The organism is Streptomyces sp. NPDC051104 (assembly GCF_040682835.1).
Classification (GTDB): domain Bacteria; phylum Actinomycetota; class Actinomycetes; order Streptomycetales; family Streptomycetaceae; genus Streptomyces; species Streptomyces cynarae.
The window spans coordinates 1-56,301 of sequence record NZ_JBFBBS010000021.1; the positions used below are offsets into that span (position 1 = coordinate 1).

General features: G+C 70.6%; 52 protein-coding genes, 4 pseudogenes and 1 riboswitch (1 of these 57 only partly in view). Of the genes and pseudogenes, 36 read left to right on the plus strand and 20 right to left on the minus strand.

Going from position 1 to position 56,301, the window contains the following annotated elements:
• Positions 1-48: 48 nt before the first annotated feature.
• The 3 genes from AB0N14_RS25260 to AB0N14_RS25270 all read right to left on the minus strand — a co-directional run bounded on the left by AB0N14_RS25260 (position 49) and on the right by AB0N14_RS25270 (position 1,891).
• Positions 49-846: an IS5 family transposase gene (locus AB0N14_RS25260; RefSeq protein ID WP_366027976.1), complete on the minus strand. Its 798-nt coding sequence runs from the start codon at positions 844-846 to the stop codon at positions 49-51.
• A 118-nt stretch (positions 847-964) separates the two neighbouring features.
• Entirely contained in the window at positions 965-1,312 is a 348-nt protein-coding gene (locus tag AB0N14_RS25265) for a tyrosine-type recombinase/integrase (protein WP_366027977.1), read from the minus strand.
• Positions 1,313-1,369: 57 nt separating this feature from the next.
• On the minus strand, positions 1,370-1,891 hold the full coding sequence (locus AB0N14_RS25270) for a site-specific integrase (protein ID WP_366027978.1): 522 nt from the start codon (positions 1,889-1,891) through the stop codon (positions 1,370-1,372).
• 1,063 nt (positions 1,892-2,954) lie between these two features.
• On the opposite strand from AB0N14_RS25270, the gene AB0N14_RS25275 reads away from it, so the two are divergent.
• The 3 genes and pseudogenes from AB0N14_RS25275 (at position 2,955) to AB0N14_RS25285 (ending at position 4,547) form a co-directional block, all read left to right on the plus strand.
• Positions 2,955-3,716 (plus strand): alpha/beta hydrolase, encoded by a 762-nt coding sequence (locus AB0N14_RS25275; protein WP_366027979.1) that lies wholly within the window; start codon positions 2,955-2,957, stop codon positions 3,714-3,716.
• Positions 3,717-3,903: 187 nt separating this feature from the next.
• Positions 3,904-4,083, plus strand: a pseudogene (locus AB0N14_RS25280) (IS701 family transposase); the annotation flags it as partial.
• 38 nt (positions 4,084-4,121) lie between these two features.
• On the plus strand, positions 4,122-4,547 hold the full coding sequence (locus AB0N14_RS25285) for a DUF6093 family protein (protein ID WP_366027980.1): 426 nt from the start codon (positions 4,122-4,124) through the stop codon (positions 4,545-4,547).
• A 19-nt stretch (positions 4,548-4,566) separates the two neighbouring features.
• Here the strand turns inward: AB0N14_RS25285 and AB0N14_RS25290 are convergent.
• Positions 4,567-5,118: pseudogene (locus AB0N14_RS25290) on the minus strand (IS5 family transposase); the annotation flags it as partial.
• A 426-nt stretch (positions 5,119-5,544) separates the two neighbouring features.
• On the opposite strand from AB0N14_RS25290, the gene AB0N14_RS25295 reads away from it, so the two are divergent.
• Positions 5,545-6,342, plus strand: a complete 798-nt coding sequence (locus tag AB0N14_RS25295) for a maleylpyruvate isomerase family mycothiol-dependent enzyme (protein ID WP_366027981.1) — start codon at positions 5,545-5,547, stop codon at positions 6,340-6,342.
• Between the two features lie 556 nt (positions 6,343-6,898).
• Here the strand turns inward: AB0N14_RS25295 and AB0N14_RS25300 are convergent.
• The 3 genes and pseudogenes from AB0N14_RS25300 to AB0N14_RS25310 all read right to left on the minus strand — a co-directional run bounded on the left by AB0N14_RS25300 (position 6,899) and on the right by AB0N14_RS25310 (position 8,539).
• Positions 6,899-7,456, minus strand: coding sequence for a hypothetical protein (locus AB0N14_RS25300; protein WP_366027982.1), 558 nt, complete (start codon positions 7,454-7,456; stop codon positions 6,899-6,901).
• Positions 7,457-7,545: 89 nt separating this feature from the next.
• A pseudogene (locus AB0N14_RS25305) lies at positions 7,546-7,692 on the minus strand (transposase); the annotation flags it as partial.
• Positions 7,693-7,840: 148 nt separating this feature from the next.
• On the minus strand, positions 7,841-8,539 hold the full coding sequence (locus AB0N14_RS25310) for an SDR family NAD(P)-dependent oxidoreductase (protein WP_366027983.1): 699 nt from the start codon (positions 8,537-8,539) through the stop codon (positions 7,841-7,843).
• A 105-nt stretch (positions 8,540-8,644) separates the two neighbouring features.
• Here AB0N14_RS25310 and AB0N14_RS25315 point away from each other — a divergent pair, with 105 nt between their 5' ends.
• From AB0N14_RS25315 to AB0N14_RS25325, 3 genes and pseudogenes are all read left to right on the plus strand, one after another.
• Positions 8,645-9,520, plus strand: coding sequence for a helix-turn-helix transcriptional regulator (locus tag AB0N14_RS25315; RefSeq protein ID WP_366027984.1), 876 nt, complete (start codon positions 8,645-8,647; stop codon positions 9,518-9,520).
• 45 nt (positions 9,521-9,565) lie between these two features.
• Positions 9,566-9,745, plus strand: a pseudogene (locus AB0N14_RS25320) (hypothetical protein); the annotation flags it as partial.
• A 220-nt stretch (positions 9,746-9,965) separates the two neighbouring features.
• On the plus strand, positions 9,966-10,853 hold the full coding sequence (locus AB0N14_RS25325) for a TIGR03619 family F420-dependent LLM class oxidoreductase (RefSeq protein WP_366027985.1): 888 nt from the start codon (positions 9,966-9,968) through the stop codon (positions 10,851-10,853).
• Positions 10,854-10,882: 29 nt separating this feature from the next.
• Here AB0N14_RS25325 and AB0N14_RS25330 read toward each other — a convergent pair whose 3' ends face one another.
• Entirely contained in the window at positions 10,883-12,004 is a 1,122-nt protein-coding gene (locus AB0N14_RS25330) for an IS630 family transposase (RefSeq protein WP_366027986.1), read from the minus strand.
• Between the two features lie 195 nt (positions 12,005-12,199).
• Positions 12,200-12,316: riboswitch (SAM riboswitch) on the plus strand.
• 355 nt (positions 12,317-12,671) lie between these two features.
• On the opposite strand from AB0N14_RS25330, the gene AB0N14_RS25335 reads away from it, so the two are divergent.
• The 6 genes from AB0N14_RS25335 to AB0N14_RS25360 all read left to right on the plus strand — a co-directional run bounded on the left by AB0N14_RS25335 (position 12,672) and on the right by AB0N14_RS25360 (position 15,420).
• On the plus strand, positions 12,672-12,917 hold the full coding sequence (locus AB0N14_RS25335) for a hypothetical protein (RefSeq protein WP_366027987.1): 246 nt from the start codon (positions 12,672-12,674) through the stop codon (positions 12,915-12,917).
• A gap of 122 nt (positions 12,918-13,039) precedes the next feature.
• Positions 13,040-13,438 (plus strand): hypothetical protein, encoded by a 399-nt coding sequence (locus AB0N14_RS25340; RefSeq protein WP_366027988.1) that lies wholly within the window; start codon positions 13,040-13,042, stop codon positions 13,436-13,438.
• Positions 13,422-13,862 carry an HK97 gp10 family phage protein gene (locus AB0N14_RS25345; RefSeq protein WP_366027989.1) on the plus strand — a complete coding sequence of 147 codons (441 nt, stop codon included), beginning with the start codon at positions 13,422-13,424 and terminating at the stop codon, positions 13,860-13,862. Before AB0N14_RS25340 ends, AB0N14_RS25345 begins: the two co-directional genes overlap by 17 nt.
• Positions 13,859-14,113, plus strand: a complete 255-nt coding sequence (locus AB0N14_RS25350) for a hypothetical protein (protein ID WP_366027990.1) — start codon at positions 13,859-13,861, stop codon at positions 14,111-14,113. Before AB0N14_RS25345 ends, AB0N14_RS25350 begins: the two co-directional genes overlap by 4 nt.
• 343 nt (positions 14,114-14,456) lie before the next feature.
• Positions 14,457-14,699 (plus strand): hypothetical protein, encoded by a 243-nt coding sequence (locus AB0N14_RS25355; RefSeq protein WP_366027991.1) that lies wholly within the window; start codon positions 14,457-14,459, stop codon positions 14,697-14,699.
• Positions 14,700-14,997: 298 nt separating this feature from the next.
• Positions 14,998-15,420 carry a YjbQ family protein gene (locus AB0N14_RS25360; RefSeq protein ID WP_366027992.1) on the plus strand — a complete coding sequence of 141 codons (423 nt, stop codon included), beginning with the start codon at positions 14,998-15,000 and terminating at the stop codon, positions 15,418-15,420.
• Positions 15,421-15,444: 24 nt separating this feature from the next.
• Here the strand turns inward: AB0N14_RS25360 and AB0N14_RS25365 are convergent, their stop codons facing one another.
• Positions 15,445-15,924, minus strand: coding sequence for a DUF5994 family protein (locus AB0N14_RS25365; protein ID WP_366027993.1), 480 nt, complete (start codon positions 15,922-15,924; stop codon positions 15,445-15,447).
• A gap of 304 nt (positions 15,925-16,228) precedes the next feature.
• Between AB0N14_RS25365 and AB0N14_RS25370 the strand changes: the two genes are divergently transcribed.
• The 4 genes from AB0N14_RS25370 (at position 16,229) to AB0N14_RS25385 (ending at position 17,814) form a co-directional block, all read left to right on the plus strand.
• Entirely contained in the window at positions 16,229-16,789 is a 561-nt protein-coding gene (locus tag AB0N14_RS25370; protein WP_366027994.1) for a DUF5994 family protein, read from the plus strand.
• A gap of 5 nt (positions 16,790-16,794) precedes the next feature.
• Entirely contained in the window at positions 16,795-17,055 is a 261-nt protein-coding gene (locus AB0N14_RS25375; RefSeq protein ID WP_366027995.1) for a hypothetical protein, read from the plus strand.
• A 2-nt stretch (positions 17,056-17,057) separates the two neighbouring features.
• On the plus strand, positions 17,058-17,348 hold the full coding sequence (locus AB0N14_RS25380) for a hypothetical protein (protein WP_366027996.1): 291 nt from the start codon (positions 17,058-17,060) through the stop codon (positions 17,346-17,348).
• A gap of 217 nt (positions 17,349-17,565) precedes the next feature.
• Complete coding sequence (locus tag AB0N14_RS25385; protein WP_366027997.1) at positions 17,566-17,814, plus strand: hypothetical protein; 249 nt, start codon at positions 17,566-17,568, stop codon at positions 17,812-17,814.
• Positions 17,815-20,140: 2,326 nt separating this feature from the next.
• On the opposite strand, the gene AB0N14_RS25390 is transcribed toward AB0N14_RS25385, so the two are convergent.
• Positions 20,141-21,310: a hypothetical protein gene (locus tag AB0N14_RS25390; protein ID WP_366027998.1), complete on the minus strand. Its 1,170-nt coding sequence runs from the start codon at positions 21,308-21,310 to the stop codon at positions 20,141-20,143.
• Positions 21,311-21,484: 174 nt separating this feature from the next.
• Here AB0N14_RS25390 and AB0N14_RS25395 point away from each other — a divergent pair, with 174 nt between their 5' ends.
• The 4 genes from AB0N14_RS25395 to AB0N14_RS25410 all read left to right on the plus strand — a co-directional run bounded on the left by AB0N14_RS25395 (position 21,485) and on the right by AB0N14_RS25410 (position 26,897).
• Positions 21,485-23,230 (plus strand): DEAD/DEAH box helicase, encoded by a 1,746-nt coding sequence (locus AB0N14_RS25395; protein ID WP_366027999.1) that lies wholly within the window; start codon positions 21,485-21,487, stop codon positions 23,228-23,230.
• Positions 23,227-25,323 carry a hypothetical protein gene (locus AB0N14_RS25400; RefSeq protein ID WP_366028000.1) on the plus strand — a complete coding sequence of 699 codons (2,097 nt, stop codon included), beginning with the start codon at positions 23,227-23,229 and terminating at the stop codon, positions 25,321-25,323. The genes AB0N14_RS25395 and AB0N14_RS25400 overlap by 4 nt, the downstream gene beginning before the upstream one ends.
• Positions 25,324-25,361: 38 nt before the next feature.
• Positions 25,362-25,661 (plus strand): hypothetical protein, encoded by a 300-nt coding sequence (locus tag AB0N14_RS25405; RefSeq protein ID WP_366028001.1) that lies wholly within the window; start codon positions 25,362-25,364, stop codon positions 25,659-25,661.
• A gap of 174 nt (positions 25,662-25,835) precedes the next feature.
• Entirely contained in the window at positions 25,836-26,897 is a 1,062-nt protein-coding gene (locus tag AB0N14_RS25410; protein WP_366028002.1) for a hypothetical protein, read from the plus strand.
• A gap of 1,133 nt (positions 26,898-28,030) precedes the next feature.
• Here the strand turns inward: AB0N14_RS25410 and AB0N14_RS25415 are convergent.
• Both AB0N14_RS25415 and AB0N14_RS25420 read right to left on the minus strand, forming a co-directional pair.
• Positions 28,031-29,872: a trypsin-like serine protease gene (locus AB0N14_RS25415; protein WP_366028003.1), complete on the minus strand. Its 1,842-nt coding sequence runs from the start codon at positions 29,870-29,872 to the stop codon at positions 28,031-28,033.
• Positions 29,873-30,175: 303 nt separating this feature from the next.
• Positions 30,176-31,012 (minus strand): RNA methyltransferase, encoded by an 837-nt coding sequence (locus AB0N14_RS25420; protein ID WP_366028004.1) that lies wholly within the window; start codon positions 31,010-31,012, stop codon positions 30,176-30,178.
• 283 nt (positions 31,013-31,295) lie between these two features.
• On the opposite strand from AB0N14_RS25420, the gene AB0N14_RS25425 reads away from it, so the two are divergent.
• Positions 31,296-32,213, plus strand: coding sequence for a glycosyltransferase (locus AB0N14_RS25425; protein ID WP_366028005.1), 918 nt, complete (start codon positions 31,296-31,298; stop codon positions 32,211-32,213).
• Positions 32,214-32,741: 528 nt separating this feature from the next.
• On the plus strand, positions 32,742-35,744 hold the full coding sequence (locus AB0N14_RS25430; RefSeq protein WP_366028006.1) for a BTAD domain-containing putative transcriptional regulator: 3,003 nt from the start codon (positions 32,742-32,744) through the stop codon (positions 35,742-35,744).
• A 44-nt stretch (positions 35,745-35,788) separates the two neighbouring features.
• Here the strand turns inward: AB0N14_RS25430 and AB0N14_RS25435 are convergent, their stop codons facing one another.
• Both AB0N14_RS25435 and AB0N14_RS25440 read right to left on the minus strand, forming a co-directional pair.
• Entirely contained in the window at positions 35,789-37,525 is a 1,737-nt protein-coding gene (locus AB0N14_RS25435; RefSeq protein ID WP_366028007.1) for a bifunctional 3'-5' exonuclease/DNA polymerase, read from the minus strand.
• Positions 37,526-37,581: 56 nt separating this feature from the next.
• Positions 37,582-38,325 (minus strand): Clp protease N-terminal domain-containing protein, encoded by a 744-nt coding sequence (locus tag AB0N14_RS25440; RefSeq protein WP_366028008.1) that lies wholly within the window; start codon positions 38,323-38,325, stop codon positions 37,582-37,584.
• 83 nt (positions 38,326-38,408) lie between these two features.
• Between AB0N14_RS25440 and AB0N14_RS25445 the strand changes: the two genes are divergently transcribed.
• Complete coding sequence (locus AB0N14_RS25445; RefSeq protein ID WP_366028009.1) at positions 38,409-39,545, plus strand: DUF2786 domain-containing protein; 1,137 nt, start codon at positions 38,409-38,411, stop codon at positions 39,543-39,545.
• Positions 39,546-39,554: 9 nt separating this feature from the next.
• Here the strand turns inward: AB0N14_RS25445 and AB0N14_RS25450 are convergent, their stop codons facing one another.
• Positions 39,555-40,124 (minus strand): DUF4232 domain-containing protein, encoded by a 570-nt coding sequence (locus AB0N14_RS25450; RefSeq protein WP_366028010.1) that lies wholly within the window; start codon positions 40,122-40,124, stop codon positions 39,555-39,557.
• A gap of 208 nt (positions 40,125-40,332) precedes the next feature.
• Positions 40,333-40,848, minus strand: coding sequence for a hypothetical protein (locus AB0N14_RS25455; RefSeq protein WP_366028011.1), 516 nt, complete (start codon positions 40,846-40,848; stop codon positions 40,333-40,335).
• Positions 40,849-40,979: 131 nt separating this feature from the next.
• Here AB0N14_RS25455 and AB0N14_RS25460 point away from each other — a divergent pair, with 131 nt between their 5' ends.
• The 4 genes from AB0N14_RS25460 (at position 40,980) to AB0N14_RS25475 (ending at position 42,608) form a co-directional block, all read left to right on the plus strand.
• Positions 40,980-41,351: a VOC family protein gene (locus AB0N14_RS25460; RefSeq protein WP_366028012.1), complete on the plus strand. Its 372-nt coding sequence runs from the start codon at positions 40,980-40,982 to the stop codon at positions 41,349-41,351.
• 10 nt (positions 41,352-41,361) lie between these two features.
• On the plus strand, positions 41,362-41,721 hold the full coding sequence (locus AB0N14_RS25465) for a metalloregulator ArsR/SmtB family transcription factor (RefSeq protein ID WP_366028013.1): 360 nt from the start codon (positions 41,362-41,364) through the stop codon (positions 41,719-41,721).
• Entirely contained in the window at positions 41,718-42,179 is a 462-nt protein-coding gene (locus tag AB0N14_RS25470) for an SRPBCC domain-containing protein (RefSeq protein WP_366028014.1), read from the plus strand. Before AB0N14_RS25465 ends, AB0N14_RS25470 begins: the two co-directional genes overlap by 4 nt.
• Before the next feature lie 171 nt (positions 42,180-42,350).
• Positions 42,351-42,608, plus strand: coding sequence for a DUF397 domain-containing protein (locus tag AB0N14_RS25475; RefSeq protein ID WP_366028015.1), 258 nt, complete (start codon positions 42,351-42,353; stop codon positions 42,606-42,608).
• Between the two features lie 185 nt (positions 42,609-42,793).
• On the opposite strand, the gene AB0N14_RS25480 is transcribed toward AB0N14_RS25475, so the two are convergent.
• Complete coding sequence (locus AB0N14_RS25480; RefSeq protein WP_366028016.1) at positions 42,794-43,303, minus strand: ATP-binding protein; 510 nt, start codon at positions 43,301-43,303, stop codon at positions 42,794-42,796.
• A 323-nt stretch (positions 43,304-43,626) separates the two neighbouring features.
• On the opposite strand from AB0N14_RS25480, the gene AB0N14_RS25485 reads away from it, so the two are divergent.
• The 3 genes from AB0N14_RS25485 (at position 43,627) to AB0N14_RS25495 (ending at position 46,702) form a co-directional block, all read left to right on the plus strand.
• Positions 43,627-44,463 carry a helix-turn-helix transcriptional regulator gene (locus tag AB0N14_RS25485; RefSeq protein WP_366028079.1) on the plus strand — a complete coding sequence of 279 codons (837 nt, stop codon included), beginning with the start codon at positions 43,627-43,629 and terminating at the stop codon, positions 44,461-44,463.
• Positions 44,464-44,598: 135 nt separating this feature from the next.
• Positions 44,599-46,062 (plus strand): aldehyde dehydrogenase family protein, encoded by a 1,464-nt coding sequence (locus AB0N14_RS25490; protein WP_366028017.1) that lies wholly within the window; start codon positions 44,599-44,601, stop codon positions 46,060-46,062.
• A gap of 100 nt (positions 46,063-46,162) precedes the next feature.
• The gene (locus AB0N14_RS25495) at positions 46,163-46,702 is read left to right on the plus strand and encodes a DinB family protein (RefSeq protein ID WP_366028018.1); all 540 of its coding nucleotides are present in this window, start codon (positions 46,163-46,165) and stop codon (positions 46,700-46,702) included.
• A 21-nt stretch (positions 46,703-46,723) separates the two neighbouring features.
• On the opposite strand, the gene AB0N14_RS25500 is transcribed toward AB0N14_RS25495, so the two are convergent.
• The gene (locus AB0N14_RS25500) at positions 46,724-48,136 is read right to left on the minus strand and encodes a glutamate decarboxylase (protein ID WP_366028019.1); all 1,413 of its coding nucleotides are present in this window, start codon (positions 48,134-48,136) and stop codon (positions 46,724-46,726) included.
• 168 nt (positions 48,137-48,304) lie between these two features.
• Here AB0N14_RS25500 and AB0N14_RS25505 point away from each other — a divergent pair, with 168 nt between their 5' ends.
• Positions 48,305-49,066: a MerR family transcriptional regulator gene (locus tag AB0N14_RS25505; RefSeq protein WP_366028020.1), complete on the plus strand. Its 762-nt coding sequence runs from the start codon at positions 48,305-48,307 to the stop codon at positions 49,064-49,066.
• Positions 49,067-49,247: 181 nt separating this feature from the next.
• Positions 49,248-50,255: a VTT domain-containing protein gene (locus tag AB0N14_RS25510; protein ID WP_366028021.1), complete on the plus strand. Its 1,008-nt coding sequence runs from the start codon at positions 49,248-49,250 to the stop codon at positions 50,253-50,255.
• A gap of 38 nt (positions 50,256-50,293) precedes the next feature.
• Here AB0N14_RS25510 and AB0N14_RS25515 read toward each other — a convergent pair whose 3' ends face one another.
• Both AB0N14_RS25515 and AB0N14_RS25520 read right to left on the minus strand, forming a co-directional pair.
• On the minus strand, positions 50,294-51,928 hold the full coding sequence (locus AB0N14_RS25515; protein ID WP_366028080.1) for a threonine/serine exporter family protein: 1,635 nt from the start codon (positions 51,926-51,928) through the stop codon (positions 50,294-50,296).
• Positions 51,929-52,181: 253 nt separating this feature from the next.
• Entirely contained in the window at positions 52,182-52,673 is a 492-nt protein-coding gene (locus AB0N14_RS25520; RefSeq protein ID WP_366028022.1) for an inorganic diphosphatase, read from the minus strand.
• A gap of 79 nt (positions 52,674-52,752) precedes the next feature.
• Here AB0N14_RS25520 and dacB point away from each other — a divergent pair, with 79 nt between their 5' ends.
• From dacB to tilS, 3 genes are all read left to right on the plus strand, one after another.
• Positions 52,753-54,396: a D-alanyl-D-alanine carboxypeptidase/D-alanyl-D-alanine-endopeptidase gene (gene dacB / locus AB0N14_RS25525; RefSeq protein ID WP_366028023.1), complete on the plus strand. Its 1,644-nt coding sequence runs from the start codon at positions 52,753-52,755 to the stop codon at positions 54,394-54,396.
• A gap of 232 nt (positions 54,397-54,628) precedes the next feature.
• On the plus strand, positions 54,629-55,762 hold the full coding sequence (locus AB0N14_RS25530; RefSeq protein ID WP_366028024.1) for a zinc-dependent metalloprotease: 1,134 nt from the start codon (positions 54,629-54,631) through the stop codon (positions 55,760-55,762).
• A 204-nt stretch (positions 55,763-55,966) separates the two neighbouring features.
• A protein-coding gene (gene tilS / locus AB0N14_RS25535; RefSeq protein ID WP_366028025.1) for a tRNA lysidine(34) synthetase TilS crosses the window boundary here: on the plus strand, positions 55,967-56,301 show its start. 712 nt of this gene lie beyond the right edge of the window; 335 of the gene's 1,047 nt are visible here — the first part of the coding sequence; the start codon lies at positions 55,967-55,969; its stop codon lies off the right edge, out of view.

Genomic DNA, 56,301 nt, shown 5'->3' on the forward strand with positions numbered 1-56,301 from the left:
AGGGCAACCGCTTGGAAGCCATACCCGGTGTCTCTGGGTCTCTGGACCTTACGACGGCCCGTCCAACCCACGAACAAGGTAGGACCGCTTGGGCAGCACCACGAAGCCCTTCTGGTCGTCGCTGCGCTTGACGATCGCCAGCACCAGGGCGAGCGCGGCCAGGCAGTGCTCAACGAGGCTGCCGGTGTAGCCGCCGTCGGCCCAGACCAGGGCGAGGCGGTGGTGCGCGTCGGCCACCCGCGCCAGCAGCACCTGAGCGGCGGTGCGCTCGCCGACATCCGCGGCGGTAACCATCACCCCCAGCAGCAGGCCGAGGGTGTCCACCACGACGTGCCGCTTGCGCCCGTTGATCTGCTTGCCGCCGTCGTAGCCGCGGCTGTCGGCGCCGACGACGGCGTCCGCCTTGACCGACTGCGAATCGATCACCCCGGCCGTCGGCTCCGCATCCCGGCCCAGCCTCTCGCGGACCTTGGCGCGCAGCCGGTCGTGGAACTCCTTGACCAGCCCATGATCGCGCCAGCGCCGGAAGAACGCGTACACCCGATCCCACGGCGGGAAGTCCACAGGCATGGCACGCCACTTGACGCCGTTGTCGACCAGGTAGCGGATCGCGTCCAGCATCGCGCGGTGGCAGTACGCCTCCGGCTGCCCGCCCCGGCCGCGCATCCAGCCCGGCACCGGCAGCAGCGGCCGGACCCGGGCCCACTCCTCGTCAGACATGTCGGTCGAATAGCGGCGCTCACGCACCCCGCTGTCGACGGCGTTTCCGAACCGGTGAGCCAGACAGTCACACTCCAGGGCGACCGAAGTGGACTGCCAGGGCATCGACACGGAAGACTGCGGCACCGGGGCCTCCTGCTGCTGCTCGGTGATTAGACACCAACGAGCTGTTCAGGAGGCCCCACTCGTATGCGCCCAACCGTCCGCGACCACCCGATCGAGACTCCCGTTCGAAGCGCATCCCTCAAGATCGGAACGACAACAGCTTCTGAGCCTGTACCGCCTCCAGGGCCATGCCCGCCTCCCGCAGCCGGGTCAGGCATGTGTGGCGGAGCTGGTGGCAGGTCAACTTCGGCAGTCCGGTGCGCTTCCGGACGCCGTCGAGGATCTCGTCCAGGCCGTCGGCGGAAAGCCGCCGGCCACGGGTCGGCCCGCGCAACACCACGAACAGTCGGTCGTGCCCGACCGGCGGACGCTCGCGGTCCAGGTAGTCGCCGACCGCGCTGAAGAACTGCGCGGAGACGGGTATCAGGCGCTGGTGCCCGCCCTTGCCCTCGCTGATGAAGACCCGAAGCTCACCCGGAGAGGTCACCCAGGCGCAGACCGAGGACTTCGCAGCGGCGCAGTCCGCCCAGCAGCATCGTCAGGATCATGGCCCGGTCCCGGCGGTGTTCAGCGAACCGAGGACCAATTCGACCTCGCCCGGTCCGAGAACGCGCGGGAGGGTTCGGGGCGTGCGCAGGAGCGGTGCCCCGCGATTGCCGCTGCGACGGCGGTTGGCCAGCCCCGTCGGCACCGGGTTGCGATCAACGGCCAGGTCATCGCGGGTCATCAGGTAGCCGAACAGCCCCGAGATGCTGGCGAGTCGGCGCTTGATGGTCCTGGCCGAGAGACCCGCCTCACCGTCTTCGAGCCGGCCGACCTTCGGGCCTCGCCGCGGTTTCTTCTGCTCGGTGATGAACGCGAAGATGTCCGCGGTGACGACGTCGGCCGGCTCCTTGGGCACCACCGAGAAGAAGACCTTCAGATCGTAGGCGGTGGCCAGCAGGGTGTTCGGCCGACAGCGTGCCGCCACGAACTCCAAGTAGTCGTCGACCAGGGCGTGCCCGAGCGACGCCACAGGGTTTCCCGCGGCATCGACACGTCGTACCAACTGTGGCTGCCAGGCCATCCGAGCTCCTCGACGGGAGCGACCATCCTGACGGGCAACACGAGATCGCGGAAGAGTTGTCACGCACATAACCGCCCAGGACGTTGAACGCCTCGACGTGTCCTTCCATGAAGGACTCCTGGGCCTGCGAGGCGTAGACACGGTGGACGGCCTTGCCCGAATAGGACAGCCGCAGCGTGAACGGGTGGCACTTGACGACCTCGCCCGCCAGGCGGACCCATACATCGGCGAAATCCACCTCGGCTTCCTCACCAGGCAGATGGACCTGCGGGACCATGCCCGTCAAATGCCGGCGGCCCTCCAGTACCTCGGCCTCGATCTGCGGGCGTCTGGCCAGCACGTAGTCGCAGACCGTGGAGTACGACGCCTGGTCGAAGCCGTACTCCTGAGCCAGACGCTGATGGATGCGGCGGGCGGTGTGCCTCTGCTTGCGCGGCGCGGTCGCATCCTCCCGCAGCATCGCGTCGATCCATGCCTTGGCCGGATCCAGGACCGTGGCCCTCGGCGCCGGTTTCTTCCTCGGCGGCGGGACCGCAGAGGTCAGCGCCTGCCGCACCGTCCGGCGGTGCACTCCGTACTTCTCCGCGAGTGCCCGCTGCGACATCTCCGGATCGAGACGCTTGTCCCGCCGGATCGCAGCGAACAGCTCCGTCCGCGACAACCCCATCCCGGCCTCCCGACAGGACCGTGATCAAGCAACACGGCTTCCGACATGACCGTGATCGATGCACAAACCCTGCCGTCGCCGGGCGGACGGAGCAGCGCATTCACTCCAAAGAGGGCACGTCGCAGACCTGACTCTCGGCCCGCTCAGAACAGCGTCTTGCAGAGCAACCCGGCAAACCAAAGCCTGTCTGGAGTTGTGATCCCGTCGCAGGGAAAAGGGTTGGAGGGACGATGATCGAGCTGGTAGCTTGCAGTTGCCCGTGACACCGCCCGAGGAGGTGAGACCCATGAACGCTGTATCGACGTGGGTGCTCCCCCTTCCCGTCACGGCCGGGCGATTGACCTAGGTGTCGCCGGGAGCGCCTCGACTACAAGGCACTCCGAAAGGCAACACCTCATGTCTCTGAAGTTCACCGCCGAGTCGTCGTCAAGCGACATGCTTGAACGCGACTTCACCGTGGGCGATGTTCCCGGCGTTCTCTGGTCGCCGGTTTCCGGCGCCGATCACGCGCCCCTGGTCCTGATGGGCCACGGCGGCGGCAACCACAAGAAGCACCCGGCGATGGCCGGCCGGGCCCACCTCCTCGTGACCGGCTGCGGCTTCCATGTCGCCGTCATCGACGCGCCCGGTCACGGCGACCGGCCGCGCACGGAGCACGACGAGCAAGAGATCGCCCAGCTGTTCCGGGCGAGGGCGGCCGGCGAGCCGGAAGGCCCGATCGTCGTCCGCTACAACGACCACCTGGCGGGACTCGCCGTGCCCGAGTACCAGGCAACCCTGGACGTCCTCCAGGAACTTCCGGAGATCGGCACCGACGGACCGGTGGGCTACTGGGGCATCAACATGGGCACCGCGATCGGCGTGCCGTTCGTGGCAGCCGAACCCCGGATCACGGCCGCGGTCTTCGGCCAGCACTGGCCCGACGTCCTGGCCGAGAAGGCGAAGCAGATCACCATCCCGATCGAGTTCGACATGCAGTGGGACGACGAGCACATCCCGCGCGAGGCCGGTCTCGCGCTGTTCGACGCCTTCGCCTCAAAGGAGAAGACGCTGCACGCCAACGCAGGCAAGCACAAGGAACTGCCCAGGTTCGAGGCCGACAGCGCGGTCCGGTTCTTCGCCCGGCACCTGGGCGAAGCGGTCACCGCGGCGGCCTGAGATGAGCGGTTGCGGCACCCGGCTCGCCGGCCGGGCGCCGCAACCGCGGCCCCGGGTTGAGGGTGCGTACCCAGATGACGGATCCGCCATGACCGGGGTGGTGCCAGATCAACTTCTTACGCCGCGGAGCCAAATCTGATCCGTGCAGTGGAGCCCAATGAGGTGCCTACAAACACACGCCCGTCGGCCCACACCCGACGGCCTGGTCCCGCTGACCTGCAACGAGATCCAGCGCCTGTTCATCACCCTCGTCGTCCAGCCTCTCCACGACACGGCCCACCGGCTCGCCTGGTCCGACTGGCGCCGCCGCCATCAGCAGCGATCACGCACCAGCCACTACCGACGACAAGCCGCATCACAGACATGAAGATCACGATCTACAGCTGGAGTACTAGGCTCGAACACATGAGCGGCCCTATCTCGCTGGCCGCCCTCGCACCGGTCATGAAGCGGATCATGGTGGACACCGTTCAGATCTTCCGGCCCGGCCCGCAGGTCCTGAACGAGGACACGGGCGAGTACGAGCCAGGCCCCGACGTCATCGTGTGGGAGGGCCTGGGCGCGGTGTTCGCCGCCGGCGGGCCCGTCTTCGCGCAGCCCTTGCTGGGGCAGGCGTACCCGGACGATGCGCGCGATCGGTACCGGCTGCTGACGCCGCTGGAGGCGCCGCTGGCGTCCCGCGACGACTGTGTGCGGGTCACGGAGGCCACAGCAGATCAGGGGCTGTTGGGCCGGGTGTGGCGGGTGCTGGACATCTCCGACGCCAACACGCTGGCGGTGGTCCGCACCACGTGGATGGACGAGACTACGCAGGCAACCACCCGCTATTAGGGCGCGTATCGGGTCGTGATCAAGGAGTGGCTCGCGTGAGGTCCTTGATCCAGATCATCGAGGCGCGGAGGTGGAGGCCGGTGAGGTAGCTCCCCGGGGCCTTGTCGTAGCGGGTGGCGATGCCTCGCCATGCCTTCATCCTGTTGATCGCGCGCTCGACAGTGTTCCGTTCCTTGTAGAGCTCGGTGTTGTGGCTGACAGGCATGCCACCCCTGCTGCCCTTCTTCTTCCGGTTGGCGGCCTGGTCCTTCTTCTCCGGGATAACCGCCTTGATACGGCGTTTCCGCAGGTAGGTGCGGTTGCCACGGGACGAGTACGCCTTGTCCCCGGCGACCGCGCCGGGCCGGGTACGGGGACGGCCGGGCCCATGCACCCGGACCTTCTTCAGGACGGGGATGAACTGCGGGCTGTCGGCGGCCTGTCCCGCAGTCAGGACGAACGCCAGCGGGCGGCACCTCCGGTCGGCGGCGAGGTGAACCTTGCTGGTCTGCCCACCTCTGGAGCGTCCGAGGAGGGCGGCCTTCAGCCGGAGTTTGCGCCGGCGCCGGACACGTCGTCGCTCTTCCCGCCCGGGATCCGTTTCGGCGTCCTGCCCGTTTTGTTTTTTGAGGCTGCCCCCCTTGCCCTCGCCTTCTCCTCCTCGGCGGCAGCCTTCTCCAGTGCGGTGATGACGTCCTCGCCAGGTGGTTCTGTTCACGAGTTCGAGTTCCGGCAGCGGTTGTTCACCATCTCGGGAGGTGATGAGGATCTGCGAAAACGGCCAGGCCCGCTCTCGATTCCCCACTTGGTTGCGCGTGCATCGAAGGCCGGAGTCGCCCATCCCCGTAGGGTCCGGCGGCACGTCGCCCCCGGTGAGGCGGTCCCGCTCCACCTGGAGGCGGTCGCGTTCGCTGGTCACCCGAGCGGTGGGAGGCGAGGACGACGTCCGCAATGGCCAACCGGCGGCGACTGTGAAAATCGCTGCCCGATCACCGGAGCACGGTGATAGATATCCGGCGTGGAAAAGAATCTTGAGTTCCCTGACCTGCTGCGACTGATCGATGAACGGTCGACCGCCTTCCGCACCGCGGTCGCCGCCGCGCCCAGTCTCGACGCACAGGTGCCGACCTGCCCCGGGTGGACGCTGTTCGATCTGGTGAAGCACCTGGGTGGGGGAGACCGTTACTGGGCCGCCATCGTCGGCGCGGGGCCTGCCGACGCTCCCCCGGCCGAGGCCACCGCTGCGCGCGCCGCTCTGGAAGTGCCGCGGGAGCGTGAGGCCCTGCTGGCCTGGCTGGCCGCGTCGACGCAGCTTCTGCTGAGCGCCCTGCGCGAGGCAGGACCGGACGCCGGCTGCTGGGCGTGGTGGAGTGCCCTGCAGACGCCGCGGACCTCTGGCGGAGTCGCCCGGCACCGGGTCCAGGAGAGCGCGGTGCACACCTACGACGCCCAGCTCGCCGCGGGCGCCCCGCAGCCGCTGCCGGCCGAGGTCGCACTCGACGGTGTCGAGGAGTTCCTGTTCACCTGCGTCGCGACGCCCAGCGCCTGGCCGCACAAGCCCACGGCCTTCGACTTCCACACCGCCGAGGGCCGCTCCTGGCGCCTCACAGTCGACGGCGACGGAGCACGCTCCACCCGCATCCCCGCGCCCACTGCCGCGACCGGCGAGGACTCGGACGCAGCCGGCGCCTCCATCCATGGCACAGCCAGTGAGTTGGTCCTCTACTTGTACGACCGTATCCCCGCGGACTCCTTGCACGTTGACGGAGACGCAGGGCTGCTCGACCTGCTCCGCGCCTGGGAGCCGGAGGAGTAGGACGTAGCGGGGGCGGTTGGCCGCGCCTCGAGCCGGTAGGACACGACTCTTCACCAGGTTCGTCAGTCGCAGCACCGGTCTCAAACCCGCGAGGCGGCCTCGGGGCGTCACCAAGCCGACCGTCTACCTGGTCAGAGCTCGAACTCACGACCTCCGCACGATCAGAGACGAGTACATCGATAGCCGGGCAACCGCCGACCGGCTCGCTCTCCGTATCCAGCGAGCCGGCGGTTCTGCGTCGAGGCCGACCCCTGGCCGCGCTCCTGGTCCCACGAACCCGCCAGATGATCATTTGTCAGGTAGGCGATAGGTAGCTGCTCTCCTCGCCAACCCGCGCAGCGGCGACCGCCGCTCTCGCCATCGGTGTACCCACCGCCTGTTCCAGCGTGGGGAATCCAAGTGAGCATGTCTGGCCAGCACCTGAGCGGCTGGTGGGGAAATTCGAAGAGCCTCATCAGAGGCAGCCGGATCGGCCCTGGGGCGATGTTCAGGAGAACGGGAGGCACCACGCGGCCTCCTCACTCCCGGCGTCGCCGGGATCCACGCAGGGTTTCGATCAGGACCCTTCGGTCAGACGGTGGACTGTCCGCCAGCGAGGGGCTTCATCATCGGGGACGTTCGGGGAAGCGAAGTGGAATGGCACCTTGAGGTGGTCGGCCAGAGCCTGGCCGGCCTCGCCGGCTGCGGTGCCAGGAAGGGAGCCGCCAGGGCGGCGGTGGACGGTTGCCAGGTGGCCTTCCCCGACTGGGTCGTCCAGGACGGCGACCAGCACCACGAACCAGTCGTGGACGGTGTCGCCGTCCCAAAGAGCCTCGATCGCAGCAACACGGCCCCGGAGGGCCGCGGCGCGAGCTGCGAGCGAAGGGATGTCGAGAGGGTCCGGCTGCCTTCGTTGCACGCGCTCGCCGAGGGCTTCGTAGCGCGTGTGGACCACCTGCTCCGCCTCATGCAGGCCCAACCCCAGTGGGTGCAGGGCCTCCCACACAGACTTGACCGCCATCACCCGGTGGTCACGCAGCACGTCGGCATCGACCTCCCGGCGGGTCCGTTCTTCTAGGTAGGCCCACCAGCCACTCACGGGGCCACCGGGAGGGAGTGCATGGGCGTGCGTCATGGGTCGAACGTACGTCAGTAAGCCGAGCGCGACCCAGTCGGTCCACCAGGCGGGCAGTGCTGTCGAAACTCCGTGGACATTCCGCCCATCTCCCGCCACTGCCCGCCGGTCCTGAACCGCCAGATCACGCCCTCGAACTGCTGCCGCAACCGCTCGGGGTAGGGGCCGTACGCGCCGATGGGCAGGTATGGCCCGATGAACTCCCATTCGACGTCCGTCAGTTGCACCCGCGTCACGCAAGAAGATCTACCGGTCCGGGCCCTGCCGTGAGGGCGAATCCCAGCAGATTGATCACGATGCGATCTGCGCCCTGGCGCCACCCCGAATACTGCAACCTTCGTGGTGTCCTCGTCGCCTGAAATGGCTGATCCGGCGCGGCCGGTTTCAGGACCAGGCGATCTCGCCATGGCGGGAAGCGAAGCGTCCGGTGCCAGCGCCGGGCTCCTCGGTGGCGAGGGCGACGATCGCGTCCGTGCCCTCGGTGACGGTTTGGGGGCCGCTGTGACCGTTGAGGTCGGTCGCGGTGTAGCCGGGGTCGGCGGCGTTGACGCGGATGCCCTTCAGCCCCTTGGCGTACTGCGTGGTCAACATCGTCAGCGCCGCCTTCGAGGAGGTGTACAGCGGCGCGACGACGTGCGACTCGGGCCGACCGGGGTCGTGGGTGAGGGCGAGGGAGCCCATGCCGCTGCTGACGTTGACGATCACAGGGTCGTCCGAGCGGCGCAGCAGCGGCAAGAACGCGGTGGTGGTGCGGACCACGCCGATGACGTTGACGTCGAGGACGGCCAAGGCGTCGGCGGCGGTGAGGTCGCTGGGATCGCCGACGGGGCCGTGCACCCCAGCGTTGTTGATCAGGACGTCGATCCTGCCCTCGTGGTCGGCGACGTTCGCGGCCGCAGCGGCCACGGACGCGTCGTCGGTCACGTCGATGGGGACGTAGCGTGCGCCGAGCGCAGCGGCGGCCTCCTCGCCCTGCTCGCGGTTGCGCGCTCCGACGAGCACGGTGTGGCCACACTCGATCAGGCGGCGGGCGGTCTCGCGGCCGAGACCCTTGTTGGCTCCGGTGATGAAGGTGATCGTCATGCGTTCGATACTGGTCCCGAGGAGGGAGGCGGACCAGGGACGCTTCGACGGTAGGAAGACCAATACCACCCTCGCGCCCACACGCACGACCGGGGATGCAGGAGGATGGAGATCATGTCGACGACACCCGGAACCGGACTGGGCGCGATGATCCGCACGTGGCGGGACGGGCTGCCCCCGTCGGCCGCTGGGCTGCCGGTGGCCCGCGGGCGCCGGGCGGCCGGGCTGCGGCGCGAAGAACTGGCTGACCTGGCCGGGGTATCGGTCGACTACATCGTGCGCCTGGAACAGGGGCGGGCCACGACACCCTCAGCGTCGGTGGTGGCGTCCCTGGCGCGCGCCCTGCATCTGTCCACCGCCGAGCGGGACCACTTGTACCGGCTGGCCCAGCTTGTACCGCCGGTGGACGGCGCGATCTCTGATCATCTCCCGCCCGGCGTGCAGCGGGTGCTCGCCCGCCTCGGGGACGTGGCGGTTGCCGTGTTCGCGGCGGACTGGCAACTGGTGTGGTGGAATCGTGGGTGGGCCGCCCTGCTGGGCGACCCCTCCGCCTCGCCGTCGCGGCTGCGCAACTTCGCGCGCGACAGGTTCCCGGTGGACGTCGGCCCCGCCCAGCTCGCGCTGTGGCAAGTGACCGAGGCGGACCGCGACGCCACCGACGCCGCCGTCGTCTCCGACCTGCGCCGCGCCACCGGCCGCTTCCCCCAGGACAGCCGCTTGGCCGCGCTGATCCGCGATCTGAACGCGGGCAACAGGAGGTTCGCCGAGCTATGGGCTACCGGAGAGGTGTCCGCGCACCGTGAGGACCACAAGACGATCGACCACCCGTCGGTGGGCCCGATCACGGTGGACTGTGACGTCCTGACCGACGGCGACTCCGAGCTCAAGATCGTCATCATGACCGCCGCGCCCGGCAGCGAGGACGAGACCAAGTTCCGGCTCACCGCCATCGCCGGCCCACCGGCCACCACGCACAACTGATCCGACCTGCGCGTCGATCGACCGGCTGCATGTGCGTGGCGAGTGTTGAATCACGATGCCGACCTCTACGAGGAGAGGAACACCGTCGAGCACGTCATCAACAAGCTCAAGGCCTGGCGAGGCGTCGCCACCCGATACGACAAGATCCCAGACCACTACCTCGCCGGCCTACACCTGCGCGCCTCGATGATTGGGATCAAAGATCTCACCCGGACCGCCCATTGATCACGACTCGATACGCGCCCTAGTGCTCTGACCGGGAAGCTTCACCGGGTTGTGTGCACGCCGAAGATGCCGTGAGGCATCGGACCCTGCGCACGCCCCGATGGGCGACCGCTGCCTCCAAGTGGGATGAATCGAGGCGGTACGGGAGTTGGGTTGTGGCGACAGGGCTGTCGGTGATCGTCCTGTCGCCACAACCGGACCGCCACCGAAAGGTCACCCCATGCCCCTGTTGCTCCTCGGCGTTTCCCTCCAGCCGCGCTGGCCGCTCGACGACGGAGGCAGTGTGCTCCGTGCTGCGCGCCGTGCCGAGGACTTAGGCTTCGACCACGTCGCGGTCGGCAACCGACTCCTGGACAGCGGGTTCGGCCTCGACACCGACCCGCTCGTGCTGCTGTCGGCCGTCGCGGGCGCCACGACGCGCCTACGGTTGCTGACGTCCGTGCTCGTCGCGCCGTACTACCCGGCGGTGGTGCTCGCCAACCAGGTGGCCACCCTGGACGTCGTGTCCGGTGGCCGTCTGATCCTGGGCGTCGGCACCGGCTGGAACTCGGACGAGTTCGATGCTGTCGGCGTACCCGCCCGCGAGCGCGGCGCACGCACCGACGACCACCTCGCGGCGGCCAGGGCCCTGTGGACCCGGCGCCCCGCAGACTTCGACGGGCCGTTCACAACGCTGCGCGCCGCGCACCTGGGAGTTCCTCCGGTCACCCCTGGTGGCCCGCCCGTGTGGGTCGGTGGCCACAGCGACGCCGCCCTACGCCGCGCGCTGCGGTTCGGCGACGGCTGGTACGGCACCGGCGCCGATCCCGCGGAGGTCACCGACGTGCGACGCCGTCTGCACGAACTCGCAACTGACGCAGGGGAGGCCGACCGCCTCATCCTCGCCTCGGCTGCATTCCTCACCCCGCCCGGCGTCCCCGCGGCCGTACCACCACCGGGACGGCCACTCGGCGGCGTCACGCCCACCGCAGCGAGCATCACCGACGACCTCGGGCAGCTCGCCGAGGCGGGACTCACTGCCTGCACCCTGTGGCTGCCCGTCGCGGCTGAGCATGTCGAAGAGGCGATGGAATGGATCGCAGCCGAGGTCGCGCCACAACTCGCCTGAGGCGAGCGCGGAAAGAATGGCCGGGTCGCTCAGGCCGCGGCGGCGAGGGGGAGTCCGCCCCTGCGGATGCCTCTCTCGCTGCGGATGCGGGCGCGTTCCTTCCGTTCGGCGGCCAGGACGTCGCGGTGGCGGGCGTTGGCGTTGCGCCAGCGCAGGTACGCGTGCAGGGCGCGAGTCTGGACGGTGTGGTTGGGGTGGTTGGAGTTGGCGATGGTGAACTGCCGCAGCGGTCCGAAGTGGGCTTCTATGGGGTTCGCCCAGGAGGCGTAGGTCGGGGTGAAGCACAACTCGACCTTGTTCTTCTTCGCCCAGCGACGGATGTCGGTGCCCTTGTGGGCGGACAGGTTGTCCAGGATCACGTAGATCGGTGCGCCATCCGGGCGGGCGGCGCGGATCGACTTCAGCGCGGTCAGCGTGTTCGCGGCACCCTTCTTGCGGCGGTTGACGCCCCACAGGCGGTCGTCGCCGACCGAGTAACAGCCGTGGAAGTACCGGACGCCGTGGGTGCGGTGGTAGGTGGCGGGCAGCCGATGGGGACGCCGTTGTTGGGCCCAGCCCGAACCCGCGGTGGGGCGGATACCGAGCGGGCCGAACTCGTCGAAGGCGAAGACCCGGTCCGGGAAGCGGTCCAGCACTTCCTCGATCCGGTCGAGCTTGACGTCACGTTCGGGGTCAGGGGACTCCTTCCACGTCTTGGTGCGCTGGAAGGTGATCCCGCGGCGGGCGAGCAGGCGGCGTAATGCTTCGCGGCCGATGCGGATGACCCGGCCGTGGACTTTCCGCATGTAGGCGACGAGCTTGCGCAGCGACCAGTGGGTGAAAGGCTGGCCGAGCTTGACCGGGCGGGTGGTGGCCGTCCTGAAGACGAAGTCCTCGTCGTCAGGGGTGAGCAGGCGGGGACGGCCTCCCGCCCACTGAGGGTCCAGGCAGGCCAGGCCGAGCTCGTTGAACCGATGGATCACGTCGCGGACGGTGTCCTCGTCGGCTTGCACCAGCTTTGCGATCACGGGCACCCGGTTGCCGCCGGCCGAGGCCAGCAGCCTCATCGCCCGCCGGTATCGCACCGAGTTGTTGCTGCCCCGGCGCACAATCTGCTGCAGCTTCTGCCCCTCCTGGTCGGTCAGTCTGCGCACACGGACAGGTTCGGCCACCGCACCTCCAGCGATCGGATCGGACATCACCCCACATCCAACCGCCACGACCACGAACCCGGCGAACCTATGCGGTCAGAGCATTAGCAGCAGCCCCGCGAAGCGCATGCGCGAGGCGGCAGGCATGGCCTAAAAGCAGGTCCGCCATGCGGACATTGGTTGCGTCGCCGCAATCACCTGGCACACTACCGACTAGGTCACGAGTGACAGCGATTCGGCCCCGGCCCGTTGTCCGGCAACCCTCCGTCCGTGGCAGGGTGCCCCGGGTGAAGACCAGGCCGTAGGCAGCGAGGTCTGCGGCAAGCGCGGACCCCTGCCTGGTGGGGGTCCTGGTCCTCAAGGAGTGGTTCTCGTAAGCAAGCGAGTGCGATAAGGCGTCAAACGCGCCCTATTCACCAATTCTTGTGCTAAGCCGCCCTGTTGCGGTGTGCGCATGACCTCGCCTGCCTCTCACGGGAGTTCACCCTGCCCGCCTCCGCCGCTGTCGCCGTCCATGACCTACAGAGTTGAGGCCCGCTACGGGCTGAAGCAACGGAGCAAGCGACGTCACACGCCAAGGCGCGGGCAGAACCGGCACCCTAGCCCTGCGTCAGGCGATAGGCAGATGCAGAGCGGAGACCCGGCACTCTTGTGGTAGGGCGGGCCCCGAGTCCAAAGGGCCTCCTCCATGATCAGCCTGCAGTTCTCTGCCGAGAACGCCGTCGTTGTCCTACTCAGCTGTCTCATCGGGATGATCGTGTATCGGCACAGCCGTGATAGCCATGCCGGTCCACAAGCCAAGGGCGACTTGGCCACCGCTATCGCAGCCGTGGCGACCACCATCCTGGTTCTGAGCTTCCTCTTTGGGATGGGAGACGGGTCGAAGTCAACTGGCGAAGAGCCGCAACCCACCGTTTCGGCATCGGGGCCGTAACCAGGCCCTACCGCCGGTCCGCGAGCCGTTGGTCGTTCCCCCTGTACACGCCCGTGTAGTGCTGGTTCGGGCCGCCTCGTCGGCCCGGCCAGCTGTCCGTGCCGGTCCGTAGGCTGATCGGCATGGACGATGAGCAGCTGCGTCAGGTCCGGATCAGCGCCGACCAGGCCGCTGGCACGGTGGTCCTCGACGGCCGAGACATCTCCTCTTATGTGGGCGGGTATCAGCTGAGCCAGCGCGCTCAGCATCCGGCGGTGCTGGTGCTGTACCTGTCCCCGCTGGTGAAGGACGACTTCGAGGGCCTGGCCCACGTCGTTGTCGGTGAGGCGCCGGACCCGGGACCTGCCGCGGCGGCGTTCCTCGGCGCCATCGATGCGGGCGAGCTGGAGCGGCAGGTGCTGGCCCGCCACGACTTGATGGACGGCGGCCCGCACGAGCTGACCCGGGCCATGCTGCAGCTGCTGCAGGAGTGGGCACTGGGCAGGTTCGAGCCGGAGGTGGCCGATGCCGTCCCCGAGTAATCCGCACCCCAACGCGCACCCGCGGGCGGGCGCGTACAGCAACGCCGCCGTGATCGCCGCCATGCTGGAGGGACGCGCGGACCGGGTGCTGCCGCAGGCGCTGTCGCTGGTGCGGCACTACACGATGCTGCTGGAGACCCAGATCAAGGCGAACGCCTCAGGAAGGCCGGGCCCGAACGTGATCACGGGTGACTACCGCCGCTCGTGGACGCACGAGGTGCATGTGGCCGCCGGCGTGGTGACCGGCACGGTCGGCACGAACAAGCCGCAGGCCAGGCGCCTGGAGTACGGGTTCGTCGGCGCGGACAGTCTGGGCCGCGTCTACGACCAGCCGCCCTACGCGCACGTCGGCCCGGCTGTTGCGACGATCGAGCCGCTGTTCGTGCAGGCGCTGGGCCGGATCGCTGATGGGGGGCTTGAGTGAGCAGCACCCTCGCGGAGGACCTGCAGCAGGCCGTGGCCGGCGTGATGCACGCCCACGGCTTCGGCCTGGTGTCGCGGCTGGTGTTCGTGGTCGAGCTGATCGCCGAGGACAGCGGGGAGCTGGGCCTGCTGCGCGGGTCGACGCCCGCGAGCATGCCGGTTTGGGACGAACTGGGGATGCACCAGTACGCGCTGGCCGACATTCAGGCGGTCGTCACCGCGGCCAGGGTCGTGGATGGAGAGGAGGAGTAGGTGACCGTATCGCAGCGGCAGACGGCCCTCGCCGTGCAGTCGATGCTGCAGACCATCACGGGCCGCTCGTGCGCGTACGGCACGGCGCCCACCACGGCGTCCCAGCCGACCCCGCGGGCCGGGCCAGGCGGCCCGGCCCGCCCCAGACCTTTGGGGTACCTGATGACCGCTCAGCCTGTGGAATCCACAGCAGGCACACCGTCGCTGTGGACGGCCGCGCACGACGTCGACGCCAGACGGCCGCGCTCCCTGCAGCAGCAGCTCGGCGCCTCGGACACGGTGTGCGAGCGCCGCGCCGCCTACATCGTGGCCGGGACCGCCCCGAGCGACGAGACCGACAAGCGTGCCGTGCGACGTCGCCCGCTGCGCCGAGACCGGCCTCCAGCGCCTCGGCTGCGGCCACCACGGCAACGCCTGCAACACCCGCTGGACCGGCCACTGGCCCGGCGACGCCGAGTGCATCGAGTACGGCTTCCTCATCAACCTCGGCCCCGACCGGGAGCCCATGCCCGACCTCAACCGCCTCTACGCCGAGTGCGACTGGGACCCCACCCAGCAGCGCATGGTCCGCCGCACCACCACCTGACCCCCGCACTCGACGACCCACACCACGAAGAGAACGCGATGCCAAGACTGGGCGACCTGACTGCCGAGCAGCTGCTCGACGGCGCCGACAAAGACATGTCCTACCTGGTCAGGCGCTCCAGCCGGTGGGACGTGATCCCACCAGGCAGAACAAGGGCACATCATCTCGGCCTGGGTGATCTCCCACCACGTGGCGGCTCCCCCGGCAGGGCGGCGGGGGCGGCTTCGGTGATCGGAGTCCGGCGGAACAACCCGCCCAGCCGTCAGCACTGCTCCTGTCCAGCGGGTACTGGTGAACCATGACTGGCACCTTCACCACCCGCACTGTCGACGTGACAACCGGCTCCGCCGAAACTATGCACGACCTGACGAACGCGTGCTCCGCGTTCCTCCGGGAGGTTGCTCACGGGAGAGACGGACTGCTGAACGTCTTCACCCCGCACGCGACGTCCGGCCTGGCCGTCATCGAGACCGGGGCCGGCAGTGACAATGACCTGCTGGCGGCCCTCCGTGAGGTTCTTCGCGCGGACGACCGCTGGCAGGACCGCCACGGCGGTGCGGGCCCCGGCCGCGATCACATGCTCCCGGCCCTGGTCCCGCCCCACGCCACGCTGCCCGTGGTCGGCGGTGAGCTGGAGCTGGGGACCTCGCAGTCCGTCGTTCTGGTGACCACCGGCCGGGACACCCCCGACCGAAAGGTCCGGCTGTCCTTCCTCGGCTGACCGTACGCCGCGCTGCCCAAGCATTCAGGTCCGCGGAATGCTGCCGGCGTCGATGAGGATCTGTTCGGCCTGGGCGACATTGTCGGCCCGTACGGCTCTGGCCATTGCGGCCCGTGCCGCGTCGGGTGCCGCGTCGGGCGGGACCACCAGCAGGGCGAAGTGATCGTTGTCGCCCCGGCTGATGAGGACCGTGTCGTCACCGACAGGGAAGGAGTCGATGCGCACAACCCGGTCGTCGACGGTCAGCCGCGTCGGGAGCGGCTCCTCCCAGGCACTCCCGTCCAGGCCCACGCGCATGATGGGCCCGAGGTGCTCGGTCAGGGCGGTGATCAGACCGGGAAGCTCGGCATGGATGTCGCGGGAGCGCGGCCACCACGCGCCGTCCAGGACTCCCCCGCGCTCTTGCGTCGTCTCCAGCCGCAGGAGCGCCGTCCCAGGTCTCACGGCGTGGTGAATCGCATCCGGCAGAAGCCCGGGAAGGCGTGGGGTGTCGGAACCGGCCATGGTGTGCTCGCCCGTCTCCGAGAGTTCCGCGCATTCGCTCGTCGTCCGGAAAAGGCCGGCAGCACCCGGCGAAGCGTTCGTAGTAACCCCACCGTACTCCGCAGGCCGGCGGCGGGGTCGCCCACAGGACCGCCCCCGTACGCCCGCGTTCCCGCAAGATTGCCTGGTCGCGCGGGGCCTGTGGACCCGCCCGCCGGAGTAGGGTGAAGAAACAGGGAACGCTTCGTACACCGGCCTCCATGCGGGTGTCGTTCCGGGCGAGTCCCAATGCCGGGCCGACGACGCCCGGGGGCAGGTTCGCATCATGGCTGCCACCACCGACCGTACGACCACCGACGAGCATGCCCCTTCGCCGCCCGCTCGCCTGTCCCTGACGCCAGGAACGGCGCCGGGGCTTCTGGACGGCTCCTGGTGGCCTCGCTCGCGTGACCTCTCCCGCGAGCTCCCCGCACTGGCGGAGAGGCTGGACCACTCCTGGGGGCGGGTCACCCACGTCACGGTGAATCCGGCCTTCTGGCCCGTGATCCCGCGCAAGGTTCCCGTCACCGGACACACGGTGCACGTGGGGTGGTTCACGAAAGAGCAGGACCCGCACAAGCTCCTCGTGTTCTCCTACACTGCGGACCGCCTGGACCTGCTGATCATCCCGCCGGAGACCAACCCGGCCGCGGCCGCCAGGCTGATGTCCGCCGCGACCACCCCCGGAGGCCTCCTCACCGCGAGCAGGCTGATGGAGGACGAGCGAGCGGCCGACGACGCGGCGGAGTCACGGGACCGCGAAGAGGAATGGGAGACCGAGGGTGGAACCGCGCCATCACCGGCCCGGAACCCGACCGGGCCTCCGCGCTCCGCCCGAGGGATGTGAGGGCAGTGGAGATCGCCGTCACCCTGGCCTTGATCCTGGGCCTGATCGCTGTGGGAGCCCTTCTGATCCGCCGGCTCAACGCCCAGCACGACGAAAGGATCGCGAGCTTCCACTACAGCGGCGTCCTGCCGTGGCGCGACAGCAGAAGCCGGAAGCGGCCCCGGTCGACCATCGACCCCGCCGGCCCCCTCGTCGCCCGTAACCGCCGCGCACAACCGCACGGGGACCGCAAACACCGCCGGATCTTCTCCGGGCGGAGGCGGTGAACATGACGTCCGCACACGCCACGCCCACCCCCGCACCAGCGGATCCGGTGCCCCCGGCGGGGTGCGCCGACATTCGCGTCGTCGCCGCGTCCCCCGAGACCGCTCGCCGCGTCGCGGAAGTCCTCCGGCACTGCTTCGATTCCACCGAACAACGCAGCTACCCGGCCGGCCGCGAAGGCGGTACCCGGCTCCATCTCACCGTGGACACCACGCATCCCGCCGAACCCGCGCGATCCTGGCTGGTGACCAGCCGGGCTTCGGCTGCCGACCGCCCACAGCACGGCGACGTCTGAACAGCCGTGCAGCGCATGCCCTGCACAAGCCCCCACGTCAGCGGCCCGAGGAGCATCGGTGAATCGCCACTTGGACTTGCCCGGCTTCACCCTGCGTGAAGGAAGCTCCACCCCCTGCCAGGCTGCCGTGAACAGGAGCAGGGCCCCAGCCAGCGGACGCCGCGACCTCCCCTCGCCCGGAGGGCGAAACCCACGAAAGGACCGTACCGTTGGGCCCATGAGCGTCTTCATCAAGCTGGTGGAGAATCGGCCGCCAAAGGAATACGCGAACGAGCGCAGGGCGGATATCTCCTACCACGACACCGTCGAGGAGAAATCCGAGACCACTTACCAATACGACGTACTTCCCAGCGGGGCCCTGCGAATCCTCCGGGTCACAAGAGGAGAACAAGCCGCCATCCATGCGGTCTACGCCCCGGGCCTGTGGTTCCGCGTCGAGGGCCTCTGCCGCGGCACTACCGAATAGCGGCCCGAACAGGGCCGAACAAAAAACGTCATACCCCCGACTGCTGGAACGAGGCCACGACGCGGGAGCGACCACACGAGATCTACCGACCGAGCCGAACGCGGAGACGTCACCCAGCTCGGGCACCCACTTGAGGCCGTCCAGCCACCGAGAACCCCTTGCCGGGGGTGCGGGTACGTCGAAGCGCCAGAGATCCGCCCGAGCGTCCTGTACGGACTCGCCCCGCAGATCAGCGTGAGCGGATAGCCTGTCCTCGCGGCCCCTGGACTGGTCGTGAGATGGCCACGAGAGGCCCTACCCCCGGCGGGGTAGGGCCTCTTTGCGTCGCAAGGGCGATGCGCTGGAGACGCTTTCCCGCACGGCGCTCAACTGGTGGCCCGTCCCGCTGGTGGCCGTGTGGCCGCCGGGGGGGCCAGCGTGTGGCCAGGGTGTGGCCGGAAGGAAAGTGAAACCCGGTGAACGATCTTCGCGGATCGACACGGTGCATGGCCGCTGACCTGCATAGACAGGTAAGGCGGGGATGGGTAACGAAACCCAGGGTCACGCTCTGGCGACCTCGTAATGCGTAGGTCTCGGGTTCGAATCCCGAAGGCGGCTCCATAGTGAACCCCGGGTCGGGCCTTTGACCTGGGGTTTTCTGTTTTCGCTGACCTCGGAATTCGGGCAGGTCGGACACTTGCGGCCTGTGCATCGCAATGCGTCGGTCGCGGGTTCGCTCGTTGTTGCCAGCGGGCCGTGATAAGGCTCTGACCAGGTGTTTTGGTGTATTGGGCCCCTCGGATGACTATGCAGGCAGACGCTCCGGTGGACAGTCGGTGGACAAGCGTGCGTGACGGCTCGTCGGAAACGCCTTGCCGCCACTGGGGGAGGCGAGGGTTTCGGGTGTCTTGGGAAGGGTGGTCGGCGGCGTAGGGGTTGTGCTGTTCCGACAGGCTGGGGGCAACCCTGGTTGCCGAGGGATGACGTCACTGGTGAGGTTCACGCCGCAGCGTCGCCCACGGACGGGACCCCCGTCCGTGGGAGGATCGGTAGGTAGGCCGGAGTGCGGCGGAGGGGACGGCGTTGGTGGCGGACGAGGCGATGGCGCAGCGCCTGCTGGGTTGGCTGGTGCCCGACGGTGACCCGCTCGTCGCGCTCTCGGCGGCCGAGGTCGAACGCTTCTGCTGGTACGAGCTGCCCCGCAAGTGGCACGCGGGCGCGCGTGAGCAGCAGCGGGCCGTCGCCGTCCTGGCCGACCTGCTGACCAAAGGCGGCCGCGTTCGGGCCGCAGCGGTGTGTGCGAGCGCGACCACCGCCCAGGTGCTGGCGGCCTGGCAGTGCTCCGAGGAGGCGGGCTTCGCGGCCTATCGCAAGGCCGTGGCTGCCTCGCCCACGACCCCGCCGGATGTACCTGAGCTGAGCTGGGGGCAGGTCATGGGCATCCAGGATCGCCGGCCCGTGCCAACCTCGAAGGTCGACTGGAGCAGGCTCTGGACGAGGGCGAGCTCGACCCGGACGCGCGTACGTTCCCGGCCGCGCGCCGACGGCTCGTCCAGCACTGGCTCACCACTGCGCAGCCCGTGTTCGAGGGCCGCGTCCCGCTGGAGGTCGTCCGCCGCGAACGGCGCGAGTTGTGGGCCGCAGCGCCCCCGGCTGAGCGCTGCGCCCTGCTCGTCGCCGTCCTGCCTGCCCTGGAGGAGTCGGCCGCGGCACCCGTGGACACGGCTGAGCCGCTGCGGTGGCTGCTGGAGCAGATCGGTGACGGTGTCACCCTGACCCAGTCCGGCTACCTGCCGCGGGAACTGGTGTCAGCCGCGTTCGTCCGTTACCCGCACTGGTACCCGATCGGTAGGGGGCCGCGCTCGGAGGCGGACCTGTTCCAGTTGGCCGGCCTGCACGAACTCGCCCGTACCCACCGATTGGTGGCCAAGCGTCATCGCATGCTCAAGCTCTCGGCCGCTGGCCGTGCCCATCTGGCGGACCATCAGCTGCGCCAGCGCACGGCCGCGCTGGCCTGGCTCGGCACCACCGCGGCGGATCGGCAGGTGGCCGAGTGCGCCCTGGGCGCGCTGTGGGCGGAGCCCCGGTTCCGCGAGGACCTGCGCGATGCCGTCCATCCGGTGCTCGCCGCGGGCTTCACGCACGGCGACGGCACCGCGATGGAGGTGAAGGACACCGAGCGGCTGCTGTGGAGGTTCTGGCACACCGGTCGCGAACTCTGCTACCTCGACCAGCGGGAACGGTCCATCGACGCCCCGATCTCCTTGTCCGCCACCGGCCGCCCAGCCGCCCTCGCCGCGCTCCGCCTCCTGGCCGAGGGGACCACGCGACCACATCTGAGCGCGCCTCAGCGGGCTGTCAGGCCGGCGTCCGTGAGGCGCCGCATCAGCGAGGACTTGCCGCGGTGCTGTTCGCGCAGGTCGTGCAGGCGTCGGGTGAACTCCTCGGGGGTGCCCGCCCGGTCGTTGACCTCTCGGAGATCTTTCAGGAGGGTGACGGCGGCGTCGTAGGGGCCGGGCTGCTTCTGCCCGATCAGGTTGGCGATGTCCTGCCAGGCTTGCTCGGTGTTCTCGGCCAGGCGGTCCAGGTGGCTCTCGCGAGCCCGCTGTTCGGCCCGGCGGGCCTGGGCACGGGCCTGCTCTTGCTGCCGGGTGTGCTCGCTGCGCACCTCGTGGGCGGCGTCGAGGAGCTCCGCGGCTGAGCGGCGCCGGGTGGCGGTGGACGGTCCGGCCGTACCACGGGACGCGGCGCGGTGGCGGGCCAGCAGAGTGGGGCCCGGTTGCGGGGCAGTGCCCAGGGCCGCGTCCAGCAGCAGGGCGTCCTTCTCGCGTGGTGGCAGGGCGCGGATCCAGGCGGCGAGCGCGTCCTTGTCGATTGCCTGGGAAGGAGCGGCATCGCTGGCGCGGGCAGCCGCAGTGAGCAGATGCGGGTCGACATGAAGGAAGTCGGCCAAGGCTCGCTGCGGGCCGGTGAGTCGGGCAAGGCCGGCGGGGACGGGCGGCTCGACGGTGGAGGTGTATTCGTCCTCGTCGACGTCCTCCTCCAGCTCCCAGCGGGTGAGCGCGGAGAGCCAGGCCAGATAGAGCGGACGCAGGTCGCCCGCGGCGAGTTCGGCACGCAGAGCGGTGAAGGAGGCGAGGGTGAAGGAGGTCTTGAAGTCCCACTCGCCGCCGTCCTCGGCCGAGTAGGCAAAGTCGAGCAGCAGGTGCCCGTTCCTGGTCCAGCAGGTCAAGGCGTCTTCCGCGCAGTACGGTTCGGCGCCGCGGGCGGGCAGCAGGGTGGTGGGCAGGCGCAGCATCAGGCGCCGCGAGCCCCAGTTTGCGAAGTACAGGTGCGCGTCGTACAGCTGCTCCACCAGTTTGCGCTCATCGCCGCGGAAGTTGCCGTAGTGGTACTCGTTGACGAAGTGCGTCGCGCTGATCCGGGCCCGGCTCGACAGCGCCCGCACCCCTTCGAGCTCGACCTTCGTCAACGGTCGGTCGATGGCTTGGAACTCGTAGTACTGGTACTCGCTCACGTCCGTGCAGACTACCGACAGGCGCTGCGGCTCATCTCACGGGACCTGGATGTGATCCCTCGTTCGGGGCCCATCCACGGTTACGGTCCTGGCGGTGACGTCGGTAGGCTGGGCCGCGCGGGTGACGGATCGTGCCCGTTGCTATCCGTTCCGCTGCTCGCCGAGAGAGGTCGCTTGAGTACCGTCACCACTCGCCCCTCCATCGCTGACGGCTCGGCTCCGCGGCCCGAAGGACTGCCCGACGCGTTCGCGGTGCTGTTGGCCCAGCTGGGCGCGGCTCCGGTGGATCCGGTCACTTCGGTGCTGGTGGATGCGGCGGTGGAGGTGTGGCGCAGGCCCGGTTTCGACTCCTTCCTGTCGCTTCCGCAGCTGTCCTTCGTGCCGTTCGGGTACCAGATGCAGACCGCTCAGACGGTGCTGCGGCGGATGCGCGGCCGGGCGATCCTTGCGGACGAGGTGGGGCTGGGTAAGACCATCGAGGCGGGTCTGGTCCTGTCCGAGCTGCGGATGCGTGGGTTGGCGGATCGGACGCTGGTGCTCACCCCGGCCGGGTTGGTGGAGCAGTGGCGCGAGGAGCTGGAGCGCAAGTTCGGCCTGCCGACGGTGATCGCCCGGGGCCAGGGCTGGGAGGAGGCGGACGCGGAGCGGCCGGTGGTGCTCGCCTCGATCGCCGCCGCGCGCCGGGAGCCGCTCAAGTCCCGGCTGACCGCAGGGCAGTGGGATGTGGTGGTGGCGGACGAGGCGCACCGGTTGCGCAATCCGCGCAGCGCCTCGGGGAAACTCGCCCGGGCCTTGCGTGCCCGCTATCTGCTGCTGCTCACCGCGACTCCGGTGGAGAACCGGTTGCAGGACCTGTACGAGCTCGTGAGCCTGGTCGCGCCCGGATTGCTGGGTACCCCTGCACAGTTCCGCCAGCGGCACGCCGGAGCCGGGACGGATCCTTCGGCGCCGCGCAACCTGGACGCGCTGCGGGCCCGTACCCGTGAGGTGATGGTTCGTCACCGGCGCAGCGAGGTCGAGGTGCTGCTGCCGCAGCGGCTGGCCGAGACGGTGCTGGTGGCGCCCTCGCCGGAGGAGGCGGAGCTGTATGCGGGGATCGCGGCCCGGATCAGGGCGGAGGCCAGGGACGCGTCCTCGGCCCGGCTGCTGACCCTGCGCGGGCTGACCCGGCTGGCCGGGTCGAGCCCGCAGGCTGCCGCACCGACCCTGGCCAAGGCGGGCTGGCCGGACCTGGCGGCGCTGGCCCGGGAGATCGAGGGATCCACCAAGGCCGATCTCCTGCTGGAGCGGCTGCGCCGACACAACGGACAGGGGGAGAAGGTGTTGGTGTTCACCGCCTTCCGGCAGACCCTGGACGCGCTCGCCGCGCGGCTGGAGCGCGAGGGCGTCCAGGCGGCGGTCTACCACGGCAGCCTCTCGCGCCGGGACAAGGAAGCGGCGGTGGCGGCCTTCCGCGATCAGGCGCCGGTGCTGCTGTCCACCGAGTCCGCCGGAGAAGGCCGCAATCTGCAGTTCTGCCATGTGATGGCCAACGTGGACCTGCCGTGGAACCCCATGCAGATCGAGCAGCGCCTGGGCCGACTGCACCGGGTGGGGCAGGAACACGACGTGGTGCTGACCAATCTGGTCGCCCGGGGCACCATCGAGCAACGGATCCTGCACGTCCTCGAATCCAAGATCAATCTGTTTGAGCTGGTCGTCGGCGAGCTCGACATGATCCTGGGCCGGGTGGACGAGGACTTCGACTTTGAGGCCTCCGTCTTCGACGCCTTCGCCACCGCAGAGGACGACGCGGAGTTCGAGGAACGCCTGGAGCGGCTGGGCGAGCGGCTGGTCAGTGCCCGCACGGACTACCTGGACAGCCGCGGCGCGGTCGACGCACTGGTCGGCGGCGATGACGAGCAGGAGGCGGGCCGGTGATCCGCAAGGAGGCGGGGCTGGCCTTCTGGCTGGACTGGGTCGAGCACCGCGGCGGGCTGTGGGAGGACGCCGGGGACAACGCCCTGGCACTCCTTCCCGCTGCCCTGGCGAGCGAGCTGGAGCTGCCCGAGGAGACCGCGGTCACCGCCGACCCCGATGTCGCCCGCGAAGACGGCGCCTTGCTGCTGGTGACCGGGCACCCGGTGGTCGCCAAGGCCGCCGAGAGCGTTCTGGCCGCGGGCGACACCGGCACCCTCACCCTGGCCGCGCCGCGCTCCGTGCCGCCCGATGCCGCCACGTTGCTGTCCAAGGCCCGAGAGCATCTGCCGGTCGACCACGGACGCCTGGATCCGCGCGCCGACGCCGTGCCCGAGCGGGCCCTGCGGCCGGTGCTGCGCGTGGGCGCCCTGGTGGGCTACGAGCTCTCCGCGGAGGACCACTTCCAGGAGCAGGTCGAGGTGTTCGTCGACGTACCCAGCCGCCTGCAGGTGCCGGCGAGGGTCAGCGAGCGCCTCGCCCGCACCGGGCACGACCCCCGTGCCCAGGCCGCGCCGCCGGCCGGGCTCGCCGCCGTGCACTACGCCTCCACCAGCCGGCCGGACCTGGCGGCGGCCCTCGCCGAGGCCCACCGGATGCTGGAGGCAGCCGCCGAACTGCGCCGTGACGGGCTGGCCCGGCAGATCGGCGACGCGTACGCCAAGGAGCGCGCCCGCGCCGAGGAGTACTACGCCGCCGCCGTGGACTCCTTGGAGCGCCGTGCCGCCACCGCGCCCGAGGACCGCGCGGCGTTGCTGCGCGCCCGTATCGAGAGCACGCGCGAGGAGCGCGCCCGCCGCCTGGCCGAGATCGCCGAAAAATACCGTGCCCGCCACACGCTCACTCCCTACCGGCTGCACCTGCTGAGAGTCCCGGTACTGCGCCTCGCGCTGGACGTCCGCAGGGGCGAGCGGCGCTACCCGCTGGACCTGGACTGGTTGCTGCCCGCCGGAGAGTTCGCCCCACTGCGCTGCCCGGCCTGCGCCCAGAGCGGTGCGCCGCTGGTCGCGGCCAAGACCCACCTGGGCTGCGCCCGATGCCTGGCCCCCAAGCGCCCCACCCCGGTTCCAGCCCCGGAGTCCGTGCCGCCGCCCCGCGACGGCACCGCCGCGCACGCTGCCGCATCCGCGGAAGGCGCGGTGCCACCGGTGCGTGCGGGCACCACCGTTGCTGTGGGGCCGTCGGCCGCACGAAACGCCGAGGCCGCAGGCGGCGCTGCGCCGCGGAGCGGGGGTGGAGCGAAGGCCGGGCGAATCGCCGAGGCGTCCGCAGCGCGCGCCGCCTCTTCTCGCCCCGCCACAGCTGGCCATGCCCCGTCCCCGGCGCAGCGCCGATCTGTCGATCCCCAGACCCTGCAGAAGCGCGCCTTCACCTTCTGGGAGCACGCCGCAAGCGGCGACCGCCGCAAGCTGGAGCGACTGTGCGCCACCGACTCGCCCGTCGCCGCCCTGCTGCGGCTGTACGGCGCGGCCGGGCCGCTGTACGGGATCGGGGTCGACTCCCGGGAGCGGGTGGAGTCCTGCACCGTCGTGGTCTTCCCCGCCGAGGGGCGACGCGGCTGGGACAGTGCCGGAGGCGAGGTCCGCACCGACCGGGGACGCCATGACTACCTGCTGCGGTGGTCCCTCGGACCCGACCGGCTGATCGCCGAGGTCCTGCCCCACCAGACCCCCTATGCGATGAACGCCAGCACCATGATGGCGCGCTACCGCCCAGGTGGTACTGAGCCGGCCACCCGCCTCCCGCGTACCGGTGCCGAGCTGGACCCGGTCGCCCACCTGCTGTGGCAGCGCACCCCTGCCCGACACGGGGCGCACCTGGCCGCACGGGCCCTGGCCTCCTGGTGGCGGCTGGCCGACCCGCGGGCATTGCGCGGGCGTTACCCGGCTGCGGTCCTCGCTGCCGCCGCCGAGCGGTCCGCCTGCTACTGGAGCGGCGTCGGCGGGGGCGGTTACGGCGACGCGGCACTGCTGTGGCAGGTCCCCGAGGCCGACCTGCGCAAGGCCGGCACGCACCTGCAGCGCCTGCTGAAACTGTCCCAGGACCAGCCCTGGTAGTCGCGCACCGCGCCCGGAACGCACTGACGAAAGCCGGAGTGGATGGGCAAGCTCCGTCTCAAGGGCCTGAAGGTCTTCGAGAAGATGCGCTTGCCGACAGCCTCGACGTCGACTGCCCGGCGGACGCGCTCGGGGTCTGTCGGCGCGCCATCGAGCCCCTCAGGGCTGTCACCGGCGGCGCCGACCACCAGCAGATCGCCCAGCTGCTGCTCAGCGCACGTGCCTGCCACCAACGGCTGGGCATCACCGCCGAGTTCGAGGCATACCGCACCGTGCAGCGTGCCGACCGGAAGCGTAAGCGCAACCTCATGAGGATCCCAGATCAGCACGGCCTGTGACACTACGGCAGCGGCGGTTTCGGCAACAACAGTCAGCACCGTTCCCGGCTCGGCTTGCTTGCTGGGCTCCTGGCCCGGTCGAGGCCGCTCCGGCTTCGGCGTGCGGGCTGAGAAGCTCCGGTCGGACGGCTGCCGGTCCGGGGCGTCCGCGGGTGTGGACTACGCTCGGCCGCCGTGTCGATGAACCGGATGAACCGCGAGGAGTTCTTCGCCAAGCTGGCTGGGCTGGATGAGGAGCGTCTGAGGAAGGCGTTGTGGAACCTGTACTGGCGGGGTGCCGCGCCGGTGCGGGAGCGGATCGAGGCGGAGATCGTCCCGGCTCCGCCTGGCCAGCGTGTGCGGCCTCGGGAGGAGGTCCCCGATCCGGTGCGGGTGCGCAACGAGGTGCGCGAGTTCGTCGCGTTGGCGCGGGCCGGCTCGTATCTCGCGGGGGACCGGGTCTCGCCCAAGGAGCGGACCCGTTGGCGGTTCACGTTCCGCCGCCTGGCCGACGGGGCGCAGGCGGCCCTGGCGGCGCAGGACTCCCGCCCGGCCGAGGAGGCGGTGGAGGCGCTGGTCGACCTGGCTTGTTATGTGAAGGGCTACGACTGCTTTCGTTCCGAGGATCCGATGGAGGTGGCGCGGTTCGTCGTCTCCGACGCCGTCGCCGCGCTGTGGGACAGGATGCTGACCCGGTACGGGGCGGCTGTGCTGGCCGAGCGCGCGATGCCGCAGCTGGCCCGCTGGGAGTCCCGTTTCGGCTGGACGCGGACCGGGTTCGGCGCGGTGAGCGAGCGTGAGACGTCGCTCGCCTCGGTACTCGCGCGCCTGCTGCCCGACCCTGACGCCTGGGTGGCCTGCGCTGACGAGTACCTGCAGGCCCTCGACGGGCTCGCACAGACGCAGTCGGTCCGGGCGAAGCGGGTCTACGGCTATGACTCCTCAGCCTACGAACGCAAGGGCCGCGCCGGGGATCTGGCCGAGTGGCACGGGATGCTGCTGGAGCGGCTCGCGGACTACGACGCGGCGGACCGTCTCGCCCGGCTGGCTGCGCACCCCGCCTTCGCCGGTGCCGAGTCGCTGCTGTTCCAGGCCAGGCTGGCCTGGCGGGACGGCGAGACGGACCGGGCCCGTGCCCTGGTCGGCGAGGCTCTGAGTGAGCTTCCTGGGCATCAGGAGCTGCTGAAGTTCGCGGCCGAGATCGGGGCAGCGCTGCCGGCTCGAGTACAGGGGGCGGCAGGGCGGTTCTCCCGCTGAACGGACTCCGAGTCCACAGGCATGTGTTGCTGGAGCGAGTTCAGGGCGGTCACGATGATCGGGGCGACGGTGGTCCTGTGGTCAGCTCAGGGGGCGGCCTCGCCTCCCCCGCGGGCGGGTGGCGCCCCGCAGCTCCCGTGCCTGGTTGCGGATCGAGGCGTCGCCGACGCCGCTGACGGACACCACAGCGACCGGCGGACAGCACTCGTGCAGGGCATACTGGTGCCCGATCTGGTGGCCGCTCGGTGGCCGGACGCCTTTGGACGGGGCAGCATGAGGTAGCAGGGGGCAACCTGCCGCGAGTAACTCTGATCAGGCACGACATCACTCGGCGGCATCACGCAGTATCCGGCGACATGATCGCTCGTGGTCTCGTAATGCGTAGGTCTCGGGTTCGAATCCCGCAGGCGGCTCATCTGAAAACCCCAGGTCGAATCGGTTCCGACCTGGGGTTTCGTCATTCAGCGCACGCGACGACGACGCTGGGTGCGGGCCGCACGGGTGTCGGTGGTCTTGCTGGGTCTCAGTGGGCCCTCATGGGGCCCCCGGCGGTGCGGGTACGAAGAACTCGCCCATACGTCGCCTGCGTCCTTCGACACGTGGGATCTTCCCTTCGCGTACCGCCGCGTCCGACTGATGGTGTGTGCCGAAGAATCTCCATGATGGTGGGCATGTCCACGCCCAGCTCGTCGAGGATCGTGCAGTCGGGTCTGCTGATCAGTGTGGGCAGCAATGAGCAAGAGCTACACGCCGAGGCCCATGACAAACGTGCCCCTCAGCGGCTCCAGCCGTCCCCGGGCGTGCAGGAGACGGTGGTCTGTCCGTTCGGACGCCGATGGTGGGGCGGCCCCAGCGGGGTGAGGGCTACTGGGATAGAGCTGGCCGAGCATGCACCCGCATACGCCTTCAGCTCTCGAGAGCCGGGTCGTTTACCTCCGGCCTGGCCCCTTTTGTTTCCTTCATCGGCTGGTGGCTCAGGCACTGCCGATCTGGCGCCCGCCGCCGGTGTCGCCCCCGAAGGCCGCAGTGGCCCGTCAACGAGGTACGGGCCCGCGTAAGCCCTTCTCAGGACGCACGCGGGCCCGTTCTCACCCGGTGTCCGGGGTGCGGGATCGATCTCTCGCCGGTACCGGTCAGCTCAGCCGGTAGCCGCCGTAGCCGAATCCGACCTTGATGCGGGAGGCCAGCGGGTGCGAGACGTCGCCGGTGCCTTCGTACAGCCACAGGTTGTTGCTGCTGTCGCGGGCGATCAGGTCGGAGTGGCCGTTGCCGGTCATGTCCCCGTTCATCACGTACGCGTTGTAGTGGAAGCCCCAGCCGATCTTCACGCGGGGCGCCAGCGGGGTCGACACGTTGCCGGTGCCCTTGTACAGCCACAGGTTCCCGGAAGAGTCCTGGGCCAGCAGGTCGAGCTTGCCGTCACCGGTGAAGTCGCCCTTGCCGAAGACGTTGCTGCCGTACGTGCCCCAGCCGGAGCCGATCTTGACGCGCGAGCTGAAATTGCCGTGGCCGGTGCCCGGGTAGCGCCAGAAGTTGCCGCTGGAGTCGATGGCCAGCAGGTCCTGCAGGCCGTCACCGGTGAGGTCGCCGGGCACGAGCAGGACCTTCATGCTGTTCCAGCCGGCCCCGAGCTTGGTGACGTCGGTGTTGCCGGTGGACAGGTTGAGGTGCTGCCAGTACAGGGTGCCGTCGGTGGTGCGCACCAGCAGGTCGGCGTAGCCGTCGCGGTCGAGGTCGGCCTGGCGCACCAGGTTGACCCCGCTCCAGTCGCCGAGCGAGATCCGCGGCGCGAAGGACTTGCCGCGCGAGTCGTACTCGTAGCCCTGGCCGTTGGAGGCGATCGCGAACATGTCCGCGCGGCCGTCACCGCTCAGGTCGGTGTCGTCGATGCGCGGTTCGGTCGCCCCGACGTACGTGCTCAGCTTGGTGAAGACGCTGTACGAGCCCTTGGCCACGCAGTCCTGCACGCCCCACGACACGACGCCGACGACGCGTCCGTTCACGACCAGCGGGCCGCCGGAGTCGCCGTTGCAGGTGGCGACGGTGTCGGTGTCGGTGCCGCTGGCCGGATTGCCGACGCACGTCATGGCACCCGCGACGAAGTCACTGCCGTAGAAACTCGAGCAGGTCGAGTCGCCGTTCACCGGCACGGTGGCCTTGCGCAGGGTCTGCGAGATGTCCTGGCTGGTGGAGCTGGTGCGCCCCCAGCCGTAGATCTGCGCCTGGGTGCCCGCCTTGTACGACGCGGTGTCGTCGGAGGTGGTGATGGGCAGCGGCTTGGCGCTGATCGGGTCGGGAAGCGTCAGCACGGCGACGTCGTTGACGACGGTGCCGCTCGAGGTGATCTGGAACGAAGGATCGTTCCACTGCCGCCAGACGCCCGACACCGTTCCACCGTGGAAGTCGGTGGTGTTGGTCGACGAGTCGGTGGTCGGCAACTGGTCGGTGCCGTAGATGATGGCGCCGTTGTTCTGCCAGTCGTAGCCCGAGACGCAGTGCGCGGCGGTGAGGATCTTCGTGGGAGACACGACGGTGCCACCGCAGAAGAAGCCGACGTCGTCACTGGTGTCGCTGGTGCCCTTGTCGTCGTAGTACCACAGCTGCACCATCCACGGGGCCGTGGAGATGCTGGTGGTCGTGCCGCCGATGATCTGCGGGCTGGCGGTGCCGGAAGCCGACGGCTGCGGTTCCGGGCTGGTGGTGGTGCCGGACGCCGTGCCCGCGCTCGCGGCGGGGCGCAGGCTGGCGGGGGTATTGGCGGCCGGCGCGGTGAGCGCGTCGTGCACGCGGGCCTTGAGCTGCGACTTGCCGACGCTGTCGTGGCTCTGGACGCCGATGTCCGTCGGCAGGGGCGCCGCGTTGGCAGGCGCCATGAGGAACGCACCCGCGCCGCCGAGGAACAGCGTGGCGGCAGCGGCGCGTACGGCTATCCGGCCCCGGCGGCGGTGATTCCCGCCTCTGTGGGCAGAGGACACTCAGGTCTCCTGATGAGTGAAGATGCTGGAGAAATGCTTGAAGACAAGCGGCTGATACTACTTTCGACTCGCTGATCTTCACCAGTCTCACAGGCCACAGATGCTTAAAGTTTTCGCCTGCGTCACCGGATGCCTCCGCTGTGAGTGAGCGGATCGCGAACGCTCGTGCGGCGAAGTGGAGTTGCCACTGGTAGCGCGTCGCCGTGTCCGGGGTGCGGGCGCACGGGTGCACCAGAGGGCGGGGACCACGGGCGGGGCTTGGCCGCAACTCCCCTTCACCAGCGGGACGTTCGCCGCCCCGCCTCAGCGTCGGCCCGACGCCATCCGCTGCCGTACGGCCTCGTAGGTGAACAGCGCCGCCGACACCCCGACGTTGAGCGAGTCCACCTGGCCGAACATCGGGATCTTGGCCTTCGTGTGGCTGCCCCCCAGCCACCGGTCCGACAGGCCGTACTTCTCGCTGCCGACGAGGATCGCCGTGGGCCCGGTCATGTCGACGTCCGCCATGAGGACGTCGGTGTCGGGGGTCGTGGCGACGACGTTCACCTCGTGGTCGGCCAGCCAGCGCATGACCTGTTCGGAGTCGGCCGAGGCGATCGGGACGGCGAACACCGTGCCCTTGCTGGCCCGGATCACGTTGGGGTTGCCCCAGTCGGTCACCGGGTTGGCGGAGATGACCGCGGTCACTCCGGCCGCGTCCGCGGTGCGCAGCATCGAGCCCAGGTTGCCGGGCTTCTCGACGCTTTCGCAGATCAGGAAGAGGGACCGGTCGTCGACCTGGATGCGGGAGAGGTCGGTCTCGATGTCCGGGACGACGGCGAGCCAGCCGTCCGGGCCCTCGCGGTACGCCGCCTTGTCGAACGCCTGCCTGCTGAGGCTGTACAGGGCGGCGCCGCGCTCGGCCGCACGGGCCACCACGTTCCGCGGGTCGGACCCGCCGGTCAGCGCGGGACAGAAGTACAGCTCACGGGGGCGTACACCGGCCCGCAGCGCGAGGTCCAGTTCCTCGTACCCCTCCACGAGGGTCACTCCGGCGGCCTGCCTGCTGCGCCGACGGCGGAGGGCGGCGAGTTCCTTGACGTGGGGGTTGCTCGGGCTGGAGATCTCCTTGGGCGACCCGGCCCGGGGGTTGGACGGCATGGGCGGTGGGAGTCACGGTCCGCGGCGGGCTCCGATCCTCCGTCCCCTTTCTCGTGTTTCTCGTGTTCTCGCTCGTGCTGCTGTGGTGCGCTGCGCTGCCGCACGGTTGCGGCCAGCGTACATGCGGGCCCGGGGGGAGGGGCGCCGCGTGCCCGCGCGCCCCATCCCGCCCCGTACGCCCCGGAAAGTCGTCCGGTGCGGGGAGAACCGACGGACACCGGGCGTCCTCTTGGTGAACGGCTAGCATCGCGTGGTCAGTCGTCGGTGGGGATGGGTGGGTGTCGTGTCGCAGGCGCAGCCGCAGGAGGAGCAGGGGCCCAGGATCGCCGTCGCCGTCGTGACCATGGGCAACCGGCCCGCCGGGGTCGACGCGCTCCTCAGGTCCGTCGCCAAGCAGGACCTCGCCCCCTCCCGCATCGTGATCATCGGCAACGGCTGCCCGCTGCCCGAGTTCGCCGAGCGCCTGGACCTCCCCGGCGAGGTCACCTGCATCGAGACCGAAGAGAACCTCGGCTGCCCCGGCGGCCGCAACGTGGCCCTCGCCCGGCTGCGGGAGTTCGGGGACGTCGAGGTCGTGGTGGAACTCGACGACGACGGGCTGCTCTTGGACGCCGACGTGCTGCGCCGCGTTCGGGACCTGTACGCCGCCGACCCCCGGCTCGGCATCGTCGGTTTCCGCATCGCCGACGAGCACGGTGAGACCCAGCAGCGGCACGTGCCCCGGGTGGGGGCCGCCGACCCGATGCGCGGCGGGGAGGTGACCGGCTTCCTCGGCGGCGGGCACGCGCTGTCCATGGCCATGCTCGCCGAGACCGGCGACTGGCCCGCGGAGTTCTTCTTCGCGCACGAGGAGACCGACCTGGCCTGGCGGGCCGCCGACGCCGGGTGGACCATCCTGTACGCGCCCGAACTGCTGCTGCAGCACCCGAAGACCTCACCCGCCCGGCACGCCGTCTACTACCGCGTCACGGCCCGCAACCGCGTCTGGCTCGTACGGCGGCGGCTGCCGCTTCCCCTCATCCCGGTCCACCTCGGGGTGTGGATCGCCGTCACCCTCCTGCGCACCCGGTCGGTCGGCGGGCTGAAGGCCTGGTTCGGCGGGTTCATCGAGGGGCTGCGGACCTCCGGCGGCGCACGGCGGCCCATGCGCTGGCGCACGGTGTGGCGGCTCACCAGGCTCGGCCGGCCGCCGGTCATCTGAGGGTTCCGGGACGATCCGGGACCCCCGGATGACCCGTGAGGCCCGGTTGCGGGACGCCTGAGGAGTAGCCCGCGCGGTGGTGGGCAGGCGCACCCCATGGAGGCGGCCTCCGCGCTCGCGGAGACGACGAAGGACCCGGTCGTTCACCTCCACCGACCGGGTCCTCGCGATCCCGGATCCGGCCACGGCGGCGACACTCCCCCGAGCTACGCGTGAACGCGCGCGCCGTCGGGCCAGATCCGATGAAAGGATCACATCAGGCCACGCCAACAGATCGCTAACATGGGGCCAACGGCTGGCGAGGAAGCCGGGAGCCGGCCCGTTCCACGAGGAGTTGTGGGCCGGTCCGACGGAAACGCGCCGTCCGTCGACGCGATCCGACGGCGGGACGCGGCGGTCGGGCCGCGCGAGCAGGCGTTGCGCGGCGGTCGTGCCGCACGGTGAGGCGAGGCGCGGCGAGCGTGCCATCGGGTCCCCCCTGCTCGCGCGAGGCCGAGAGCCAGGGGGAAGAAGGGCGACGGGGCGGCGATGCGGGACGGGCTGCGGTTCGGACTGCTGGGTCCGCCCGTCGTGTACGGCGCCGACGGCGAGGTGCGCACGATCGGCGGTGGCAAGGTCCGCGCACTGCTGGTCGCACTGCTGCTGGAGCCCGGCCGGGTCGTCTCGGTCGAGGCCCTGAAGGACGCGCTGTGGGGCGGCGCGCCGCCGGCCTCCGCACAGGCGTCCCTGCAGAACCACGTCACCCGGCTGCGTCGCCTGCTCGGCGACGACGGCCCGGAGCGGCTGCGCGCCGTGCCGCCCGGCTATCTGCTGCGCGTCGACGAGGGCGAGCTGGACGTGCGCGTCTTCGAGGAGCACCTGATCGCGGCCCGCGCCGCGCACGCCGCCCGGGACTGGGAGGGCGCGCTGCGCGAGGCGTCCGACGCGCTCGCGCTGTGGCGTGGCACGCCGCTCAGCGGGCTGCCTCACGAGACCGGAGCGCATGCGCTGGTGCAGCGGCTCCAGGAGGCGCGGCTGCTCGTCCTGGAGTGGCGGTACGACGCGGAACTCCAGCTCGGCGGGGCACGGTTCGGGAGCTTCGTGCCGGAGCTGGCCGCGCTGGTCGCCGAGCATCCGCTGCGGGAAGGGTTCCACCGGCTGCTGATGCTGGCCCTGCACCGCACCGGCCGCCCGGCGGAGGCCCTGGCCGTCCACCGCGACCTGCGGGCCCGTCTCATCGAGGAACTCGGCGTCGAGCCCGGCGCCGCGGTGCGCGAGGCACATCTGGAGATCCTCCGGGAGGGGCAGGCCGCGAGCGGCAACGGGACGGGAGCGGACGGTCCGCAGGCGGAGGACGCGTACGCCGACCACCACCCGGCCACCGACCACCACCCGGCCACCGACCGTACGAAAGCGCCCAGGCCCGCCCAACTCCCGTCTGCACCGGCGCACTTCACCGGCCGCGAAGCCGTCCGCGAGGATCTGCTGCGGTTCCTCGCCGCCGAACGCGACGCACCCGGCATCGCCGTGGTCAGCGGTATGGCCGGGGTCGGCAAGAGCGCGCTGGCCCTGCATGTGGCGCATGGACTGCGGGAACGTTTCCCCGACGGTCAGCTCTACGTCAATCTGCACGGCGCCACCCCCGGTATGGCCCCGCTCACCCCCGAGCAGGCGCTCGCCGCGCTGCTGCGCGACCTCGGCGCCGAGTCGCACCGCATCCCGGAACACGCCGACGCCGCCGCCTCGTTGCTCCGCTCGCTGCTCGCCCCGACCCGCACCCTGATGGTGCTGGACGACGCGGCGCACGCCGCCCAGGTGCGTCCGCTGCTGCCCGGCGGCCCGGGCTGCGCGGTGATCGTGACCAGCCGCTCCCCGCTCACCGCGCTCGACGGCGCGCACCGGGTCCCGCTCGCGCCGCTCAGCGACGAGGACAGCGCTGCCCTGTTGCGCGCGGTCTCCGGACGGGACGGGCTGCACGCCGGGCACCCGCTCGTCGAACTCGCCGGGCGGCTCCCGCTCGCCCTGCGCATCGTGGCGGCGCGGCTCGCCGCCCGCGGCGCGCTCACCCCTGACATGCTGGCCGGTCAACTCGCCGCCACCGAGGGGCGGCTGCACCATCTGGAGTACGACGACCTGAGCGTGCGCCGGTCGCTCGCCGTGGCACACGAAGCGCTGCGCGCCTCCGACCGCGAGGCCGACCGGGACGCGGCACGCGCCCTCGCCCGGATCGGCGCCCTCGACCTGCCCGGCTACGGCGCGTCCCTCCTCGCCCACCTCCTCGGCGCGGACGAACGCCGCGCCGAGGCCGCCCTCGACCGCCTGGTCGACGTCGCCCTGCTGGAGGAGACCGCCTACGGCCGGTACGCGCCACACGACCTCGTCCGGGACTTCGCGCATGAGACCGTGGCGAGCGAACAGGGCGTCGAGCCGGAGCGCTCCGGCGCCGAGGTCGCCCTGCGCTGGTACGCCGCGATGGCCACGCGCGCCCTCGATGCGCTGGTCGAGCCGGGCACCGAGCGCACGGACCGGCTCCGGGCGACCCCCTCACAGCCCCGGACGCACACCACGGACGTGGCGTCCGTGCCCGCCTTCGGCTCCGCCGAGGCCGCCGCCGACTGGATCGTCCTCGAACTGGAGAACATGGTCGCGCTCGTGGAGCGTCACGCGGACACCTCCGCCCATGTGCCCCTGCTCGTCCGCATGATCGCCTCCCCGCTGCAGCGCCGCGGCCGCGTCGCCGAGTCGGAGGCGCTCGTGCGGGCCGCCCTGCGCGGGGCGCGGGGCCTCGCGGACGCGCCGGCGGAGGCGTACGCGCTGCTGGACATGGCCGGGGTGCAGTTCCTGAAGGGCCGGGGCAATGACGCGCTCGCCCTGCTGGACGAGGCGCTGGAGATCTGGCGGCGGCTCGGCGATCTCTCCTGCCTGTGCCGTGGCCTGAACAACCGGGGGCTGCTGCTGGGCGTCCTCGGGAGGTACGAGGAGTCCGGTGAGGCGCTCAGGCAGTGCCTGGAGTACACGCGTGTGCTCAACGACCCGATGCAGGAGGCCATCACCTACAGCAACCTCGGCAACCTGTACGAGCACACGGACCCGCGGGGCGCCATCGGCCACCACCGCCGCAGCCTGGAGATCGGCGAGCGGATCGGCCATGTGATCGTCCGTCACTCCGCGCACTGCAACATGGGCTTCGCCCATCTCGCGCTCGGCGAACCGGACGCCGCGGTACCCCACTTCGAGGAGAGCCTGCGCATCCTCGGCGGGCACGGCCACTGGCAGGGCGAGTCCCAGACCCGGCTGGGCCTGGTGCGGGCGCTGCGGGAACGGGGGGACGCCGGGCGGGCCGCGCACGAGTGCGATGTGCTGCTGTGCCTCGCCGCCCGGCGCGGCGACCGCTACCCCGAAGGGCTGGCCCGCCACCAGCGGGGCCTGCTGCGCCGGGCCGAGGGTGACGCCGAGGAGGCCCGCCGGCAGTGGGAGGCGGCCCTTTCGGCCCTGGAGGGCACGGACAGTCCGGTGGCGGCGGAGCTGAGGGAACTGCTGGCGCGGGGGTGAGACCGGACGGGCGCCGCCACGCGGCGCCGCGGTTCGCGCCGCCCTCACTTGGCGTCCGCGTAGCACTCCACCACCGCCGTCGTGAACGGGATCCGTACCGGTGTCTCGCCGAACGCCAGCCGCATTGCCAGGTCCGACGCCTCCTGGATGGCCGCGGCCACCGTCTCCGCCTCCTTCGCCGGGCAGTGCACGATCACCTCGTCGTGCTGGAAGAAGACCAGTTCGGCGGCGAGGCCCGCGCAGGCGCGGCGGAGCGCGGCGAGCATCAGCAGCGCCCAGTCGGCGGCGCTGCCCTGCACCACGAAGTTGCGTGCGAAGCGGCCCCGGGCGCGGTGGGGGTACCTCCCTGCTCGAGCGGAGTCGAGAGCTTGGGGGATGGTGGAGGCGTACCCCGGCATCCACTGCTGGGGTTCGTCGGTAGGGGCCGGTGCCGTGTCCTCCTGCGGAATGCCCGCTTCCTCCGCAGCGTCGTCGGACGCCCCGGCCGCCGGCGGCGACGTACGCCCCAGCCAGGTGCGTACCAGCCGGCCCTCCTCGCCGGCGCGGGCCGCGTCGTCGACGTAGGCGACGGCCTTCGGGAAGCGGCGGCGCAGCGCGGCGAGGTTCTTCAGGCCGTCACCGGACGTCTGTCCGTAGATCGCGCCGAGCACGGCGAGCTTGGCCTGGGCGCGGTCGCCGGAGAACGCCCGGTCCGACACCGACTGGTAGAGGTCGGCGTCGCGGCCGGCGACCTCCATGAACGCCGGGTCGCGGGAGATCGCGGCCAGGACGCGCGGCTCCATCTGGGCGGCGTCGGCCACGACCAGCCGCCAGCCGGGGTCGGCGACCACGGCGCGCCGGATGACCTTGGGGATCTGCAGGGCGCCGCCGCCGTTGGTGACCCAGCGGCCGGTGACCGTGCCGCCCGGCAGGTACTCGGGGCGGAAGCGGCCGTCGCGCACCCAGTCCTGGAGCCAGGACCAGCCGTGGGCGACCCAGATGCGGTACAGCCGCTTGTACTCGAGGAGCGGCTTCACCGCGGGGTGGTCGACGGACTGGATCTCCCAGCGGCGGGTGGAGCGCACCTTGATCCCGGCCTGGGCGAACGCCTTGACGACGTCCGCGGGCAGGTCGGGACGGACACGGCGGCCGAAGGCGGCGGACACCTCCTCGGCCAGTTCGGCGAGGCGCCGGGGCTCGCCCCCGCCCGCGTACCGCTCGCCGAGCAGTTCGTGCAGCACCTCGCGGTGGACGTCCGCGCGCCACGGCAGGCCCGCGTGGTGCATCTCGGCGGCCACCAGCATGGCGGCCGACTCGGCCGCGGTGAGCAGCCGCATGCGGTCCGGGTGCGTGGTGGTGTCGTGCCGCCGCTGCTGGTCGGCGTAGACCTCGACGAGGGCCTTCAGGGGGACGTGGGCGGGGCTCGGCTCGAACAGGGAGGACTGCGAGCCCGGCTCGGCGGAGCGCGGAGGCGGATCGGGCGGTACGGGGCCGCCGCGCAGCCGGGCCAGCGCGGCGGCGGCCGACCGGGGGTCGCCGAGGCGTCCCTCGTGGCCGAGGAGGAGGGCCTCGGCGGCCTCGACGTCGTAGCACCGGTCGACTCGCACCCCCGTGGCGAGCAGACGTGGCTGGACGTCGGCGGTGGACCGCCACACCCACCGGGTGACCCCGGGCCGCGTGCGCACGGCCCCGGCGAGGTCCTCCTCCCTGACCACGGGCCCGGCGAGCAGCCCGTCCGGGCCGAGGGCGGCGACCTCCACGCCACCGTCCCCGGCCGGAGCGAGAGCCCAGCGCCCGGTCATGATGCGAGTCTGGCAGGGGGGTCTGACAACGGGGGCTGACCTGCGGAAAGGCGCTCTCAGTCCTTCTTCTCACGGGCCTTGAGGGCGTCGGTGATCTCGGTCAGCTCCTTCCTGACGTTCTCCTCGGCCGTCGCCTTGTCGATGCCGAGACCGCTGAGCGGACCCTCGCCGTTCTCCAGCTCGAGGAGCGCGAGGAGGATGTGCTCGGTGCCGATGTGGTTGTGGCCGAGACGAAGGGCCTCGCGGAACGTCAGCTCCAGGGCCTTCTTGGCGGCCGGCGCGTACGGGACGAGTTCCGGGACGTCCTCGGCGGGGGCCGGCAGCGCCGCGGCGGCCGCCTCGCGCACCGCGTCCAGGGAGACGCCCTGCGCGGTGATCGCCTTGGCGGCGAGCGCCTCCGGCTCGCTGAGGAGCCCCAGCACCAGGTGGGCGGCGACGGTTTCGGCGTTGCCGGCTTCCTTCGCCGCGTTGTGCGCGGCCATGACCACGTTCCGCGCGCGCGGTGTGTAGCGGCTGAAGCCCTGGCTGGGGTCGAGGTCCGCGGACTCCTTGGGCACGAAGCGCTTCTGGGCCGCCTGCCGGGTGACGCCCATGCTCTTGCCGATCTCGGTCCAGGAGGCGCCCGAACGCCGGGCCTGGTCCACGAAGTGGCCGATCAGGTGGTCGGCCACGTCGCCGAGGTGCTCCCCGGCGATCACGGCGTCCTGGAGCTGCTCGAGGGCGTCGCTGTGGACCTTCTTGATGGCATCGATGAGGTCGTCGAGCCGCAGGTTCGCTGAGATGTAGGGATTCACCGTCATGTGTCAACCGTAAGTTGACACGCTTAGGGCGTCAACCGGAAGTTGACAATTGGCAAGCGCCTGCGCATGTCACGATCGACCGTGTGAGTACGACGACCACCGTGGACCGCGCCCTGCGGGCAGCCCTCTACGACGACACCGACGCCACCCTCGACACCGGTGCCTCGCTGCTCGCCGCCGACCCCGCGGCCGACGGGGAACTCGCGCGACGCGGGCAGGAGTTCGTCGCGGCGGCCTGGCGGCGCGGCTGGCAGCCCGCCGACGTCGTCCGCCTCGTGCGCCGCGAACTGGACGAGGCGCACGTACGGCTCGTGGCGCAGCTGATCCTCGGCGAGGCGGGACAGCGGCCCGGCCCCACGCCGCGCTGGGCCGCCCAGTTGAAGGAACTCGGCGAACCCGACGGCGAGCCTCAGCGTGGCCCCGACCGTTTCTCCCACGCCACCGCGGTCCTGGAGCTGTACCGCCTGCTGCTCCGCCTGCCCGCCCTCGAACCACTCGACGAGCCCCGGCCCTCCGCCGCCCCGCGGCAGCCGGAGTCCCGCATGCTCACCCGCATCCGCGCCCTGCTCGCCAAGGCGGAGGCGACCGGATACCCGGAGGAGGCCGAGGCGCTCAGCGCCAAGGCGCAGGAGCTCATGGCGCGCCACAGCATCGACGAGGCGCTGCTCGCGGCCCGTACGCACACCGGGGACGTGCCCGGCGCCTGCCGCATAGGCGTCGATCCGCCGTACGAGACGGCCAAGGCGGTGCTCCTGGACGCCGTGGCCGCCGCGAACCGCTGCCGGGCCGTGTGGCACGACGCGCTCGGCTTCTCCACGGTCGTCGGGTTCGAACCCGACCTGGAAGCCGTCGAACTCCTCTACACCTCGCTGCTGGTGCAGGCCACCACCGCCATGACGAAGGCGGAGGCGGCACAGCGCAAGGGCGGCCGGAGGCGCACGAAGACGTTCCGGCAGTCGTTCCTGGCCGCGTACGCGCACCGCATCGGCGACCGGCTCCGCGCCGCCGCAGAGGGGGCCGAGGGACAGGTGACCGGCGGCGAGGGCGAGTTGCTGCCGGTGCTCGCCGCCCGGGACGTCGCCGTCGCGGACCGCCTGGAAGAGATGTTCCCCGACACGGTCACCACCCGGCTGCGCGGCGTCAGCGACGCGGCCGGATGGGAGCAGGGGTCCGCGGCCGCCGACCGTGCCCAGGTCACGGGGCGGCCCCGGCTCCCCTGAACGGTCGCGTCAGTCGCCCGCGACCTGAATCGGGCTCACCGAGGCGTCCGGGGTGTTCCCGCCCTTCAGCGCGACGTCGCCGTACGACCACGGGTAGCTGTGCGCGTCACCGGCGCCCGGGACGGTGATCTTCACGTTCTTCGCCGCGGCGCTGTCGGTGCCGCCGGCCTTCCCGCGCACGTACGTGATCGTGAAGGTCGCGGTGTCGCCCTTCTGCAGTGTCACCTTCTCCGGGTGCGCGCCCTCCTGGTCGGGCACCTTCCAGCCGGTGTCGCCGCCGGTCAGCTCGATGGCCGGGAAGCCGTCGAAGGCGCACGGGCGGCTGCCGTCGTTGGTGAGGGTGACCGGGACGTTGCCGGTGTCGCCGGCGGTGGTGGCGGCGTTGGCGGGACCGACCTTGATGCCGAGGGTGCACTCGGCGGTGTTCTTGCTCTTGCCGCTGTCGCCGCTCTTGTCGGCGCTGCCGCTGTTGCTGCTGCTGTCACAGGCGGTCAGCGCCAGGGCCGCCATGAGGGCGGTGACGGCGAGACGGACGGGAAGGGCGCGCATCGGGCTCCTCTGGTTCGTGATGGTGCTCATGGATCATCACGCAGGCGTGCGGGCTCCCGTTGCGCGCCCTCCGCTTACCGTGGCCGCCGTCGGGCGCGCTTGTCGCCATTCGTCCCGTATACCTCGCTCATGCCTCCCGTACGCCGGCGGAATGAGCCGGCTGCCGGCGCTGAGGGAGGCCGCGCGTGCGGGGCCGAGGGTCGAGCGCAAGCGGGTCGAACCGCCGGCGGGGTGCGCGTCACGACCCCAGGCTCGCCGTCGGGAACCCGCTCGGGAGCTTGCCACCCTCCGCCTTGGTGTACGTCTCCGTGCCGACGCCGCCCTCCCACGTCACCTTCATGGTGCTGGAGGTGACCGAGTCGACCATGCCGGTGCTGCGGCTCTTGCTGCCGCCGGTGCACTTGAGGTGGATCACCTGCAAGCCCGCCTCCTCGCCCGCCGTCCCGCTGCACACGGTCCCGCCCATGGCGAAGAGCCCGGCCTGCCTGCCGTTGATCACCAGCGCCACGGCCTTGCCTCCGGTCGTGGCCAGCCAGCTCCCCTCCAGCTTCCCGGCCTTCCCCGCCGGGGAGGCGGAGCTCCCGCCGTTGTCCGCGGAAGCCGAGGACGAGGAGGCGCTGGGCGCGGCCGACGCGCCGCCGCCCGAGGCGCCGGAGTCGCTGCTGCAGCCGGTCAGCATGAGCGCGGCCGCACAGCCCGCGGCCGCGAGCGTGACGCGGGCCTGCCGACGCGTGACTTGGGTCGCCGTGGTCACTGAAGTCTCCCAGGGGTGCCGATGACGTCATGGGGACGGCCGCTGGCAAGCTACCAGGACATCGACGTCCCCCATAGGTAGGGGATCTCCTACGTTTGACGGGTAGGAGATTCCCTACCTATCGTGCGGCCATGACCATCACGCACGCTTCCTTCGTCACCCTCCCCGTCACCGATCAGGACCGCGCTCTGCGCTTCTACACCGACGTCCTCGGGTTCCAGGTCACCGCGGACCTGGACGTGCCCCAGGGGCGCTGGCTCCAGGTCGCCCCCGAGGGTGCCGAGACCGTCTTCACGCTGTCCGGGCCGGGAATGGGTGATTTCGAGCCCGGCAGCGCCCGGGGGATCATGTTGGTCACGACCGATGTCGACGCCGACTGCGCCCGCCTGGCCGAGGCGGGGGTCTCCGTGCAGGGCCCGGACGACCTCCCCTGGGGCCGGATGGCGTCCTTCCGGGACCCGGACGGCAACGGTCTGATGCTGCTGACGGAGGCTCACGGATAGGAAGACCGCCATGACCACGACCGGGGCCGGGGCGGGCACCGCCGCCGAGGACCGCGTCTTCACCGCGCTCGCCAACGCCACGCGCCGCGAGGTGCTGCGCCTGCTGCGGGAGAAGGGGCCGCAGCCCGTCCAGGCCCTGGCCGACCACTTCGCCATGCGCCGCCCGAGTCTGTCGGAGCATCTGAAGGTGCTGCGCGAGGCCGGTCTCGTCTCCGAGCAGCGCTCCGGCCGGCAGCGCATCTACCGCCTTCAGGCCGCGCCGCTCGCCGAGGTGCAGGACTGGCTCCATCCGTACGAGCGGTTCTGGCGCGAGGCGCTGAAGGATCTCGGCGATCTGCTCGACCGCATGCCCGACGATGACCAGCCATGAGCACCGCAGACGACGACGATCTCACCACCGTCCGTGTCGAGCAGTTCCTGCCGCACCCGCCCGCCAAGGTCTGGCGCGCGCTCACCGAGCCCGCCCTGCTCGCCCAGTGGCAGATGCCCGGCAGCGAGAACTTCCGGCTCGAGGTCGGCCACCGCTACGCGATGACCTCGGTGCCGCGGCCCAATGCGCGCTTCTCCGGCACCGTCGAGGTGCGGGTTCTCGACTACGAGCCCGAACGGATGCTGCGCGTCCGCTGGGCCGACGTCGACCCCGCCAACCCCGCGGACTGGACCATCACGTGGACATTGGAACAGGAAGGCCGTGGAACGCGTCTCTTCCTAGTGCACGAAGGGTTCGACCCGGACGACCCGGCACAGATGATGGCGCGGAAGATCATGCACGGGGGCTGGAGCTCGCATGTGATGCGAGCTCTGGGGCAGGCGCTCGACCGACTGTAGCCAGACCGCAGTCGGGCGCGGTCAAGGAACTGTAAAAGCTGTAACCGCAGGACCACCCCGCGTGCACGTGCATCTGCTCCTGCATCTGCACGTGAACGGGGTTATGATCCGGGGAAGTTGACCGCTACATCAATGGCCATACCAGCCACTGCACCACCCGGGGAGCGACCTGTGGACCACGACGTGTGCGACGTGGACGACGTGTACAACGGCATGGCTGCGACGAAGCTGGAGGGAGTGGCCTGGCAGAAGAGCCGGCACAGCAACTCCCAGGGGTCATGCGTGGAGTTCGCCCGGTTGCCCGGGGGAGAGGTGGCGGTGCGCAACTCGCGCTTCCCCGACGGGCCCGCGCTGGTCTACACCCGCGCGGAGATCCAGGCGATGCTGCTGGGCATCAAGGACGGCGAGTTCGACCATCTGATCGCGTGACGCGCCGCACCGGCGTGCGCCCCGGGTGGATCACGGGAGCGGTCGGCGTCCACCGTCGCAACAGGGCCGGTGCAGTGGTGCGTCGAAGCGCGCGCGTACGCAACAAGTGGACGCCTGCGGCGACGTGCGGCGCCGCAGGCGTGTAACACGCGTAGAACTCGGGCAGTCGAACGTGCCGCGGGACATCACTCAGGACACGCCTGTGCCGGTGACAGCCGGAACAGCGCCCAGACCACCTTGCCGCTCAGCGTGCCCGCCAGCGGGTGCCAGCCCCAGCTGTCGGCGAACGATTCGACGAGGAACAGCCCGCGGCCCGACTCGGCCGAGAAGTCCTCCGAGTCGCCCGCGACCGGACTGTCATGGCTGGGGTCGCGCACGGCGCACACCAGACGTGTGGTCCAGCGCATCAGGTGCAGTCGTACCGGCGGGTCCTGCTCTCCCGGGCACGCGGCGGAGGCCGGCAGGGCATGGCGCAGGGCGTTGGTCACGAGTTCGGAGACCACCAGGCAGACGTCGTCGAAACCCTCGCCCACATCCCACTGCCCCAGCGTGGCCCGGGTGAACCGCCGTGCCTCGCGCACCGCTTCGAGGCGGGCGGGCAGGGCGCAGGAGGCGGCGCTGGACACGGCCGCGGGATCGAGCGGCGGAAGTCCCTGCCGTAAGGGCTCGAGCATGGTCGATCCATTCGTCCCCATGCGAGGCACTCCCGGGTGTTCGCGGTCGTGGCGATGCAGCGGTGGCGCGGAACCATGGTTTCGGATGAGCCAAGCAGATGCAAGGGCAGATGCACGTGCACGCGCCGGAATTGGCCGCTCCCGTACCGCTTTCCCCTTATTTCTTCAGCCACTTTCTTCCCTCTTGCTCGGCCGTCCCTCCTCTCCCCCTGCGCCTCATCTTTGTCTCCTTTCCATTTCTGTAACCACACGAGTACAGCTCGGAGTGTTTTAGTGGCAGACTGCGCGATCTGAAGGACGTTGGGGAGGCTGACGAAGTGAGCGCTGGGGACTCGAGCGGTTCGGTGGTGCGGCGCATTCTGCTGGGATCCCACCTCAGGCGCCTGCGGGAGGCGCGCGGCATCACCAGGGAGCAGGCCGGCTACTCGATCCGCGCCTCCGAGTCGAAGATCAGCCGCATGGAGTTGGGACGGGTGAGCTTCAAGACGCGGGATGTCGAGGACCTGTTGACGTTGTACGGGATCACCGACGAGGCCGAACGCACGTCCTTGCTCTCCCTCGCGAAGGAGGCCAACGTCGCGGGGTGGTGGCACAGTTACTCGGACGTCCTGCCCAACTGGTTCCCGACGTACGTCGGCCTCGAGGGAGCGGCGCATCTGATCCGGTCCTACGAGGTCCAGTTCGTGCACGGCCTGCTGCAGACCGAGGCGTACGCGCACGCGGTGGTCTCCCGGGGCATGAAGGGCGCGAGCGCCGAGGACATCGACCGCCGGGTGGCGCTGCGCCTGGAGCGGCAGAAGTACCTCGTGTCGGAGAACGCCCCGCAGTTCCACGTCGTCATCGACGAGGCGGCCCTGCGCCGCCCTTACGGCGACCGGCAGGTGATGCGCGGCCAGCTGCAGCATCTGATCGACATCTCCGAGCGCCCCAACGTACGGCTGCAGGTCATGCCGTTCAGCCTCGGCGGGCACTCCGGTGAGAGCGGCTCCTTCGCGATCCTCAGCTTCTCCGAGTCCGACCTGTCCGACGTGGTGTACCTGGAACAGCTCACCAGCGCGCTCTACCTGGACAAACGCGAGGACGTGACCCAGTACGAGGCCGCGATGAAGGAGCTGCAGCAGGACAGCCCCGGCCCGGACGAAAGCCGCGATCTGCTGCGGGGGCTGCTCCAGCTTTCCTGAGTCTTACCGGGAGTATCCCCAGGAGCGCTCCAACTCCCAGCTGCCGCAAGTACGATGACGCGCGATCAGGCCGTGACGTGAGCACGGGTGCGGAAACGGGTGTGTGCTTCGGCTGCAAAGGGATTGAGGGATCACATGTCGTCGACCTACTTCACCGATCTGGCTCGGCAGTACATCGGCGGTGAGTGGCGCCCGGGCACCGGCTCCTGGGACATCATCGACTTCAACCCGTACGACGGCGAGAAGCTGGCGTCGATCACGATAGCCACGGTCGAGGAGGTCGACGAGGCCTACCGGGCCGCCGCGGCCGCGCAGAAGGAGTGGGCCGCCACCAACCCCTACGTCCGCCGCGCGGTGTTCGAGAAGGCGCTCGGGCTCCTCCAGGACCGCGAGGCCGAGATCGCCGAGGCGATCATCGCCGAGCTGGGCGGCACCCGGCTGAAGGCCGCCTTCGAGCTGCACCTCGCCAAGGAGTTCCTGCGCGAGTCGATCCAGCTGGTGCTGCGCCCCGAGGGCAAGATCCTCCCCTCGCCCGTCGACAGCAAGGAGAACCGCCTCTACCGCGGGCCCGTCGGCGTCGTCGGCGTGATCAGCCCGTTCAACTTCCCGTTCCTGCTGGCGATCAAGTCGGTCGCCCCGGCGCTCGCGCTCGGCAACGGCGTCGTCCTCAAGCCGCACCAGGACACTCCGGTCGTCGGCGGCTCCCTGGTCGCCAGGATCTTCGAGGACGCGGGGCTCCCGGGCGGACTGCTCAACGTGGTGATCACCGACATAGCGGAGATAGGCGACGCGTTCCTCGAGCACCCGATTCCGAAGGTGATCTCCTTCACCGGCTCCGACAAGGTCGGCCGCCATGTCGCGACCGTCTGCGCCGCCCACTTCAAGCGCTCGGTCCTGGAACTCGGCGGCAACAGCGCGCTGGTGGTCCTGGACGACGCGGACGTCGACTACGCGGTCGACGCGGCCGTCTTCAGCCGGTACGTGCACCAGGGCCAGGTCTGCATGGCCGCCAACCGCGTCCTGGTGGACCGCTCGCTGCTGGCGGAGTTCACCGAGAAGTTCGTCGCCAAGGTGAAGTCGCTGAAGGCGGGCGACCCGCGCGACGCGGAGACCGTCATCGGCCCGGTCATCAACTCCTCGCAGGCGGACGCGATCACCGGTGTGGTGCGGCAGGCGATCGCCGAGGGCGCCACGGCGCTGGTGCACGGCGCGACCACCGACAACCTGGTCGAGCCGACCGTCCTCACGGACGTCCCCGCCGGCTCCCCCATCCTGCGGCAGGAGATCTTCGGCCCGGTCGCGCTCCTCATCCCCTTCGACGGCGAGGAGGAGGCCGTCCGCCTCGTCAACGACACCCCGTACGGCCTCAGCGGCGCCGTCCACACCTCCGACGTCGAGCGCGGTGTCGCCTTCGCCCAGCAGATCGACACGGGCATGTTCCACGTGAACGACGGCACGGTCCACGATGAGCCACTGGTCCCGTTCGGCGGCGAGAAGAACTCGGGCATCGGCCGCCTGAACGGCGAGACGACGCTGGACGCCTTCACCACGCTGAAGTGGATCTCGATCCAGCACGGGCGGAGCACGTTCCCCTTCTAGTCTCCGCGTAAGTGACGGGCCCTTGCGGACAGAAGCTGACCGCAAGGGCCCGTAGCGTCGTAGGTGTCAGGGAGAACCGGACCGACGAAAGGCGGCAGCCATGGTCACGCACGTACGAGCCGAGGCGCAGGGAGACGAGCGAGGGGCGCTGCTGTCGTTCCTGGAGGAGCAGCGCGGCGGGATCCGCCGGGCGGTGCTGGGGCTGACGGAGGAGCAGGCCAGGACCCGTCCGAGCGCCAGTGAGCTGTCCCTGGGCGGCCTGCTGAAGCATGTCGCCGAGGTCGAACAGACCTGGATCGCCCGGGCCAAGGGGGAGCCCCCCGCGGTCAAGCGGGACGAGTCGAACTGGCACGAGTGTTTCCAGCTCCTCGACGGCGAGACGGTCGCCTCGCAGCTCGCGTACTGGGAGGAGGTCGCGGCCGGGACCGAGGCGTTCATCCGCGCCGTGCCGAGCCTCGACGACACCTTCCCGCTGCCGAACGACCCCTGGTTCCCGCCGGACGAGCGGGTCTCGACGCGCTGGGTGATGCTCCACCTGATCCGCGAGACGGCCCGGCACGCGGGGCACGCGGACATCCTCCGGGAGTCCCTCGACGGGAAAACGGCGTTCGAACTGGTGGCCCTGGCACAGGCGGGATGAGCCGGGTCGGCGAGCGGCGGCTCAGTGGTGGAAGCTCGTGGCCGCCTCCTTGTCACGGGTGAGCGGGTACGGCTGGCGCCTGAGTTCGGGCAGCAGGCGGGTCAGGTCCTCGAGGAACAGGTCCGCCAGGTCCGTCGAGAAGCCGTTGCGGCACACGACGCGCAGGACGGACAGGTCCTGCCGGTTGGCGGGGAAGGTGTACGCGGGCACCAGCCAGCCGTACTCGCGCAGCCGCCGCGAGACGTCGAAGACGTCGTACGCCTCCACGTCCGGTGCCGTCGTGAAGGCGAACACCGGCAGTTCGTCGCCGCGGGTGAGGAGCCGGAAGTCGCCGAGCGACTCCACCCGCTCGGCGAGGCCCCGCGCCACGTTCCTCGTGGTCTGCTGGACCGCCCGGTACCCTTCCCGGCCGAGCCGCAGGAACGTGTAGTACTGCGCGGCCACCTGGGCGCCTGGCCGGGAGAAGTTCAGCGCGAAGGTCGGCATGTCGCCGCCCAGGTAGTTGACGCGGAAGACGAGTTCCTCGGGCAGGGCCTCGTCGTTGCGCCACAGCGCCCAGCCCACGCCCGGGTAGACCAGTCCGTACTTGTGCCCGGAGGTGTTGATCGACGCGACCCTCGGCAGCCGGAAGTCCCACACCAGGTCATCGTCGAGAAACGGCGCGATCATGGCCCCGGAGGCGCCGTCCACGTGCACGGGGATGTCCAGACCGGTGCGCTCCTGGAGGGCGTCCAGAGCCGCGCACAGCTCCGCGATCGGCTCGTAGGATCCGTCGAAGGTGGAGCCGAGGATGCCGACGACCCCGATCGTGTTTTCGTCGCACAGGTCGGCGGCGGCCTGCGGATCGATGTGGAAGCGGTCGCCCTCCATGGGCACCTGGCGCGCCTCGACCTCCCAGAAGTTGCAGAACTTCTCCCAGCAGACCTGCACGTTCACACCCATCACCAGGTTCGGACGGGCGTCCCTGGACGGGTAGCGGTCCGAGTTCCGCCGTGCCCAGCGCCGCTTCAGCGCCATCCCGGCGAGCATGCACGCCTCGCTGGACCCGGTCGTCGAACAGCCGACGGCCGCCTCCGGGTCCGGCGCGTTCCACAGGTGCGCGAGCATCGCCACGCAGCGGCGCTCGAGCTCGGCGGTGCGCGGGTACTCGTCCTTGTCGATCATGTTCTTGTCCCGGCACTCGTTCATCAGCACGCCGGCCTGGGGCTCCATCCAGGTGGTGACGAAGGTGGCGAGGTTCAGCCGCGAGTTGCCGTCCAGCATCAGTTCGTCGTGGACCAGCTGGTAGGCGGTCGTGGGCAGCATCGGGCCCGCGGGCAGCCGGTGCCTGGGCGGCGCCTCGGTCATCTCTACGACCGGATTGGCCTCCCCGTAGAAGGGGTTCATCGACCTCGGGCGCTCGTCGGGCTTCCCCGGGCCAGTGTGGAGCGGCATGGCGTTGCGTCTCCCATCGCGTAGGCGGAGCCGGTGACGCGTCGGTTTCCTTGTCGCCGGTCTCGATGGTTCAACGAATCATGGTTCCGTCCGGGTGCAGGCGTATCCCCTTGCACCTCACGCGACGTGAGGGACGAGGCTGAGGCACGTACCGAGAAAGGAGCGGAAGTGAGCTACTCGGTGGGCCAGGTGGCCGGCTTCGCCGGTGTGACCGTGCGCACGCTGCACCACTACGACGAGATCGGCCTTCTCACACCCAGTGAGCGCACGTACGCCGGTCATCGGCGCTACAGCGACGCCGACCTCGACCGGCTGCAGCAGATCATGTTCTACCGAGAACTCGGCTTCCCGCTCGACGAGGTCGCCGCCCTGCTCGACGACCCGGACACGGACCCGCAGGAGCACCTGCGGCGCCAGCACGCGCTGCTGACGGACCGGATCGAGAAGCTGCGGAAGATGGCGGCGGCCGTGGAGCACGCCATGGAGGCACACAAGATGGGGATCAACCTCACGCCCGAGGAGAGGTTCGAGGTCTTCGGGGACAAGGACCCGGAGCAGTACGCGGAGGAGGCCGAGCAGCGCTGGGGCGGTACGGAGGCGTACGCCGAGTCGCAGCGCCGCGCCGCCCGCTACACCAAGGACGACTGGAAGCGCATCAAGGCCGAGGTCGACGCCTGGGAGGAGCGCTACGTCGCCCTGATGACCGCTGGGGAACCGCCGACCGGCGAGCACGCGATGGACCTGGCCGAGGAACACCGTCAGCACGTCAGCAGGTGGTACTTCGAGGTCCCGTACGAGATGCACCGGTGTTTCGCGGAGATGTATATCTCCGACGAGCGCTTCAAGGCGTACTACGACTCCATGCACCCCGGCCTCGCCGAGCACCTCAGGGACGCGATCGCGGCGAACGCGGCCCGCCACGAGGGCTGAGCAGCCAAGGGGATGAGGGGGCGCACAGCTGTGACCGAGTTCCCGCACAGTGCATTGCGGGGACACCGGGGGAACCTGCCGGGGACACTGTGCGTTGATAGCTTTGTCCGGCCAGTGCCTGCGTGACGGCCGCCCCAGGACGCCGTACGTACGTCCCCTCACCCCTCAGGAGCCCGGAACCGTGATGTCACTTGCCCTCGGACCGAGCTGGCTGGATCCGAACCACCTGCTCGACACCTTCGGCATCTGGGGTCTGCTCCTGGTGGTCTTCGCCGAGTCGGGCCTGCTCATCGGCTTCTTCCTGCCGGGTGACTCGCTGCTGTTCACCTGCGGCCTGCTGATCACCGCGGGGACGATGAAGTTCCCGCTGTGGGGGGCGATCGGCCTGATCTGCCTCGCCGCGATCCTGGGCGACCAGGCGGGCTACATGTTCGGCAAGAAGGTCGGCCCGTCGCTCTTCAGGCGCCCGGACTCCCGCCTCTTCAAGCAGGAGAACGTCACCAAGGCGCACGAGTTCTTCGAGAAGCACGGTCCGAAGTCCCTGGTGCTGGCCCGCTTCGTGCCCATCGTGCGCACGTTCACGCCGATCATCGCCGGCGTCAGCGGCATGAAGTACCGCTCGTTCCTGGTGTTCAACGTCATCGGCGGCGTCCTGTGGGGCGCGGGCGTCACGCTGCTGGGTTCCTGGCTGGGCAACGTGGCGTTCGTCCACAAGAACATCGAGCTGATCCTGATCCTGATCGTCTTCGTCTCGGTGATCCCGATCATCATCGAGTTCCTGCGGGCCCGTTCCCAGTCGAAGAAGATCGCGCCGCAGCCCCAGCCCCAGTCCCACCCCCAGGCCCAGAACCAGCCCCCGGTCATGGACGACGCGACGACCCAGCTGCGCCGCATCTCCCCGGACCCCCGGTACCCGCAGCAGCACGGCGACCAGAACCAGCACGAGAACCAGCACGAGAACCAGGGCTCGGGCTATGACTACCAGCAGTACCCGCAGCAGCAGTACCCGCAGCAGCAGTACCCGCAGCAGCAGTACCCGCAGCAGCAGTACGCCCAGGAGCAGTACCCCCAGCAGTACGGGCAGCAGGCGCCGCAGGAGTACCAGCAGCCCCAGCAGCAGTACGGGCAGCAGGCGCCGCAGGAGTACCAGCAGCCCCAGCAGCAGTACCCGTACAACCAGGGCTACTAGGGCCGCGCGCGTTCCCCGACGCCCACACCCGGCGGTGCTCAGAAACCTCGAGTCCGCTTGGCGGCCCGGCGCCCCCCGGCGGACCCGAACCGGAGGAACAGCCGGGAGATCTCCGACCCCAGGTTCACCCCGATCGCGATGGCCATCGCGAGGGACACCGCGTTGGCCAGCGACACCAGGCCCTTGTCGATGTTGTTCTGGGCGATGGACAGCAGCCCGAAATACGTGGCGGAGCCCGGCAGCAGCGGCCCGATCGCCGCGGTCGTGTACGGCAGCGCGGATGCGAACCGGTAGCGCGACAGCAACTGTCCGAACAGACCCACGAGCCCAGCAGCGACGGCCGTGGAGGCGACCGGCGACAGCCCGCCCGGGTAGTGCAGCGCGCCGTACACGCTCCACGCGACGCCGCCGTTGAGGGTCACCCACAGCACGGTGGACCGTTCCTGCTGGAGCAGTACGGCGAAGGTCAGCGACAGCAGCATCGACGCCACGATCTGCACGACGGGCCGCTCGGCGAGGTGCAGGGCCGCGTTCGGGTCGAGTTCGGCTCCCAGCTTCACCCCGAAGTAGAGGACCACCAGGACGCCGGCGACGATGCCCACGAAGAAGTACATGACCTCCAGCAGGCGCGCCGCGGCGGTGATGTAGAAGCCGGTCAGCCCGTCCTGCACGCCCGCGACCAGGGCCCGACCGGGCAGCAGCGCGAACAGCCCACCGGTGATCACCGCGGAGGCGGCCACGGGCACATGGGCCAGCGTGAGCGCGACACCGATCGCGGCCGGCGGCATCGCGGCCACCATGAACTGGTAGAACTCCGGCAGTCCGCGGCCTGCGCACAGCCACGCGAGCCGGTCGCCGAGCATCGCGCCCAGCGCGGCCGCGACGAACACGACCAGATCGCCGCCGACGAGCATGGAGGCCGCACCGGCGAGCAGCCCGCTCGCTCCGGTCAGCGCCCAGCCGGGGTAGGGGTGCCGGTTGCGGCGGATCTCGGCGAGCCGCCGGTAGGCGTCCTCCAGGGAGATCGAGGTCTCCGGGTCGGTGAGGTCGTCCACGAGCCGGAACACGGCCTGCAGGCGGGTGTAGTCGGTGCCCCGGCGGCGTACCGTCCGCGAGGCCGACACGGGGTCGTCCACCAGGGACGGCTGGTAGGAGATCGACAGCAGGGTGAAGGTGACGTTCGGCTCGCAGCGGTCGAGGCCGTAGGACCGGCAGACCGCGAACATCGCCGCCTCCACGTCCTCGGCGCCCTCGCCGCCCGCCAGCAGCAGTTCGCCGATGCGGAGGGTGAGGTCGAGCACGCGCGGCACGGCGGGGCCCGACTCGCCGATCTTCTGCACGGGCTCCGGCGCGGGCCGCTCGGTCACCGGCATGCGCAGCATCGCGCGCATCCGGTCCTGCCAGGGCGCCTCCTTGGTGAGCCGCACCGTGGGAATCCCGGAGGGCGGCGTGAAGGCGGGCGGGGCGCTGCGGGCGCTGTACGTGCTCGGCGGGCTGAACGCGGACCCGTCCGGCTCGGCGGCGGACGGCTGCGGGACCTGGAGGCCCTCCGGGAGGGCGAACTCCGACGTCGTCTCGGAGTCGGCACCGGCCGCCGGCACCTCCAGGCCCTCGGGGACCGCGAACTCCGACGTCGTGGACGACTCGCCGCCTACGGCCGCCGGCGCGCCCACGCTCGCGGGGACGGGGAAGGCCAGGGTCGTGGCGGACTCGCTCCCGCCTCGCCCGTCGGGCGCGAACACGCCCCTCGCCTCGTCCGACCGCGGCTTGCGGCCCACCCCGTCCGGCTCCGCCACCTGCTTCTGCCTTGCCCTTCCGTGCGCGTGTGTCCCGTGGGTACCTCCCGTGCGCCCCAGTATGCGCACCCACGCCAGCGGGCCGCGTCACCCGGAAGGGTCACGCGGCCCGCTGGTGGTCGGGAGGGGGTCAGTGACCGCCGTGCTCCTTGAAGCGCTTGAGCGAGCGCTCGATCTCGGCTTCGGCGTCCACGCGGCCCACCCAGTCGGCGCCCTCGACGGACTTGCCGGGCTCCAGGTCCTTGTAGACCTCGAAGAAGTGCTGGATCTCCAGGCGGTCGAACTCGGAGACGTGGTGGATGTCCCGCAGGTGCTCCACGCGCGGGTCGGACGCCGGCACGCACAGCACCTTGTCGTCGCCGCCCGCCTCGTCCGTCATCCGGAACATGCCGATGGCGCGGCACTTGATGAGGCAGCCGGGGAAGGTCGGCTCCTCCAGGATGACCAGAGCGTCCAGCGGGTCGCCGTCCTCACCCAGGGTGTTCTCCACGAAGCCGTAGTCGGCCGGGTAGCTGGTCGAGGTGAAGAGTCGACGGTCGAGGCGGATACGACCGGTCTCGTGGTCCACCTCGTACTTGTTCCGCGAACCCTTCGGGATCTCGATCGTGACGTCGAACTCCACCGGTGGCTCCTCCATGATCAGCACATAGTTCTGGTGGTTAAGTGTCCCTCACGCAGGAGTGTGATCGCGAAAGGGGCTGGTGGTCGTGCCGGAGCTGGGGCCTTGGCGGGCCGCCGGACCACGTCTCGCACGGGTCGCGCAGGCCGTGAAACCGCACCTCACGCGCATCGCCCAGACCGTGGAACCCCGCGCCCGGCGGATCACCGAAACCGCCCGACCCGGTGTGACGCGAATCACGAGGGTGGCGAAACCGCACGCCGCGCGGGTCGCGCGCGCCGTACGCCCGCCCTACGGGACGCTGACGACCCCGCAGCTGGCGGCCGTCGCCGCCACCGTGGGCCTCGCGCTCGCGGCCGGGGCCGTGACCGCCGCCGGTCCCTGGGACTCCTCCGGTCAGCGTACGGCCGAGCGCGACCTCGCCGCAGCGTGGGACCGCCGGGGTGGCGCAGATCACGGGGCCGGTACGGCGGCGGACGCGCCCGCCCCCGCCCCGAGCGCCGCCTCCGTGCTCATGGCCCTCGGCGGCGCCACCACCAAGTCCGCCCCCGAGGACAAGCCCCTCGCCGCCGTACTCGACCCGCTCCTGCGCGACCCCTCCCTCGGCACCCGGCGCAGCGCCGCGGTCGTCGACGTGGCCACCGGGAAGCGCCTGTACGCCAAGGGCGCGGACGACGCGCTGACCCCCGCCTCGACCACGAAGATCGCCACCGCCGTCGCCGCGCTCTCCGCGGCGGGCGCCGACCACCGCTTCACCACGCGCGCGGTGGTGGAGCCCGGCAGCGACCACCTGGTTCTCGTCGGCGGCGGCGACCCGACGCTGACCGCCCGTGAGCAGGCCGGGGGCTGGGCGAGCCTGCGCACCCTGGCCGACGACACCGCCGCCGCCCTGAAGAAGCGCCACCTGACCTCGGTGACCCTCTCGTACGACACCTCCCTGTTCGCAGGCCCCGTCCTGCACCCCATCGGCGTCAACGACAACCTCGCCCCGGTCACTGCCCTGATGGCCGACGAGGGCCGCACGGACGACACCTCCAGCGGGCCGGCCCCGCGCGGCACGGACCCGGCGGCCGACGCGGCCCGCACGTTCGCCCGACTGCTCCAGGGCCACGGCATCAAGACCTCGCAGCCCGGCCCGGCGAAGGCCTCGGCGCGCGCCGAGGCGCTGGCCTCCGTCCAGTCGCCGCCCCTGTCCGCCGTCGTCGAGCGGATGCTCACCGACAGCGACAACGACATCGCCGAGGCCCTCGCCCGCCAGACCGCCCTCGCCACCGGCGGCCGCCCGGACTTCGACGGGGGCGCGGCGGCGATCTCCGCCCGGTTGAAGAAGCTGGGCCTGCCGGTCGGCGGCTCGCAGTTCCACGACGGCAGCGGCCTCGACCGCGACGACAAGCTCACCGCGGATCTGCTGACGGCCCTGCTGGCGACCGCCGCCTCCCCGTCCCACCCCGACCTGCGCGCCGTCCTCACGGGTCTGCCGGTGGCGGGTTTCACGGGCACCCTCAGCGACCGCTACGCGGACGCCGCCGAACACTCCGGCGTGGGCCTCGTCCGCGCCAAGACGGGCTCCCTGACCGGCGTCAACACGCTCGCCGGAACGGTGGTCGACGCGGACGGCCACCTCCTGGCGTTCGCGTTCCTGACGGAAGGCTCGATGGACCAGACGACGGCGAGAACGGCACTGGACCACACGGCAGCGACCCTGGCGTCCTGCGGCTGCCGCTGACCGTTGTGGGCAGTGGTTGGCTGTCGCACCTCTTCGGGCAGTCGTTCCGCTGTCGCACCGCCATGGGCAGTCGTACCGCAGGGCGATGGGGGTTCCCTCTGCTCGAGCGAAGCCGACAGCTTGGGGGAGGGTGGCCACAGCCGACACCACTGGGCACAGTTCGGCCGAGGCCCAGCCCGGCCAAGCTCCCTCAGCCCTGCCAGCAGCGGCAGCGCTCACGTACCGTTGACACATGACGAGCATCGGTGGTGCCGGATCTCCTGGGATGGTCGACTGGAATCTCGCGGTGGCGACCGCGACCCGGCTCGTGCGGCCGGGCCCCGAAGTGAGCCGCGACGAGGCCCGGGCCGTCGTCGCCGAGCTGCGCCGCCACGCGAAGGCCTCGGAGGAACATGTCCGGGGCTTTACTCGTATGGGTGAAGAGGGTGTGCACGACACCCCGGTCCTGGTGGTCGACCGCCCCGGCTGGGTCAGGGCGAACGTCGCCGGGTTCCGGGAGATCCTCAAGCCCCTCCTCGACAAGTTGTCGCAGCGCCGCGGCAGCACGCCCGGCGGGGCCGTCCTCGGCGCCGTCGGCGGCAAGGTCACCGGCGTGGAAGTGGGCATGCTGCTGTCGTTCCTGTCCAGCCGGGTGCTCGGACAGTACGAGACCTTCGCCCCGCCCACCCGCGAGCTGCCCGCGGGCGAGAACGGCGGTGGCCGCCTGCTGCTGGTCGCGCCGAACATCGTCCACGTCGAGCGGGAGCTGGACGTGGACCCGCACGACTTCCGCCTCTGGGTATGTCTGCACGAGGAGACGCACCGCACGCAGTTCACCGCGGTGCCCTGGCTGCGCGACCACCTGGAGGGCGAGATCCAGTCGTTCCTCGGAGAGACCGACATCGATCCCATGACCGTCCTGGAGCGCGTCAGGGAGGCCGTCCAGTCGCTCGCCGGGGGCCGCCCGGAGGGCGAGGAGGGCGACGACGGGCACTCCCTCGTGGAACTCGTGCAGACCCCCGCCCAGCGGGAGATCCTCGGCCGGCTCACCGCGGTGATGTCGCTCCTGGAGGGACACGCCGACTTCGTGATGGACGGCGTCGGACCGGAGGTCGTGCAGAGCGTCGCCGAGATCCGCGAGAAGTTCCAGCAGCGCCGCGCCAGGGGCGCCTCCCGTCTGGACCTGGCCTTGCGCAAGCTGCTGGGCCTGGACGCCAAGCTCAGGCAGTACCGCGACGGCGAGCGGTTCGTGCGGGCGGTCGTCGAGCAGGTCGGCATGGACGGCTTCAACCGTGTGTGGACCTCCCCGAACACCCTTCCGACCAAGGCGGAGATCGCCAAACCGGCGGACTGGGTCGCACGGGTGCACCGCAGGGCGGAATCGTGAACCCGGAGTGAGAGCCATGAATCCGGAGTGAAGTAATCCGGCCGTCGGCAGGTGAACGCTCCGCCAATCACTCTTCCGAGGGACCGTGAGCCCGCGACAGGCGTGCAATGCTCGGGGAACGGCCCGTTTCTGTCACCATCTACACACTCTGAGTGACCGGCTTCGGGCTCACCCCCCGACACAACTTCATGAAGGGAACCGGACATGGGTCCCCATCCTGCGGTCGCGGCGATACGCCTGGCGGTCCGCCGCGTCCTCCACGACATCCTGACCGAGCAGACCGCCGAGCGGCCGAGAGAGCACGTGACCGTCGGCCGTCTGCCCCACGAGCGCCCGTCCGCGCCGCTCGTGCTCGTGGCGTGCTCGGGCGGCGCCGACTCCATGGCGCTCGCCTCCGCCCTCGCCTTCGAAGCACCCAAGCTCGGCATCTCCGCCGGCGGCATCACCGTCGACCACGGCCTGCAGCCCGGCTCCGACCTGCGCGCCGCCGAGGTCGTCCTGCGCCTGCGCGAGCTGGGCCTGGACCCCGTCGAGTCCGT

What these genes read in the sequence shown, in the direction of transcription:
- AB0N14_RS25325 (WP_366027985.1), top strand. Translation starts at nt 9,966, where the DNA reads ATGCCCCTGTTGCTCCTCGGCGTTTCCCTCCAGCCGCGCTGGCCGCTC.
- AB0N14_RS25490 (WP_366028017.1), top strand. Translation starts at nt 44,599, where the DNA reads ATGTCGTCGACCTACTTCACCGATCTGGCTCGGCAGTACATCGGCGGT.
- AB0N14_RS25335 (WP_366027987.1), top strand. Translation starts at nt 12,672, where the DNA reads ATGATCAGCCTGCAGTTCTCTGCCGAGAACGCCGTCGTTGTCCTACTC.
- AB0N14_RS25275 (WP_366027979.1), top strand. Translation starts at nt 2,955, where the DNA reads ATGTCTCTGAAGTTCACCGCCGAGTCGTCGTCAAGCGACATGCTTGAA.
- AB0N14_RS25365 (WP_366027993.1), bottom strand. Translation starts at nt 15,924, where the DNA reads ATGGCCGGTTCCGACACCCCACGCCTTCCCGGGCTTCTGCCGGATGCG.
- AB0N14_RS25495 (WP_366028018.1), top strand. Translation starts at nt 46,163, where the DNA reads ATGGTCACGCACGTACGAGCCGAGGCGCAGGGAGACGAGCGAGGGGCG.
- AB0N14_RS25465 (WP_366028013.1), top strand. Translation starts at nt 41,362, where the DNA reads ATGACCACGACCGGGGCCGGGGCGGGCACCGCCGCCGAGGACCGCGTC.
- AB0N14_RS25470 (WP_366028014.1), top strand. Translation starts at nt 41,718, where the DNA reads ATGAGCACCGCAGACGACGACGATCTCACCACCGTCCGTGTCGAGCAG.
- AB0N14_RS25440 (WP_366028008.1), bottom strand. Translation starts at nt 38,325, where the DNA reads ATGACGGTGAATCCCTACATCTCAGCGAACCTGCGGCTCGACGACCTC.
- AB0N14_RS25360 (WP_366027992.1), top strand. Translation starts at nt 14,998, where the DNA reads ATGACTGGCACCTTCACCACCCGCACTGTCGACGTGACAACCGGCTCC.
- AB0N14_RS25460 (WP_366028012.1), top strand. Translation starts at nt 40,980, where the DNA reads ATGACCATCACGCACGCTTCCTTCGTCACCCTCCCCGTCACCGATCAG.
- AB0N14_RS25480 (WP_366028016.1), bottom strand. Translation starts at nt 43,303, where the DNA reads ATGGGGACGAATGGATCGACCATGCTCGAGCCCTTACGGCAGGGACTT.
- AB0N14_RS25300 (WP_366027982.1), bottom strand. Translation starts at nt 7,456, where the DNA reads ATGACGCACGCCCATGCACTCCCTCCCGGTGGCCCCGTGAGTGGCTGG.
- AB0N14_RS25500 (WP_366028019.1), bottom strand. Translation starts at nt 48,136, where the DNA reads ATGCCGCTCCACACTGGCCCGGGGAAGCCCGACGAGCGCCCGAGGTCG.
- AB0N14_RS25420 (WP_366028004.1), bottom strand. Translation starts at nt 31,012, where the DNA reads ATGCCGTCCAACCCCCGGGCCGGGTCGCCCAAGGAGATCTCCAGCCCG.
- AB0N14_RS25435 (WP_366028007.1), bottom strand. Translation starts at nt 37,525, where the DNA reads ATGACCGGGCGCTGGGCTCTCGCTCCGGCCGGGGACGGTGGCGTGGAG.
- AB0N14_RS25310 (WP_366027983.1), bottom strand. Translation starts at nt 8,539, where the DNA reads ATGACGATCACCTTCATCACCGGAGCCAACAAGGGTCTCGGCCGCGAG.
- AB0N14_RS25380 (WP_366027996.1), top strand. Translation starts at nt 17,058, where the DNA reads ATGACGTCCGCACACGCCACGCCCACCCCCGCACCAGCGGATCCGGTG.
- AB0N14_RS25430 (WP_366028006.1), top strand. Translation starts at nt 32,742, where the DNA reads ATGCGGGACGGGCTGCGGTTCGGACTGCTGGGTCCGCCCGTCGTGTAC.
- AB0N14_RS25370 (WP_366027994.1), top strand. Translation starts at nt 16,229, where the DNA reads ATGGCTGCCACCACCGACCGTACGACCACCGACGAGCATGCCCCTTCG.
- AB0N14_RS25285 (WP_366027980.1), top strand. Translation starts at nt 4,122, where the DNA reads ATGAGCGGCCCTATCTCGCTGGCCGCCCTCGCACCGGTCATGAAGCGG.
- AB0N14_RS25315 (WP_366027984.1), top strand. Translation starts at nt 8,645, where the DNA reads ATGGAGATCATGTCGACGACACCCGGAACCGGACTGGGCGCGATGATC.
- AB0N14_RS25270 (WP_366027978.1), bottom strand. Translation starts at nt 1,891, where the DNA reads ATGGCCTGGCAGCCACAGTTGGTACGACGTGTCGATGCCGCGGGAAAC.
- AB0N14_RS25385 (WP_366027997.1), top strand. Translation starts at nt 17,566, where the DNA reads ATGAGCGTCTTCATCAAGCTGGTGGAGAATCGGCCGCCAAAGGAATAC.
- AB0N14_RS25345 (WP_366027989.1), top strand. Translation starts at nt 13,422, where the DNA reads ATGCCGTCCCCGAGTAATCCGCACCCCAACGCGCACCCGCGGGCGGGC.
- AB0N14_RS25450 (WP_366028010.1), bottom strand. Translation starts at nt 40,124, where the DNA reads ATGAGCACCATCACGAACCAGAGGAGCCCGATGCGCGCCCTTCCCGTC.
- AB0N14_RS25530 (WP_366028024.1), top strand. Translation starts at nt 54,629, where the DNA reads ATGACGAGCATCGGTGGTGCCGGATCTCCTGGGATGGTCGACTGGAAT.
- AB0N14_RS25340 (WP_366027988.1), top strand. Translation starts at nt 13,040, where the DNA reads ATGGACGATGAGCAGCTGCGTCAGGTCCGGATCAGCGCCGACCAGGCC.